Source organism: Devosia sp. 2618 (assembly GCF_040546815.1).
GTDB lineage: Bacteria > Pseudomonadota > Alphaproteobacteria > Rhizobiales > Devosiaceae > Devosia.
On record NZ_JBEPOO010000001.1, the window covers coordinates 1573368 to 1630446 of the forward strand.

At 61.1% G+C, this 57079-nt stretch carries 55 protein-coding genes and 1 tRNA gene (2 of these 56 only partly in view); 19 read left to right on the plus strand and 37 right to left on the minus strand.

Annotated elements, in window-relative coordinates; genetic code table 11:
- On the minus strand, positions 1-285 hold the beginning of the coding sequence (glmU, locus tag ABIE28_RS07840; protein WP_354061685.1) for a bifunctional UDP-N-acetylglucosamine diphosphorylase/glucosamine-1-phosphate N-acetyltransferase GlmU. The gene continues 1077 nt to the left of window position 1, outside the view; 285 of the gene's 1362 nt are visible here — the first part of the coding sequence; the start codon lies at positions 283-285; the stop codon falls past the left edge of the window.
- A gap of 138 nt (positions 286-423) precedes the next feature.
- Here glmU and ABIE28_RS07845 point away from each other — a divergent pair, with 138 nt between their 5' ends.
- The 3 genes from ABIE28_RS07845 to ABIE28_RS07855 all read left to right on the plus strand — a co-directional run bounded on the left by ABIE28_RS07845 (position 424) and on the right by ABIE28_RS07855 (position 2043).
- Positions 424-1224 carry a hypothetical protein gene (locus ABIE28_RS07845; RefSeq protein ID WP_354061687.1) on the plus strand — a complete coding sequence of 267 codons (801 nt, stop codon included), beginning with the start codon at positions 424-426 and terminating at the stop codon, positions 1222-1224.
- Between the two features lie 77 nt (positions 1225-1301).
- Positions 1302-1376, plus strand: a tRNA-Lys gene (locus tag ABIE28_RS07850).
- 265 nt (positions 1377-1641) lie between these two features.
- Positions 1642-2043: a host attachment family protein gene (locus ABIE28_RS07855; protein WP_354061689.1), complete on the plus strand. Its 402-nt coding sequence runs from the start codon at positions 1642-1644 to the stop codon at positions 2041-2043.
- 17 nt (positions 2044-2060) lie between these two features.
- Here the strand turns inward: ABIE28_RS07855 and ABIE28_RS07860 are convergent, their stop codons facing one another.
- The 6 genes from ABIE28_RS07860 to ABIE28_RS07885 all read right to left on the minus strand — a co-directional run bounded on the left by ABIE28_RS07860 (position 2061) and on the right by ABIE28_RS07885 (position 9683).
- Positions 2061-4124 carry an ATP-dependent helicase gene (locus tag ABIE28_RS07860; protein WP_354061691.1) on the minus strand — a complete coding sequence of 688 codons (2064 nt, stop codon included), beginning with the start codon at positions 4122-4124 and terminating at the stop codon, positions 2061-2063.
- An 89-nt stretch (positions 4125-4213) separates the two neighbouring features.
- Positions 4214-5386 carry a hypothetical protein gene (locus ABIE28_RS07865; RefSeq protein ID WP_354061692.1) on the minus strand — a complete coding sequence of 391 codons (1173 nt, stop codon included), beginning with the start codon at positions 5384-5386 and terminating at the stop codon, positions 4214-4216.
- A 9-nt stretch (positions 5387-5395) separates the two neighbouring features.
- Positions 5396-6595, minus strand: coding sequence for an amidohydrolase/deacetylase family metallohydrolase (locus ABIE28_RS07870; protein ID WP_354061694.1), 1200 nt, complete (start codon positions 6593-6595; stop codon positions 5396-5398).
- Between the two features lie 66 nt (positions 6596-6661).
- A complete protein-coding gene (locus ABIE28_RS07875) occupies positions 6662-7492 on the minus strand; it encodes a carbohydrate ABC transporter permease (protein ID WP_354061696.1) in 831 nt (276 codons plus the stop codon).
- Complete coding sequence (locus ABIE28_RS07880) at positions 7489-8364, minus strand: carbohydrate ABC transporter permease (RefSeq protein ID WP_354061698.1); 876 nt, start codon at positions 8362-8364, stop codon at positions 7489-7491. The genes ABIE28_RS07875 and ABIE28_RS07880 overlap by 4 nt, the downstream gene beginning before the upstream one ends.
- A gap of 77 nt (positions 8365-8441) precedes the next feature.
- Positions 8442-9683 (minus strand): ABC transporter substrate-binding protein, encoded by a 1242-nt coding sequence (locus tag ABIE28_RS07885; protein WP_354061700.1) that lies wholly within the window; start codon positions 9681-9683, stop codon positions 8442-8444.
- Between the two features lie 176 nt (positions 9684-9859).
- Here ABIE28_RS07885 and ABIE28_RS07890 point away from each other — a divergent pair, with 176 nt between their 5' ends.
- Positions 9860-10948 carry an ABC transporter ATP-binding protein gene (locus ABIE28_RS07890; protein WP_354061702.1) on the plus strand — a complete coding sequence of 363 codons (1089 nt, stop codon included), beginning with the start codon at positions 9860-9862 and terminating at the stop codon, positions 10946-10948.
- Positions 10948-11868, plus strand: coding sequence for a MurR/RpiR family transcriptional regulator (locus ABIE28_RS07895; protein WP_354061704.1), 921 nt, complete (start codon positions 10948-10950; stop codon positions 11866-11868). Before ABIE28_RS07890 ends, ABIE28_RS07895 begins: the two co-directional genes overlap by 1 nt.
- A 71-nt stretch (positions 11869-11939) precedes the next feature.
- On the opposite strand, the gene ABIE28_RS07900 is transcribed toward ABIE28_RS07895, so the two are convergent.
- From ABIE28_RS07900 to ABIE28_RS07910, 3 genes are read right to left on the minus strand one after another with little or no spacing between them, the layout of a single operon-like run.
- Positions 11940-13001, minus strand: a complete 1062-nt coding sequence (locus ABIE28_RS07900) for a D-TA family PLP-dependent enzyme (RefSeq protein WP_354061706.1) — start codon at positions 12999-13001, stop codon at positions 11940-11942.
- The gene (locus tag ABIE28_RS07905) at positions 12998-13774 is read right to left on the minus strand and encodes an SDR family NAD(P)-dependent oxidoreductase (RefSeq protein ID WP_354061707.1); all 777 of its coding nucleotides are present in this window, start codon (positions 13772-13774) and stop codon (positions 12998-13000) included. Before ABIE28_RS07905 ends, ABIE28_RS07900 begins: the two co-directional genes overlap by 4 nt.
- A 2-nt stretch (positions 13775-13776) precedes the next feature.
- Entirely contained in the window at positions 13777-14160 is a 384-nt protein-coding gene (locus ABIE28_RS07910; protein ID WP_354061709.1) for a RidA family protein, read from the minus strand.
- Between the two features lie 300 nt (positions 14161-14460).
- On the opposite strand from ABIE28_RS07910, the gene ABIE28_RS07915 reads away from it, so the two are divergent.
- Positions 14461-14988, plus strand: coding sequence for a hypothetical protein (locus ABIE28_RS07915; protein WP_354061711.1), 528 nt, complete (start codon positions 14461-14463; stop codon positions 14986-14988).
- Here ABIE28_RS07915 and map read toward each other — a convergent pair.
- Genes map through tgt form a run of 3 tightly spaced genes read right to left on the minus strand, consistent with a single transcriptional unit; the run spans position 14985 to position 18536 of the window.
- Positions 14985-15740, minus strand: a complete 756-nt coding sequence (gene map / locus ABIE28_RS07920; RefSeq protein ID WP_354061713.1) for a type I methionyl aminopeptidase — start codon at positions 15738-15740, stop codon at positions 14985-14987. The two genes, ABIE28_RS07915 and map, sit on opposite strands and share 4 nt — an antisense overlap.
- Before the next feature lie 4 nt (positions 15741-15744).
- Positions 15745-17385: a glucose-6-phosphate isomerase gene (gene pgi, locus ABIE28_RS07925; protein ID WP_354061715.1), complete on the minus strand. Its 1641-nt coding sequence runs from the start codon at positions 17383-17385 to the stop codon at positions 15745-15747.
- Positions 17386-17408: 23 nt separating this feature from the next.
- Entirely contained in the window at positions 17409-18536 is a 1128-nt protein-coding gene (tgt, locus tag ABIE28_RS07930; protein WP_354061717.1) for a tRNA guanosine(34) transglycosylase Tgt, read from the minus strand.
- A 140-nt stretch (positions 18537-18676) separates the two neighbouring features.
- Here tgt and ABIE28_RS07935 point away from each other — a divergent pair, with 140 nt between their 5' ends.
- Together ABIE28_RS07935 and ABIE28_RS07940 are read left to right on the plus strand one after the other, a co-directional pair.
- Complete coding sequence (locus ABIE28_RS07935) at positions 18677-19120, plus strand: hypothetical protein (RefSeq protein ID WP_354061719.1); 444 nt, start codon at positions 18677-18679, stop codon at positions 19118-19120.
- A 93-nt stretch (positions 19121-19213) separates the two neighbouring features.
- A complete protein-coding gene (locus ABIE28_RS07940) occupies positions 19214-19657 on the plus strand; it encodes a hypothetical protein (RefSeq protein WP_354061721.1) in 444 nt (147 codons plus the stop codon).
- A gap of 42 nt (positions 19658-19699) precedes the next feature.
- On the opposite strand, the gene queA is transcribed toward ABIE28_RS07940, so the two are convergent.
- The 7 genes from queA to gyrA all read right to left on the minus strand — a co-directional run bounded on the left by queA (position 19700) and on the right by gyrA (position 26801).
- Entirely contained in the window at positions 19700-20779 is a 1080-nt protein-coding gene (gene queA / locus ABIE28_RS07945; protein WP_354061723.1) for a tRNA preQ1(34) S-adenosylmethionine ribosyltransferase-isomerase QueA, read from the minus strand.
- A 102-nt stretch (positions 20780-20881) separates the two neighbouring features.
- Positions 20882-21331, minus strand: coding sequence for a DMT family transporter (locus tag ABIE28_RS07950; RefSeq protein WP_354061725.1), 450 nt, complete (start codon positions 21329-21331; stop codon positions 20882-20884).
- 90 nt (positions 21332-21421) lie between these two features.
- Positions 21422-21937, minus strand: a complete 516-nt coding sequence (locus ABIE28_RS07955) for a peptidylprolyl isomerase (protein ID WP_354061727.1) — start codon at positions 21935-21937, stop codon at positions 21422-21424.
- A 229-nt stretch (positions 21938-22166) separates the two neighbouring features.
- Positions 22167-22754, minus strand: a complete 588-nt coding sequence (locus ABIE28_RS07960; protein ID WP_502913372.1) for a peptidylprolyl isomerase — start codon at positions 22752-22754, stop codon at positions 22167-22169.
- Positions 22751-23245: a pantetheine-phosphate adenylyltransferase gene (gene coaD / locus ABIE28_RS07965; RefSeq protein ID WP_354061729.1), complete on the minus strand. Its 495-nt coding sequence runs from the start codon at positions 23243-23245 to the stop codon at positions 22751-22753. Before coaD ends, ABIE28_RS07960 begins: the two co-directional genes overlap by 4 nt.
- Before the next feature lie 73 nt (positions 23246-23318).
- Positions 23319-23936, minus strand: a complete 618-nt coding sequence (locus ABIE28_RS07970) for a LysE family translocator (RefSeq protein WP_354061731.1) — start codon at positions 23934-23936, stop codon at positions 23319-23321.
- Between the two features lie 75 nt (positions 23937-24011).
- Positions 24012-26801 carry a DNA gyrase subunit A gene (gene gyrA / locus ABIE28_RS07975; RefSeq protein WP_354061733.1) on the minus strand — a complete coding sequence of 930 codons (2790 nt, stop codon included), beginning with the start codon at positions 26799-26801 and terminating at the stop codon, positions 24012-24014.
- 310 nt (positions 26802-27111) lie between these two features.
- Here gyrA and ABIE28_RS07980 point away from each other — a divergent pair, with 310 nt between their 5' ends.
- The gene (locus tag ABIE28_RS07980) at positions 27112-27627 is read left to right on the plus strand and encodes a hypothetical protein (protein WP_354061735.1); all 516 of its coding nucleotides are present in this window, start codon (positions 27112-27114) and stop codon (positions 27625-27627) included.
- Positions 27628-27681: 54 nt separating this feature from the next.
- Positions 27682-27978 carry a DNA polymerase Y subunit UmuC family protein gene (locus ABIE28_RS07985; RefSeq protein WP_354061737.1) on the plus strand — a complete coding sequence of 99 codons (297 nt, stop codon included), beginning with the start codon at positions 27682-27684 and terminating at the stop codon, positions 27976-27978.
- Here ABIE28_RS07985 and ABIE28_RS07990 read toward each other — a convergent pair.
- Positions 27975-28379 carry a winged helix-turn-helix transcriptional regulator gene (locus tag ABIE28_RS07990; protein WP_354061739.1) on the minus strand — a complete coding sequence of 135 codons (405 nt, stop codon included), beginning with the start codon at positions 28377-28379 and terminating at the stop codon, positions 27975-27977. The genes ABIE28_RS07985 and ABIE28_RS07990 overlap by 4 nt on opposite strands.
- Before the next feature lie 144 nt (positions 28380-28523).
- On the opposite strand from ABIE28_RS07990, the gene ABIE28_RS07995 reads away from it, so the two are divergent.
- The 4 genes from ABIE28_RS07995 (at position 28524) to ABIE28_RS08010 (ending at position 34092) form a co-directional block, all read left to right on the plus strand.
- A complete protein-coding gene (locus tag ABIE28_RS07995; protein ID WP_354061741.1) occupies positions 28524-29405 on the plus strand; it encodes an NmrA family NAD(P)-binding protein in 882 nt (293 codons plus the stop codon).
- Positions 29406-29550: 145 nt separating this feature from the next.
- Positions 29551-31917, plus strand: coding sequence for an efflux RND transporter permease subunit (locus ABIE28_RS08000; protein ID WP_354061743.1), 2367 nt, complete (start codon positions 29551-29553; stop codon positions 31915-31917).
- Between the two features lie 151 nt (positions 31918-32068).
- Positions 32069-32599, plus strand: a complete 531-nt coding sequence (locus ABIE28_RS08005; RefSeq protein WP_354061745.1) for a hypothetical protein — start codon at positions 32069-32071, stop codon at positions 32597-32599.
- 134 nt (positions 32600-32733) lie between these two features.
- Positions 32734-34092, plus strand: a complete 1359-nt coding sequence (locus ABIE28_RS08010) for a diguanylate cyclase domain-containing protein (protein WP_354061747.1) — start codon at positions 32734-32736, stop codon at positions 34090-34092.
- A 64-nt stretch (positions 34093-34156) separates the two neighbouring features.
- Here the strand turns inward: ABIE28_RS08010 and ssb are convergent, their stop codons facing one another.
- Positions 34157-34681, minus strand: a complete 525-nt coding sequence (ssb, locus tag ABIE28_RS08015; protein WP_354061749.1) for a single-stranded DNA-binding protein — start codon at positions 34679-34681, stop codon at positions 34157-34159.
- Between the two features lie 537 nt (positions 34682-35218).
- On the opposite strand from ssb, the gene uvrA reads away from it, so the two are divergent.
- From uvrA to trmFO, 4 genes are all read left to right on the plus strand, one after another.
- Entirely contained in the window at positions 35219-38113 is a 2895-nt protein-coding gene (gene uvrA / locus ABIE28_RS08020; protein ID WP_354061751.1) for an excinuclease ABC subunit UvrA, read from the plus strand.
- Between the two features lie 209 nt (positions 38114-38322).
- A complete protein-coding gene (locus tag ABIE28_RS08025; RefSeq protein WP_354061753.1) occupies positions 38323-38475 on the plus strand; it encodes a hypothetical protein in 153 nt (50 codons plus the stop codon).
- A gap of 197 nt (positions 38476-38672) precedes the next feature.
- On the plus strand, positions 38673-38822 hold the full coding sequence (locus ABIE28_RS08030; protein ID WP_074797262.1) for a DUF1127 domain-containing protein: 150 nt from the start codon (positions 38673-38675) through the stop codon (positions 38820-38822).
- A gap of 203 nt (positions 38823-39025) precedes the next feature.
- A complete protein-coding gene (gene trmFO / locus ABIE28_RS08035) occupies positions 39026-40411 on the plus strand; it encodes a methylenetetrahydrofolate--tRNA-(uracil(54)-C(5))-methyltransferase (FADH(2)-oxidizing) TrmFO (RefSeq protein ID WP_502913375.1) in 1386 nt (461 codons plus the stop codon).
- Between the two features lie 137 nt (positions 40412-40548).
- On the opposite strand, the gene ABIE28_RS08040 is transcribed toward trmFO, so the two are convergent.
- From ABIE28_RS08040 to yajC, 4 genes are all read right to left on the minus strand, one after another.
- A complete protein-coding gene (locus ABIE28_RS08040; protein ID WP_354061755.1) occupies positions 40549-41397 on the minus strand; it encodes a phytoene/squalene synthase family protein in 849 nt (282 codons plus the stop codon).
- A complete protein-coding gene (locus tag ABIE28_RS08045; protein WP_354061757.1) occupies positions 41397-41780 on the minus strand; it encodes an Mth938-like domain-containing protein in 384 nt (127 codons plus the stop codon). The genes ABIE28_RS08040 and ABIE28_RS08045 overlap by 1 nt, the downstream gene beginning before the upstream one ends.
- Positions 41781-41793: 13 nt before the next feature.
- On the minus strand, positions 41794-44337 hold the full coding sequence (gene secD, locus ABIE28_RS08050) for a protein translocase subunit SecD (protein WP_354061759.1): 2544 nt from the start codon (positions 44335-44337) through the stop codon (positions 41794-41796).
- 64 nt (positions 44338-44401) lie between these two features.
- Complete coding sequence (gene yajC, locus ABIE28_RS08055; RefSeq protein WP_354061761.1) at positions 44402-44752, minus strand: preprotein translocase subunit YajC; 351 nt, start codon at positions 44750-44752, stop codon at positions 44402-44404.
- A 207-nt stretch (positions 44753-44959) separates the two neighbouring features.
- On the opposite strand from yajC, the gene ABIE28_RS08060 reads away from it, so the two are divergent.
- Positions 44960-45838 (plus strand): ATP-binding protein, encoded by an 879-nt coding sequence (locus ABIE28_RS08060; protein WP_354061764.1) that lies wholly within the window; start codon positions 44960-44962, stop codon positions 45836-45838.
- Between the two features lie 78 nt (positions 45839-45916).
- On the opposite strand, the gene ABIE28_RS08065 is transcribed toward ABIE28_RS08060, so the two are convergent.
- The 11 genes from ABIE28_RS08065 to argS all read right to left on the minus strand — a co-directional run.
- Positions 45917-47188 carry a peptidoglycan DD-metalloendopeptidase family protein gene (locus ABIE28_RS08065; protein ID WP_354061766.1) on the minus strand — a complete coding sequence of 424 codons (1272 nt, stop codon included), beginning with the start codon at positions 47186-47188 and terminating at the stop codon, positions 45917-45919.
- 210 nt (positions 47189-47398) lie between these two features.
- Complete coding sequence (gene surE / locus ABIE28_RS08070; RefSeq protein WP_354061768.1) at positions 47399-48166, minus strand: 5'/3'-nucleotidase SurE; 768 nt, start codon at positions 48164-48166, stop codon at positions 47399-47401.
- A complete protein-coding gene (gene serS / locus ABIE28_RS08075) occupies positions 48166-49494 on the minus strand; it encodes a serine--tRNA ligase (RefSeq protein ID WP_354061770.1) in 1329 nt (442 codons plus the stop codon). Before serS ends, surE begins: the two co-directional genes overlap by 1 nt.
- A gap of 145 nt (positions 49495-49639) precedes the next feature.
- Positions 49640-50458, minus strand: coding sequence for a twin-arginine translocase subunit TatC (gene tatC / locus ABIE28_RS08080; RefSeq protein ID WP_354061772.1), 819 nt, complete (start codon positions 50456-50458; stop codon positions 49640-49642).
- A gap of 3 nt (positions 50459-50461) precedes the next feature.
- Positions 50462-51220, minus strand: a complete 759-nt coding sequence (tatB, locus tag ABIE28_RS08085) for a Sec-independent protein translocase protein TatB (protein ID WP_354061774.1) — start codon at positions 51218-51220, stop codon at positions 50462-50464.
- Positions 51221-51264: 44 nt separating this feature from the next.
- A complete protein-coding gene (tatA, locus tag ABIE28_RS08090) occupies positions 51265-51474 on the minus strand; it encodes a twin-arginine translocase TatA/TatE family subunit (protein WP_354061778.1) in 210 nt (69 codons plus the stop codon).
- 60 nt (positions 51475-51534) lie between these two features.
- Positions 51535-52638, minus strand: a complete 1104-nt coding sequence (locus tag ABIE28_RS08095; protein ID WP_354061780.1) for an ABC transporter ATP-binding protein — start codon at positions 52636-52638, stop codon at positions 51535-51537.
- On the minus strand, positions 52638-53294 hold the full coding sequence (gene scpB, locus ABIE28_RS08100; protein WP_354061782.1) for an SMC-Scp complex subunit ScpB: 657 nt from the start codon (positions 53292-53294) through the stop codon (positions 52638-52640). Before scpB ends, ABIE28_RS08095 begins: the two co-directional genes overlap by 1 nt.
- Positions 53291-54079: a segregation and condensation protein A gene (locus ABIE28_RS08105; protein ID WP_354061784.1), complete on the minus strand. Its 789-nt coding sequence runs from the start codon at positions 54077-54079 to the stop codon at positions 53291-53293. The genes scpB and ABIE28_RS08105 overlap by 4 nt, the downstream gene beginning before the upstream one ends.
- A 98-nt stretch (positions 54080-54177) precedes the next feature.
- Positions 54178-56433, minus strand: a complete 2256-nt coding sequence (locus ABIE28_RS08110; protein ID WP_354061786.1) for an SPOR domain-containing protein — start codon at positions 56431-56433, stop codon at positions 54178-54180.
- A gap of 81 nt (positions 56434-56514) precedes the next feature.
- Positions 56515-57079 carry the 3' portion of an arginine--tRNA ligase gene (gene argS / locus ABIE28_RS08115; RefSeq protein WP_354061788.1) on the minus strand. It continues 1181 nt past the right edge of the window, so 565 of the gene's 1746 nt are visible here — the last part of the coding sequence; its start codon lies beyond the right edge, outside the window; its stop codon occupies positions 56515-56517.

Sequence of the window (57079 nt, forward strand, 5' to 3'; positions counted from 1 at the left end):
GGCGGCATCATAGCTGGCTTTGGCTTGCAGCACGGCATGGCCGGTGCCCAGGCGCTCATGTTGGCGCGCGATTGGTGCGCCGGGCGCCCACGAATGGACCGCAGCCTCTACCGCATCGTGATTAGGCCCGACCACCACTGCGACCTGGGAGCCCGAGGCAAGCACGGTACGCAGAACGTGGCTGACGACGGGCAGACCTCCGACGGGGTGAAGAACCTTGGGCAAAGCCGACTTCATGCGGGTGCCTTCGCCGGCCGCAAGAATGATCGACAGCAACTCAGTCATGAAGGCGTCTCCGACTGGCCATTTGGCCAAGTATTTTCACAGATTTATGGCACGGAACCGTTGGCGAACATATAACGGCGGCCGCATGGTGAACATCAGCAAGGCGATTGATTCGCCATTGCTCGCGAGGATATTGTTTTGGCTAGAGCATCGGAGCAGTTCCGGCAATCAGACGTCAGCACTTGGGGCATTGTTGCGCTCGTATTGGGCGGGATTGCGGTCATGGGTGCCAATGTTTCGGCGCTGATTCCGCCAAGTGTTCTTGCCGGGCTGCATAAAACCCGCATCGAGGGCGCTTCGCTCGAGCAGTTGCGCGGACAGGTTGCCGAATTGCGAGACGAAACACTGCGTCTCAAGCGCGAGAATGGTGTGCTCGCTGCGCGTTTCGCGCTCGAAGAGCAGGATGGCAAGGAAGTGGTGCGGCGCGTCGGCGCGCTGGAAGTCACCCTACCCCGCCTGCTTGAGAACATGCCCGACAATAACCGTCCCCTCGATCGCAACACGACAGCAGCCATCGGCCAAGGCCAGGCACTGATCTATGACGCAGACGGTGGTTCCGTGCTGATCCGCCAACAGCCAATGGCGGCTGCAAGGCCGAGCCTGCCCGATATTCAGCCGCTGCCGCTCGCCGTTGAAGACGCGCCGGCTCAGGTCGCCAATATTGTACCGCCCAACAATGCCGCCTTTGGCGTGGCGCTTGGCCCACCGATTGCTGCTGCACAGGCACCGGGCAGCTGGCAGGATCTGTCGATGAAACTTGGGCCGCTGCTGTTTGGCCTCGTGCCCATGCTGGCCGATACGGCCGGTGGCGATGACAAGCGGATCGTGGTCGGTCCCATCTCGCAGCTGTCCGAAGCGACGTCTCTTTGCGCTCGTCTGGAGCAGATTTCGGTGTCCTGCCTGCCCATGCCATACACAGGCACGCCGCTAAGCTTTTGAATACGGCGCAATTGCGGTTGACAGCGAAGTCAACCTAGCTATGTTCCGCCGCGACGCCAGCGGCGTTCGTTTGGTGCGTGCCGGTAGCTCAGTGGTAGAGCATTCGACTTTTAATCGAATGGTCGAGGGTTCGACCCCCTCCCGGCATACCATTCTCCAAACTTTGCGAAAGCAGTGCCCTTCGTCGTCCCACACGACGCGCTGCTATCGAACTCCAAGATCCATGTCAGCCTGCTGCCAGCGATCATTTCTCGTTTCTGACGGGCAACGGGTTAGGCCACCGCAGGCCGCTGACGGCGCATCTCAGCAAGTCAGAAGTCGCTTTCAAACGGATCGTTTGGACAGACCGTGCGTTTTAGATGGACGAGGCAGGCTGTAGCCAGCCTCGGGTCATCGACCAAACTCAGGACAAACAAAATGATGCTGCCCAAAGGGACAACTGTCGCGGTTGCAGACGGAGAAAAGCTCAACATCTTTCGCAATTCGGGGGATGAGGCGAACCTGAAACTGGCGCCGACAACTCTCTCCGATGTCGATGCAGAAAGCTCAGGCAGCGGGTCGCGTCAGGACAGCTCTGGCAATCCGGATGGCAACCAATCGGCCGAGGATGGTTTTTCGGCGGGCATTGTCGCCATGCTCAACAAGAGCGTGCTCGACGGCAAGGTCCACGGCCTGGTGGTCATCGCTGCCCCACGCGCGCTCGGCGAGATGCGCAAGCACTATCACAAGACGCTCTCCAGCAAGCTCCTTGCCGAAATTGCCAAGGACTTGACGGGGCACTCTGTCTCGGACGTCGAAGCGGCCATCAAGGCTGCCTGAGGCCTCAAGCCAGCCGGTCACCACATGCCCCTGACCTTGGCTCCAAGGTCGATCACGGCATGTGGGGTCAGCGAGGCAGCGGGATTGTACGGCGTGACCGCCGGCCAGAGAATGTCTTCGAACAGAGTTGTCATGGCGCGCGGGATGAAGCGCGTGCGTTGCGCATAAAGGTGCCGGTCGCCATTGCGTGTCTGCTGCGTCACGTAAAAGCGCTGCGGCACCATGAGATGCAGCTCATCCTTGGCGCGCGTCATCGCCACATAGAGAAGGCGCCGCTCCTCTTCCAGTTCATGGGTGGACCCAGTACCCAGATCGGACGGGATGCAGCCATCCACCACGTTCAACACATGCACCGATTTCCACTCCTGCCCTTTGGCTGAGTGGATGGTGGAGAGGATCAAGTAATCCTCGTCGCGCATCGGCACGCCCGCCTGATCGCTGGTGGCATCGGGCGGATCGAGGGTTAGTTCGGTGAGAAACCGGTCACGACTTTGGTAGCCACCGGCGATCTGCTCAAGCTGGATGATGTCGGCAAGCCGTGTCGCCGCGTCCTCGTGCAACCGCTCCATCAGCGGTTCATACCATTGCCGGGCATAGCCGATTTCCAGCGGCCAGCCCGCCTGCTGCGAGGCAAGCCGTTCGACCAGGGTTACGAGATCGGCCCAGTGCTGGCCGGCCTTGAGCGGCGGCGGCACCTGCTGCAGCGCCCAGACAGCGTCTGCCCCCGTCGCAATCGCATCGAGCGTCCGACCGGCCATGCCGGGGCCGACCCCGGGCATCAGCTGCAGCACCCGGAAACCCGCGACACGGTCGCGCAGGTTCTCGGCCCAACGCAGAATCGCCAACAGATCTTTGACATGAGCGGCATCGAGAAATTTGAGGCCGCCGAACTTCACGAAGGGGATGTTGCGCCGCGTCAGCTCGATTTCGAGCGGGCCCGAATGGCTCGACGTGCGGAACAACACCGCCTGCTGCTTCAGTGGCGTCCCGGTCTCGCGCGCTTCCAGCACGCATTTAGCGACATAGCGCACCTGATCGGCCTCATCCTTGACCGTCACCAGATAGGGCTTGGCCTCGGACATGCGGTCCGACCACAGGTTCTTCGTGAAGCGCTCGGACGCCTGCTCGATGACCGCATTAGCCGCCGCGAGAACTGGTTGGGTCGACCGATAATTTCGGTCCAGCGTCACGATATCCGCGGCCGGCGAAAAGGCGCCGGGAAAGTCTAGGATGTTGCGCACATTGGCAGCGCGGAATGAGTAGATCGACTGCGCATCGTCGCCGACCACCGTCAAATTACGACCATCGGGCCGCATCGCCAGCAGCACCGAAGCCTGCAGCCGGTTGGTGTCCTGATACTCGTCGACCAAAATATGGTCGAACAGACCGGATACCTGCGCCGCAATGGACGGCTCGGCCATCATGCCGGCCCAGTAGAGCAGCAGGTCATCATAATCGAGCACGTTCTGCTTCTGCTTGGCTTCGACATAAGCGCCGAACAGCGTCCGCAGTTGCTGCTTCCACATGGCACACCACGGGAAAACCGTGTTCACCACATCGTCCAGATCACCCTGCGCGTTGACCACCCGCGAATAGATGGCAAGGCAGGTGCCCTTGGTGGGAAAGCGGGTGTCCGTGTCGCTGAACTTGAGCTCGTGGCGCACCAGGTTCATCAGGTCAGCTGAATCTTCGCGATCATGGATGGTGAAGGCCGGATCGAGCCCAATCTGGTGGGCGTGTTCGCGCAACAGCCGCGCGCCGATGCCGTGAAACGTGCCGGCCCAGCTCAGCGTGTCGGTGATGACACCAGAACTCAAACCCAAAACTTTGGAGGCGATGCGCTCGACGCGGCGGCTCATCTCGGCGGCAGCGCGACGCGAAAAAGTCAGGAGCAGGATGCGTCGTGGATCGGCGCCGTTGACCACCAGATGCGCGACGCGATGCGCCAGCGTGTTGGTCTTGCCCGAGCCGGCCCCGGCGATGACCAGCAGCGGCCCCGCCTCTGGCTTGCCCACACCGTGTTCGACAGCCCGCCTCTGCTCGGGGTTGAGCGCATCAAGATAAGTAGCGGCAGCCGACACGAATCGATCCTTGTTGTTCGACCGACACCGTGCCTTTGTTCGCCTTTTGTTTGCAACACACGATTGAGTTCGTCGTCGGAACGGCAAACTCACCCGTTCAGGGCGTCACCGATCCATTCGAGATTAGAACGGCGCAGGTGACCGTAATTGTAGAAGGCAAGGTCTTCGACGCCGCTGTCGCGCAACATCGCGACGGTCGAGACGAAGGCGTCGCGGGAAGCGAAGTCCGGATGGGATGGGCGGAGGATGCCGCGTAGCTTGGCATCCGCGCCGATGCGACGGCGGATATCGAACAGGTCGGCCTTCACCCGCATCGGATTGGGCTCGTAAAAGCACGCCTCGATGACGCCTGCGGCCTGACTTAAAGACTGCAGATCGCTGCCCTCATACCAGGCCCCACCAGTCGGACGGGCAACGGACGGGATGACGGCAATACTCACCTCTAGTCGCACGGCGTTGCGGATTTCAGTGACCAAAGACGTCACCTGCCGGTTACGGAAATCGAGATAACGGCGCAGGTCACCGTCGGCGACGATATCGGCCCGCCAGAAGGCTTCGGCCATGTCGGGCTCAAAGTCGATGTCGCTATCGAGATAGGCGGCAATGTCATCCGCGACCTGCGCCTTGAGCCGGCGTGCGTCGATGGCCTGGCTTTCGGCGGCCGCAACGCAGTGGTCGCAGAAGCAGAGCCCGAGCATGTTTTCCAGCCACGGATTGGAGCGCACTAGTGCAAATTCATGGTGGTAGCCGTGCGCATAGGGCGCAAAACCCGGTGCTTCGAGCGACAGTCCGGACACGGCATGGGTTTCGGTGATGTCCACCGCCAAACCAACGGCATAGGCCCGCGCATCCGGCGCTGACGGGCAGAGATTGTAGAAGTACGGATCGCCAAACGCATTGCGCACCACGCTGTCGGGATGCGCCATGCCGAGCGGCGTATTGTGCAGCAGCACCAGCCAGGCGTTGACCGCCAAGCCGCCCTGCGCGATCAGTTCGCCCACCACATCGCGCTCCTGCACCAGAGCGCTGGGACGCGGTTTGATGGCCCCGTATCGCGATGCGTCGGTGCGGAAATAGGTGGTGCCGTCGTCGGGGAAATAGACCTTGCCGCTGCGGCCATGCGGACGCAGGAATTTGCCGGCATGGTAGCTGCCGGCAATCGTCACTGTATCAAGGCCCAGCCGCCCGAACTCCCCGATGGCGCTGGCAGCGCCGATCTCGGCAATATCCCACGCATAGGCGTAGATCGATTTGTAGCTCATCGGTCGGCCCTAGTGCTGGTGGTGATGACCCTTGAGGAAGCTCTCCTCAAATGGGCGGCGGCTGACCTCCATCTCGCGGCCATCGAGATAGACGGTCACCGGCTGCAGCAGGCTTGAACCGGCTCGCTTGGTGCCTTCCACGTCCTCGAACACGTAGTCACTGTCATATTGGCGCAAGACCGTGATGTCGGCGGGTGCGCCGACGCCGATATGCCCCAGTTCAGGGCGACGAATGGCCAGCGCCGGACGGCTCGTTGACATGCCGATGACGTCGGCCAGCGACAGACCGCAATTGAGCAGTTTGCTCATCGTATGGAGCATGTCGTAGCCGGGGCCTTCGACGGCGATCACATGCACATCTGATGAAATGAGATCTGGCTTGAAGCCTTCGCGCAAAGCCGCTTCTGCCGTGTCATAGCCGAATGCGCCCATGCCGTGGGCGATATCGAACAGCACGCCGCGTTCGCGCGCTGCCCAGACGGCGTCCAGTACCTTACCGTCAGGGCCGATGGCCGAGTTGGGCTCGGGCCGGTAGCAATGGGTCAGGATATCGCCGGGGCGCAGCATGTCGACGACGTCGGAATAGCTTGGTGGCGGATGGCCGATATGAGTCATCAGCGGCAGCTCGACGGCGTTGGCCGCCTCAAGCGCCAGCTCCAACGCGCCCAGTCCCAGATCGCCGGTGACGATGCCGCCGATGCGGACCTTGACCCCGATGATGCGGTCGCGATTGGCTTCGATCTTTTCGACGCAGCGATGCACCGGCAGCATTGCGCGGGCCGTGGCCTCGCCAATGGACACATCCTTGTCGAAGCCGAAAATGCCGGGGAAGGAAATGTTGAGGAAGGCGAAGATCCGGTACGGCGACTGGACCATTACATAGTCGCGGAAGCCGTCGTAATTGCCGGCACCTGCGCTGCCCGCATCCACCAGGGTCGTGCAAGCCGAGCGGCGGGCTATGAAGCCGGGATCGACGCTCAGCGAAGTCGCCTTGTGGTAGACATGGGTGTGGATGTCGATCAGGCCCGGCGCCACGACGCAGCCGGATAAATCACGTTGCTTGCCCTGCCCCGGATCGATCGACTTCGCGACCGCAGCGATTTTGCCGGCCTTGATCGCGACATCGAAAGTGCCGTCGACGCCGTTGCGCTCGTCAATGACGCGACCGCCCTTGAGAACGAGATCGTAGGTGGTTCCGGCCGAAGCCATCGGATGTCTCCTCATTTGCCGGCACTTGATGCCAGCAGACTTATGAATGTGATCGAGCGGCGTCGGTTACTTGACCGCTCCAAGCGCCAGACCACGCACGAGATAGCGTTGCAGCCAGGCAAAGATGATGGCGATTGGGATCGTCGCGGTGAAGGCGGCGGCCATGACGTGATGCCACTCGACCGTGTAGCGCCCGGCAACCAGCGAAAACACCTGGATCGGCAGCGTGTAGCTGTCCTGATTGCGCAGCATGGTCAGGGCGATGACGAACTCGTTCCACGCATTGATGAACGAGAAGATCGCGGTCACCGTGACGGCCGGCAGCGCCAGCGGCAGGAAGACCCGACGCAGAGCCTGCCAAGGCGTCGCGCCCTCCATCCAGGCGGCCTCTTCGAGGTCCTTGGGGATGGTCGCGAAATAGCTCTGCAGCATCCACACCGAGAAGGCGATGTTGAACGTGGCATAGACGAAAACCACGGCATTGAGGTTGTCGAGCAGCTTGAGCGCCACCAGCAGGCGGAACAGCCCGATCACCAGAACGATGGGCGACAGCATCTGGCTCACCAGCAGGAACTGCTGCACGAAACCCTTGCCGACAAAGCGGAAGCGGCTGAGCGCATAGGCGGCCGGGATCGAAACGGCAATCGACAGCACCGTCGACAGCACCGCGACATAGACCGAGTTCCACAGCGCGTTGCCGAAATTGGTCGCGCTCCACATGGTGATGAAGTTCTGCCACTGGAATGTGCTGGGCCACCATGTGGGCCGCAACACTTCAGTCGCGGGCTTGAGCGCCGTGATCAGCATCACTGCGAAGGGGAACAGCACGGCGACCATCAGGGGCGACAGTATCAGCCATGAGAGCAGGCTGCGCTTCATCTTGGATGAGAGTTTCATGCCCGGTCTCCCCGCATCGCCAGCCGCACATAGATGATGGTGAAGAACAGCAGCAGCGCGAACATCAGCAGCGACAGCGCCGAGGCTTCGCCCAGTTTGCCAAAGTTGAAACCGAGCTTGTAGAGATAGGTGACCAGAATATCGGTCGAGTTGGCTGGGCCGCCCTGCGTCGTCGCCCAGATGATGGGGAAGGAATTGAACACGCTGATCGTGTTCATCACCACCGCGATATTGATGAACGGACGCAGCAGCGGCAGCGTGATTTCGACGAAGGTCTGCCAGCCATTGGCGCCCTCCAGTTGCGCTGCCTCGTAGAGATCGTCAGGGATGGACGACAGCCCACCCAGAAAGATCGTTGTCGTGAAGGGAATGGACACCAGAATGCCGATGCCGATCTGCACCGGGAATGCCGTCGCAGATTGCGCCAGCCACTGAATGTTCTGGTCGATGATCCCCAGCCCTGTCAGGGCCGAATTGAGCATGCCGCTTTCTCCGCTCAGCGCCCAGCGCCACACAATGGCAGTCATGGTCAGCGAAACGGCCCAGGGCAGCATGATGATGACGCGGGCAATGCCACGGCCATAAAAATCCTGATTGAGGATCAGCGCCACAGGAATGGAAATCAGGATGGTGCCGGCCACGATGCCGACCGTCCAGATCACGGTCCGCCACGAGGCGGCAAGGAATTGCGGATCCTTCAGAACCGCCATGAAATTGTCGAGGCCGTTAAAGCCGCGCAGCTGGCCAAAGCGGTTCACATCACTCAGCGAAATCTCGCCGATCTGGAACAGCGGCCAGAGGATGATGAAGGCTGCCAGCAGGAATGCAGGCGCAGTGAGCACGTATGGATTTGTAAAAACCGAGCGGTTCATGTGCTGGGAGTGCCTTCCTGTGCCCACGGCAGGAGAGAAAAGCGGCCGGGCGAGATACCCGGCCGCCGGATCGTCACTTACTTGTTGGCAGCAATGATGCCGTCGATTTCGGCAGCAGCAGCGTCAAGCGTTGGCTTGATTTCCCCTTCGCCGAGATAGATCTTCTGCAGTGCGTTGGACGCGACAGCCGCAATTTCTTCCCAGCCCGGAATGACCGGCGCAAAGCGTGCGTCGGGCAGCAGGTCGGTGAATTCCTTGAGGTTGGCATTGTCCGCAAACAACTGCAGAGCAGCTTCTGCAGCGTTGACCGGCAGGAAGCCTTCGTTCTCGTCGAACTCGGCGCGCTTGTCTGTGGTGAAGATGTAGTCGAGGAACTTCCAAGCCGTTTCCTTGTTCTGGCTGTTTTCGAACAGGATGATCGAGTCGGTCACACCATAGGTGCCGCGATCGCCGGTCGGGCCAGCCGGAATTGCGGTCACGCCATACTGCAGGTCAGGGGCTTCTTCCTTGATCTGGTTGGCCAGGAACGGCGCCGTGATCATCATACCGATGCGGCCCTGCTTGAACAGGTTCTGTACGTCTTCGCGGTTGAGCGAGGTCACGCCTGGCTCGGTCAGGCCGCTGTCGATCAGGTCCTTATAGATCGCGGCAGCCTTGTAAGCGGCTTCGGAATCAAGACCGGACGTGCCGTCCGCCTCGATCAGATTGCCGCCCTGCGACCAGAATGCGTAGTAGAAATAGACGTCGGTCTCGATTTCCTTGCCCTGAAGACCGAAACCATAGGCGTCACCGCCAAGGGCCTTGATCTTCTCAGCAGCGGCTTTGACTTCGTCCCAGTTCGCTGGTGGCGCGGCAATGCCGGCCTGCTCGAACAGGGCTTTGTTGTAGTACATGGCGCGCGCGGAGGCCGCGATTGGCAGGCCATAGGTCTTGCCGTCCATAACCGATGGGCTGAGGAAGGTATCGATGAAGCGTGCCTTGAAGTCGTCGGTGATGTACTCGTCGAGCGGTGCGGCAACCTCCTGGCTGACATAGTCGATCAGCCAGCGGGTGCCGATGATGGCGAGATCGGCATTGGCGCCGCCCGAAATATCGGTGGTCAGCTTCTGCTGCAGCACATCCCACGGCACCACTTCGATCTGGATATCGGTACCTGGATTGGCGGCTTCGAACTCGGTTGCGGCCTTTTCAAAGTACGGGCCAGTCTTGGAGCTATATTCAGCAACGGTAACGCGAACCGTTTGGGCATAAGCGACACTCGCGAGCGCGATGGCGGCGACGCTACTGACGGCGGCAACTTTCAACCAATGCAACGACATGATGTTCCCTTCCCTACATGCAGGCACTTCTCGGTTTGGTCCCTCGACCGCACCTTTGCCTGACGGTAGATTTTTACATATCAAGCGACTTATCAAGCGAATTGTGACATTGATGTTGCATTATTACAGATACGCAGTAGCGTGTAACCTAAGGGACCATGTGACGGAGAGACCTCGTGGCTGAGCTGAGCTTGCGCAATATCGAAAAGCGCTATGGTCCGACCAAGGTATTGCAGGACGTGTCGCTGGATGTGTCCGATGGCGAGTTCATCGTGCTCGTCGGACCATCAGGCTGTGGCAAGTCGACCCTGCTCCGCATGATCGCTGGCCTCGAAGAAATCAGCGGCGGCGAGCTCGATATCGGTGGCGTCCGCACCAATGATGTGCCGCCGCAAAAGCGCGACATCTCCATGGTGTTCCAGTCTTACGCGCTGTTCCCACACATGAACGTGCGTAACAACATCACCTTCGGTCCGCGCATGCGCAAGGAAGCCGTCGAAACACGCGACAAGTCGCTGGAGCGCGCTGCCTCAATCCTCAACCTCAAGGATTATCTCGACCGCACGCCGGGCCAGCTTTCGGGTGGACAGCGTCAGCGCGTTGCCATGGGACGGTCGATCGTGCGCAACCCCAAGGTGTTCCTGTTCGACGAACCGCTATCGAACCTTGATGCGCAGCTGCGCGTCCAGATGCGGACCGAAATCAAATCGCTGCACCAAAAGTTGGGCACGACCATCGTCTACGTCACGCATGATCAAATCGAAGCCATGACCATGGCGGATCGGATTGTGGTGATGAATGGTGGCCGCATCGAACAGATCGGCGCGCCGCTCGAACTCTATGATCGCCCGGCCAACCGCTTTGTGGCGAGCTTCATCGGCTCGCCGGCCATGAGCTTCATTTCCGGCACCTATAGCCAGCAACCCGATGGCAGTGCCGCAGTCATCCTGAGCGACGGTGCCAAACTGGCGATCACGCCGGTCCCAATGGCCAACAACACCAAGATCGAAGTCGGCATCCGGCCGGAAAACTACATCATCGCCGAGGACGGTCCGATCACGCTCGCAGTGGAAGTAGTGGAGCCAACCGGTCCCGAAACGCACGTCATCGGCAAGATCGGTGGCGAGGAGGTTCGCTGCGTGTTCCGGCTGCGTCTCGACCCAGCGCCCGGCACGCTGCTGCATCTCACTGCCGAACCAAAGCATATTCATATTTTTGATGCTACTAGCGGTCAGCGCATACCCCAGACCGACGTAGGACAATAATGGCGAACAAGCAGGTCGATAAACACGCGGATGCAATGCCGCGCATCGACATCATCGCGCGCCTCAAGGCGCGTCTCGAAGAAGGCCACCGTGCCGAGGTGGCGCTGATCGAAGTCATTCTCGGCGATATGCATTTCGCCATCACCGCGCCCATCGCCGAAATCTCGCGGCGCGCGGGCGTCAGCCAGCCTACGGTCACCCGGTTGGCGCGTTCGCTGGGGTTCACCTCGACCCACGAGATGAAGGTGCATATGGCCCAGGCGCTGGCTCTGGGCGGCGCCTATCTGCGGGCCGACAAGCGCATTGATGAGAATCACACCTCCAATCAAGTCGTTTCCACCATCTGCAGCCACGCCCATGCGGCGCTCGATCTGATCAGCGTGGCCATGGCTGCCGCCGATCTGACCGCGCTGGGCAAAACCATCGCCGGCGCCCGCCGCATCATCATCTATGGCACGGGCGGCAATTCCTCGATGGCAGCGGTGGAACTACAGAACCGGCTGTTCCGCCTCGGCCTCAACAGCACCGCCTATGCCGACCCACAGCTGCAATCGATGAGCGCCTCGGTGTCTGACAAGCAGACTGTGGTCATTGCTTTTTCCACCTCAGGTCGCGTTCGCTCAATTCTCGATGCGGTTGCCGTCGCCCGCCAGTATGACGCAATCTCCATCGGCATCACCAAGCCAGAAAGCCCGCTTGCCGGTGCGGTGCAGCACCTCGTCCCCTTCGTGTTCGAAGAGGACCAGACGGCGCTCTACAAGCCGTCAGCTTCGCGTTACGCCATGCTCGCTGTCGTCGACATGCTGGCGCTCGCGACAGCAGAAGCCATTGGCCCCAGCGTGCTCGAACTGCTCCGCCGTGTCCGCCAGAGCCTGACGACGCTCGAATCCAACGGCCCGATGCAGCCCATCGGCGACTGAAGCTTGAAATACCAAAAAGCCCGGACATCTAGCCCGGGCTTTTTTAATTTCTGCAGTTCAGTCCGTATGCCTCAGCCAACCTTGCCGCGCGCCGCAACCGCGACGGTTTCCACCACGGCATCACCCGAAATCAGCGTCACATCGTCAAACAGATTGCTGACCACACAAGCGTGGTTGGGGATGATGCGCAGCTTGTCACCGATCTTGGGCTTGGTCGCGCATTTCGATAGATCGATCGTGCCATGCTCTTCGCTGAGGCCCACGATCACAGCATCCGGATAGGCTTCGATCAGCCCGAAGCCCGCCAGACCAAGCGTATCGCTGGTCAAAGCCTTCGAGCCAGCATCAATGATGGCGCGGTCTTCGGTGGGCCGGCTGACGACGGTGGCGAGCACCGTCAGCGCGCAGTCCTCAAACCCACCAACGCCTTTGGCGACCTGATAGCGGTCCATATAGATGTAAGTGCCGGGGCGATGTTCCGTCGCGGCGGTGACTTCATGGGCGCGCCAAAGGTCGGGCGTGCCGCCATTGGACACGATGGCCGCCGGCAGACCGGCAGCGGCGAGCGCTGCCTTGGCTTCGGACAGGAAGGCCGCATTGGCCTCCACCTGCCCTGCCGCCGGATAAGTCATCAAACCACCAAAGCTCAGGCCCGGCGAATTGGCGATCTTTTCGGCCAGAGCGACAGCCGCCGCCGGGCTCTGCACGCCGCAGCGGCCCATGCCGGTATCACATTCCACCAGCACGGTCAGCGGCGTCTCGCTATTCGCAAATTCCGCCGACAGGCCTTCGACCGTCTCGGTGCTATCGGCCGTGACGGTGATATGGACGCGCTCATGCAGCGCCTTGAGGCGATCCAGCTTGTCTCTGCCGATGATATTGTAGGGCATGAAGATTTCGCTGATCCCGGCATCGGCCATCACCTCGGCCTCGCCCAACTTTTGCACCGTGATGCCGACCGCGCCCAGCTCCATTGCCCGCTTGGCAAAGCGCGGCAGCTTGTGGGTCTTGATGTGGGGCCGAAGCTTGAGCCCATGGGCATCAGCATAGTCCTGCGCCCGCTTGAGATTGGCTTCCACGCGGTCCAGATCGATCAGAACGGCGGGAGTATCGAGGTCGAGAATATCGGTCATTTGCCCCTCAGGACGTCATCAACGAAACGCAGATTACCGGCCATCAGCCCGGCGTCGACGGGCAGCACGGTGCCGGTGATACCGGAGGATGCGTCCGAACAGAAAAACACCGCCGCATTGGCCACCTCGGCGGGCACCACCATGCGACCGAGCGGATAATGCGGCAGCACATTGTCGAGCACGCTCGGATCATTGACCAGGCGATGATCCCAGGCCGGGGTCCGCACCGAGCCGGGGCAGATCACATTGGCCCGCACCCCGTGTCGGCCACGCTCGACCGCAATCGCCTTGCTATAGGCGATAAGCCCGGCCTTTGCCGCGGCATAGGCCGGATTGCCGTAGTGCGACAGGCCATTGACCGAGGAAATAAACACCAGGCTCCCCGAGCCTCTAGCCGCCATGGCGGCGATGATCGGATCGGTCAGCGCATACGCCCCGCCCAGATTGATCGCCATCTCGTCGGCCCACACGTCGTCATCGAGCTGTTCGAGCAATTCGGCCCGGGTAAATCCGGCATTGGCCACCACGGCATCGGGCGCGCCATGGGCGGCCAGATAGCGCTCGATTGACGCGCGTGTAGCCTTGGGATTGGCCTGATCGAACAGCACCTGGCCAGCAAGATCGAGCCCTTCAAGCAGGCTTTCGTCGCGGTCGGCACCGATCACATTGGCGCCCGCTTCGCGGAAGGTCTGCACCATGGCACGGCCAATGCCGCCACCGGCGCCGCTGATCAGCACGGTCTTGCCGTCGACGCCAAACAAAGCGCTGTTCATGCTCAAGGCCCCTTATAGGCGACGCAGTCGATCTCGACCTTGCAGTCCACCATCATGTGGCTCTGCACGCAGGCGCGGGCTGGTGGATGCTCACCGAAATAGCTTTTATAGACGGCGTTGAAGCTCCAGAAATCGCGCGGATCATCGAGCCAGACGCCACAACGCACCACATGTTCGAGCCCGTATCCGGCTTCTTCGAGAATAGCGATGATGTTCTTGATGGTCAGGTGCGTTTCATCAATGATGCCGCCCCGAACGATCTCGCCGTCCTTCATCGCCACCTGGCCCGACACATAAAGCCAGCCACCGGCCTCGACTGCGCGCGCGAAAGGCAGGTTCTGTCCACCCGCACCGGCCTTGTCGGCCCCATAACGTTTAATCGGCATCGCAATCCCCCTCTTTGACATCACGCTGAAAGCTAATTTCACAGTAATGCATGAAACGGCGCCGAAATAGCCGTCTGCGAGAAGAATTTTGAAGGCTGTGTAAACTTGTTACGCGGGTGAGTGCCTTACGCCGATGCGCTCCCTTTACCGTGATCAGAGCGCAGGACAGTTCACCAAAAAAGCGCTACAAACCAGACATCACCCCACGCCAGAATCTCATAATCGATTGATTTGACTGTGAATTACCAATCTTTCCGTCCGGGCTCTTTTCCCTCATCCAACACCAAGGCAGGTGCATAAGTGTCCAGGGATTTTGCTGATCTGCTGAAGGTGTTGGCGGCGACGGTGCTGGTTTTTGCGGCTGGGACGCTGGTGCTGCTCTATGGCGTCTATGTGCTGGTGCAGTATGGCGGGAACCTGCCGCTGGTGGGTTCGCTGTCGCGCAACGCACCGCCCAGTATCGTGCCGATGCTGGTCGACAATCGGCTGTTCATCACCTTGGCGGCGGCACATGTCACCGCGACGGGACTGGCGCTGTTGATCAACAGCAATACGATCGACATGGCACTGCTGATTACGTCCAAAGCCGTGGCCGTGGTGATCACCGCCCTGCTCGGCTGTGTCGGTGGGCAGATGGTCTATCTGCAGCTGACCGAAAAGACGGCCTTTGTGCTGGCGCCATTGACGCCAGCCTTTGTTGCCCTGGTTGGATTTCTGATCCTGTCGACAATCCTTGCCGCCTACAATCTGCGCCAGACCGGCAATCTGCGCTTCGTGATTGCGCTGGGACTGATCGTTCTTGGACCAGTCCTGCTGCTCTGGCTTTAGGCGGCGAGCGTAACCACGACGGCACCGCGCGGGGTCGCGACGATGGTGTGCTCATACTGAACGCAGGGCGCTGCCGGCGCGCTGATCAGCGTCCATTCGTCATCGTCTGACTTCTGGTCGGCCATGCGACCTCCCAGCGACAGGAACGGCTCGATGGTGAAGACCAGCCCGTCATTGATGCGGCGGCGTTCCGACTTGTCCGGCCAGGTGGCGATTTCGCCGGGTTCGTCGTGCAGGCTATCGCCGACGCCGTGGCTGGCGAGATTGCGGATCAGCGTATAGCCGCCCTTTTTGGCAAACTTGCCGATGGCCTGCCCCACATCGGCCAGTGCCGCGCCCGATTTGACGACGCGGATGCCTTCCCACATGGCGCGCTTGCCGTCGCGGCAAAGCGTATCGAGGCGCTTGTCGCCGACGCCGAGCACAAAGGATGCGCCAGTATCGGCGAACACGCCGTCCTTGACCGCCGAAACGTCGATATTGACCAGGTCGCCCTCGCGCAGAACGCGAGGACCGGGAATGCCGTGGGCGATTTCTTCGTTCACCGAAATGCAGGTCGTGCCCGGAAAGTCATAGGTCACGATCGGAGCCGATAGCGCGCCGTTCTCGGCGAGCAATTTGGCACCGATTTCGTCAAGCTCCTGCGTGGTCATGCCCGGACGCATAGCCGAAGCCATGGCGTCGCGAGTGATGGCGCAGATGCGGCCGATGGCCTTGAGCTTTTCGAGCTGCTCTTCGGTAGTGATAGTCACGCGATCAGGCCTTGTTCTCGAGGTAATAAGCCAGCAGGCCCTGGGTGGAGCTATCGTGCCCTTCCCCGCTCTGCTTGCCTTCGACCTTGGGCAGCAGCGCCTTGGCGAGCTGCTTGCCCAGTTCGACGCCCCACTGGTCAAACGAATTGACGTTCCAGATGACGCCCTGGGTGAAAACCTTATGTTCATAGAGCGCGACGAGCGAGCCCAGAGTCTCGGGCGTCAGCTGCTCGTAAAACAGCGTGTTGGACGGACGATTGCCGGGGAACACCTTGTGCGGCGTCAGTTCCTTGATCTGGGCCTTGTCGAGCCCCTGCGCCTTGAGTTCGGCGACAACCTCTTCGGCCGTCTTGCCGAGCATCAAAGCTTCCGACTGCGCTAGGACGTTAGCGACCAGCTTGTCGTGATGCGGCGGCAGGCTTTCATGCGGACGCGCCGCAATCAGGAAATCGGCCGGGATGACGTCGGTGCCCTGATGGATCAGTTGGTAAAAGGCGTGCTGACCATTGGTACCGGGCTCGCCCCACACGATTGGGCCGGTCGACCAGCCCACAGGCTTGCCCGCCAGCGTCACCGACTTGCCGTTCGATTCCATGTCCTGCTGCTGCAGATAGGCCGGGAAACGGCTCAGGCGCTGGTCATAGGGCAGCACGGCGTGGGTCGAGAAACCCCAGACGTTGCGATACCAGACGCCGATCAGCGCCATGATGACCGGCAGGTTTTCCTCGAGCGGGGTCGACAGGAAATGGCGATCCATGGCGTCCGCGCCAGTCAGGAATTTTGCGAAATTGTCGTAGCCGACGGCCAGAGCAATCGGCAGGCCGATGGCAGACCACACCGAATAGCGGCCGCCAACCCAGTCCCAGAACCCGAAGATACGGTCTTCGCGGATGCCGAACTTGGCGCAGGCCGGGATATTGGTCGACACGGCCGCGAAGTGGTTTGGCACCGCTTCTTCGCCCAGCGTGTCAGCGATCCATTCGCGCGCCGAATTGGCATTGGTCATCGTTTCGTCGGTCGTGAAGGTCTTGGACGCGACGATGAACAGCGTGGTCTTGGGGTTGAGGCGCTTCAGCGTGTCGTGGATATGGGCGCCATCGACGTTGGACACGTAATGGGCGCGCAGATCGGCGCGGGTATAGGGCTCCAGCGCAAGGGTCACCATGGCGGGGCCGAGGTCGGAGCCGCCGATGCCGATATTGACGATGTCGGTGAACTGCTCGCCGCCATGGCCGCGGATTTCGCCGCTGCGGATGGCGTTGGTATAGGTCTCGATCGCGGCCAGCACGGCGCGGATCTCAGGCATCACGTCCTTGCCGTCGACCGGCACAGGCTTGTCGCCCTGATAGCGCAGCGCCATGTGCATCACGGCACGGTCTTCGGTGATGTTGATATGGTCGCCTTCGCACATCTGGTCGCGGCGTTCTTCAACGCCTGCGGCGCGCGCCAGATCGAACAGCGCGGCCAGCGCGTCTTCATCGATGCGGTTCTTGGAATAGTCGAGCAGAATGCCCGCGCCAGTCGCTGAATAGCGCTTGAAGCGGTTGGGGTCGACAGCGAACTGGATGCGCATGGGCTGCTCTTCGAGCCGCTTGCGGTGCTTGCCGAGGTTCGAGAAGCTGGCTTTACGCCCGGATTTTGCCATGTCGATGCGCCTTTTTCTGAACGTTAGAGAACCGGAAGATCGCCAGCAGCCCATGCTGCGCGCGTCTCTGCCGCAAAATCTTCGAACCGGGCGCCTTCAATAGCGACGCGGCAGCCCTGCACCAGCTCTTGATAATAGGCCAGATTGATCTGCGATAGGATCATCGCACCCAAAATCTCTTCAGTCTTAACGAGGTGGTGCAAGTAAGCACGGCTCCAGCGACGACAATTGGGGTTCGGCGATGCTTCGTCGATTGGACGATGATCATCCCTATGTCGGGCATTTTTCAGGTTGATGACGCCAAAGCGCGTATAAACATGGCCATGACGCCCTGCCCGTGTCGGATGCACGCAATCGAACATGTCGATGCCGCGCCCGATAGCGCCCAGAATGTCATCGGGCTTGCCGACGCCCATCAGGTAGCGCGGGCGGTCGGTTGGCAGCTCTGGGGTGATCTCTTCGATCACCTTGAACATCACTTCCTGCGGCTCGCCAACGGCAAGGCCGCCGACGGCATAGCCATCAAAGCCGATCGATTTCAGCCCCTGCGCCGAGCGTGCGCGCAGCTCCGGGTCATCGCCGCCCTGCACGATGCCAAACAGCGCGCGGTTCTGCTGGTTATTGAACGCGGTCTTTGACCGGTCGGCCCAGCGGAGCGAAAGCTCCATGGCACGCTCGATTTCCTTCTTTTCAGCCGGCAGCTTCAGGCACTCGTCGAGCTGCATGATGATGTCGCTGTCGAGCAGCGTCTGGATTTCAATCGACCGCTCGGGCGTCAGCTCATGCGACGACCCATCGATGTGCGATTTGAAGGTCACGCCCTTTTCGGTCAGCTTGCGCAGCTGGGCGAGCGACATGACCTGAAAGCCGCCGCTATCGGTCAGGATCGGGCGCTGCCAATCCATGAAGTCGTGCAGACCGCCCTGGCTTGCCACCCGCTCGGCGCCAGGGCGCAGCATCAGGTGGTATGTATTGCCGAGCAAAATATCGGCGCCGGTTTCACGCACCTGTTCGGGATACATGGCTTTGACGGTGCCGGCGGTGCCCACGGGCATGAAGGCTGGCGTCTGGATATCACCGCGTGGCGTGTCGATGCGGCCGCGCCGCGCCATGCCATCGGTGGCGGAAAGGGTGAAGGTGACCTGTTTCATGGCGCGGGTTCTAACGCGTTGCCGCCAAACCGACAATGCACCTCGATTTGACCGGTGACCGACTTTTTTGAAAACGCCCCCCAAGGTCTGATACCGCTTAGCCGTCCAATGTTTGTGTCCAACGCGATTCCGGTGTTCCGATGATCAAGACCGCCCTTCTTGCAGCAGCCCTCGCCCTCACTGCAGGTTCCGCCTTTGCCCAGGATTTCGATGTCCTTGAAGGCAATTACTTCGGCAACACTGATGGCAGCGAACTGACCGCCGACCTCACCCATGTCGAAAACGGCGTCTATGCGGTCTCCCTCAGCACCACGGTGCCGATGGTCAATGACGTGCCGGGCTGTGCGGGCAGCATCGACGGCGAAGTGGTCGTGCGGGACAATGTGGGCCTGCTGACTGCGCCCAATGAACTCTTCGACGCCAACAGCACGCTGCCAGCATTCAGCAAGCCCCAGTGCGAGATCCGCCTCGAATTTGACGACAATTACGGCCTGGTCATCACGGAAGAAGGCGGCTGCACCTACTATCACGGCGCCTCCTGCAGTTTTTCCGGTGCGCTTGAGCACGAAGCCGCCGGGCTCTAAGCGCCTCGCACATTCTTTTTTGAGATTTCCGCCCAAGGTCTGATGGCGCAGTGGCGTCAAAGGATAGTGTCTAACTCGTTTTCTGGTGATCCGATGATCCGACTAACTCTACTCGCGGCCGCTCTTGTCCTGTCTGCCGGCTCCACTTTGGCGCAGGAAAACCCTATCCGCGAGGGCAACTACTATGGTGGTGGCGAAGGCGGCAATCTGACCGTCAACCTCAAGCACATCGACGCCGACATCTACGGCATCAGCATAGGCACCGAAGTGCCGATGGAAAACGACATCCCCGGCTGTGGCGGCGGCATCAGCGGTGAACTCATCATGGAGCCAAGCGGCGGCAACTTTTTCGTCGAGAACGAGGACTATGTCGCCGGGTCATCAAGCCCACTGGAAAACGAGCGCTATTGCGAAATCACCCTGACCTTTGACGAGGATGGGTTCCTCAACGTCCAGGAACAAAACGGCTGCCTCGCCTACCACGGCGCATCGTGTGAATTCACCGGCCAGTTGGTCCACGAGAGCGCCGCAGGGTAAGTACAGAGCCCTCGGGTCAGGCCCGAGGGTAACTGTCGGTGGTCAGCCCTCGCCGCCCGGATGCTCCGCCCGCAGCAACAGCGACGAATCCCCGTAGGAATAGAACCGGTACCCGTCATCGATCGCGTGCTGATACGCCGCCTTCATCGTCGCCATGCCGGCAAAGGCGCTGACCAGCATGAAGAGGGTCGATTTCGGCAGGTGGAAGTTTGTCATCAGCGCGTCGACGGTACGAAACTTGAAGCCGGGCGTGATGAAGATGTCGGTATCGCCAATGAACGGCGACAGCGTGCCGGAGGCGCGCGAGGCGGTTTCGAGCAGGCGCAGGCTCGTCGTGCCCACGGCGACGACGCGACCGCCGGCTTCCTTTTTGGCGAGGATGCGCTCAACCGTTGCGGCGTCGATCTCGCCCCATTCGGAATGCATGACGTGGTCGTCGGTGTCTTCGACCTTCATGGGCAGGAAGGTCCCTGCCCCGACATGCAGCGTCACGCGCTCGATGGTGACGCCTTTGTCGGACAACTGCTGCAGCAGCGCGTCAGTAAAATGCAGACCCGCTGTCGGCGCGGCGACGGCGCCGTCTTCGGCGGCATAGACCGTTTGGTAATCGACATTGTCGCGTTCCTCGGCCTTGCGCTTAGCCCCGATATAGGGCGGCAGCGGCATGGCGCCGTGCGACTTGATGGCTTCGTCCAGTTCTGCACCGCCGAGTTCAAACTCGAGCGTCATTTCTCCGGTTTCGCCTCGCCCGGCAACGCGCGCCTTGAGCGCATCGGTCTGGCCATTGCCAAGTTCGAGTTCATCAAGCAGCGCGAGGCGCTTGGCCGGCCGGGCGAAGGCGCGCCAGGTGTGGGCGTCGACCCGCTTGTGGAGGTTAAACGACACCGTGGCACGGTTTTCGCCGCGCACGCGAATACCCTTGAGTTCAGCCGGCAGCACGCGCGTGTCATTGACGACGAGCACGTCGCCATCCTTGAGCAACCACAGCAGGTCCGGGATGTGGTGGTCTGAAAGCCCATGAACCGGGTCCACCACCAGCAGGCGCGCGGAATCGCGCGGCTCAGCAGGATGGAGGGCGATGAGCTTTTCGGGCAGGTCGAAGTCGAAATCGGATACAAGCATGGTGCCTGCCTAGCATGGCGCCCCGAGGGCGGGTAGCGGCTCAACGCAGTGTACGGCCTTAAGGTTGATCCATTGTTGCTCAACTGCCCCGATCTGTGCCGCCTAGAGCAGCCGGATCATCATCGCGCCGGTCACCAGCAGTACCGCGCCCATGATGCGCCCCATGGAAATTTCGCGCACCGCCATGCCCATGAAGCCGATTTTGTCGAGGAACATGCCCCCGACCAGCTGCCCCGCCACCGATAGCGCCATCACTGCCGCAGCGCCGATCATCGGCGTTAGCATGATATTGGAGAACACGTAGAACGCCCCAAGCACGCCGCCGGCCACGAAGGTCCAGGGCGCAGGTGCGCCGAAATTGATCGGGATGCTGGCAAAGTGGCTATAGGCGAAAGCGAGGACCCAGAGCAGCACCGCGCCCGCCACAAACGACACGCCGGCCGCCGCGATCGGCACGCCCAGATTGCGCCCGAGGCTGGCATTGATCGGGGCCTGCGTGGCGATACACGCGCCGGCAACGATGCCCATCAACGCCCAAAGAATGGAATCCATGCGCACCCCGAAGCTCCCCGCCCGTTAGAACAAACAAAAAGACCCCCGGGCGATGTGCCCGAGGGTCCAATAGTTTGCCACGAGTCGGGCTTAGGCGGCGATATCGGCCGCAACTTTGACCGAGATCATCTTGTCTGGTTTGATGACGGGCTCGCCGCGCTTGATCTGGTCGACGAAGTCCATGCCTTCGATGACCTGGCCCCAAACGGTGTACTGCTTGTTGAGGAATCCAGCGTCGCCAAAGCAGATGAAGAACTGCGAGTTGGCCGAGTTCGGGCTCTGCGAGCGGGCCATCGAGGCGGTGCCACGTACATGTGGCTCAGCGTTGAACTCAGCCTTGATGTCTGGGTACTTCGAGCCGCCGGTGCCGGTGCGCGATGGGTTGAATTCTGGCAGGTTGGTGTTGCCGAACTGCACGTCGCCGGTCTGGGCCATGAAGCCGTCGATCACGCGGTGGAACACGACGCCATCATAAGCGCCTTCGCGGGCCAGCTTCTTGATGTGATCGACGTGGCCAGGTGCCAGGTCAGGCCGCATCGCGATAACGACTTTGCCCTTGGTGGTTTCGATGACGAGGGTGTTTTCGGGATCGGCGATTTCAGCCATTTTTGCAACTTTCGGTTTGGAAATTCTGGCCCGCATGTAAGGGCAAAGGGCGATGGGTGCAAGGTTCGTTGACACGGCCTCGTGGTTCGAGGCTCGTGAAAAACTCGCCCCTCACCATGAGGGCTACTTGAACACCTCACCAAGAGAATCCCTCATGGTGAGGTGGGAGCGCAGCGACCCTCGAACCACCCTCATGGTGAGCGTGTCGAACCAGGGCGCCGCACAGAGCTTACTTATACTCGATCTTGGCTTCGACGATCTTATCAGGATTGGCCACGGCGCCGTTCTGCGACTGCGGACCTTTTTCGAGCGCGTCGACAAATTCCATGCCGCTGACGACCTTGCCGAACACGGTATACTGGCCATCGAGGAAGCTGGCGTCAGCCGTGGTGATGAAGAACTGGCTGTTAAACGAGTTGGGGTCCTGCGAGCGAGCAGCGCCGAGCACGCCGCGCTGGAAGCTCTCGGAATTGAACTCAGCCGTCACGTCTGGCAGGTCGGAACCGCCCATGCCGGCACGCGACAGGTCAAACGTGTCCGAACCGGACTTGCCGAACTTGACGTCGCCGGTCTGAGCCATGAAGCCGTCGATCACGCGGTGGAACACGACGCCGTTATAAGCGCCCTGTTCTGTCAGCGTGACGATGCGCTCGACATGCTTGGGGGCAATGGCGGGGAGCAGCTCGATGTCGACGGTGCCGTCTTCGAGCGTCAGGATCAGATGCGGCGTGCCGGTCTGGGCGAAGCTCGGTGCAGCGGACAGCGCCATGGCGCCGATGACGAGAGCACCGAAAAGGCGACGGGTGATGGAGATCATTTGCTCTTGAGGGCCTTGAGAACGATTTGCGGGACGAAGGCGGAAATGTCGCCGCCCATCTCAGCGATCTGGCGCACTAATGTGGCCGAGATATGCCGAACCGGGGGGCTGGAGGGCAGGAATACGGTCTGCAGGTCTGGTGCCATCTGGGCGTTCATGCCGACCATCTGCATTTCGTAATTGTAATCGGTGGTGTCGCGCAGGCCGCGAATGATCAGCTTGGCGCCATGTTCGCGGGCCGCGCTGACCATCAGGCCTGAGAAATCGACGATCTTGAATTCGGTATCGGTGCGCTTGCCGACAGGGGCCAGCGCCTGTTCCAGAATTTCCAGCCGATCGCTATGGGCAAATAGCGGGGTTTTCTTGCCCGCATTGATGCCAACGGCGACGACCAGCGTATCGACCAGCTTGCAGGCCCGCTCGATCACGTCGAGATGGCCGTTGGTCAACGGATCAAATGAGCCAGGATAAAACCCAACCAGCTTGCTCAAAACGCCTCTCCCCGTTGTTGTTGCTAGGGTTTTCTCACGCGGGGAGATTCATGGCAAGGCGCGCCGGCCGTAATCAGGCCCGCTTCTGCAGCGCCAGCCAGATGCCGCCAGCCATCAGCACGAAACCGGAGACCCGGTTGACCATGCGGATACGCGCCGTCGACAGCAGATGGCGGATGCGGCCGATGCAGATGGCGTAAAGCCCATCGGTGATGCAGGCCACGGCCATGACGATCAGGCCCAAAATGACGATTTGGGGGAAGGCAGGCTGGGCTGGATTGATGAACTGCGGCAGGAAGGCGCCCAAAAACAGCAGCGATTTGGGATTGCCCCAGCTGACCAGTGCACCCTGCCAGATATAGCGGCCCGCCGAAGTGCGCTCGCCATTGCCGATATCGAGGTGCCCGCTGGAGCGGACCATCTTGAAGCCGATCCAGACGAGATAGGCTGCGCCGATCAGCTTGATGATATCGAACGCGCCGGCAACCAGCCCCATCACCGCCTCAAGTCCGACGGCCACCACTAGCACCATGCTCAACATGCTCAGTTGCGCACCAAAAATGGTCAGCAGCCCTGCCCGCGTACCACCGGCCAGCGAATTGGCGATGACCACGGAGACCGATGGCCCCGGCACGACAGTGAAAAGCAGGCAAGCCAGCAGGTATGGCAGCAGAACGGCAGTGTCGATCATTGAGGAGGCTCCTTGAATGCCGACAAAGCCACCGTCTTGCAGGAATGACAAGGGGCGCCGAAGCGCCCCTTACTTTTATTCTGTGATCGGCGGTTCCGGCGTTTCCGGTGGCGCATCGGGAGCGTCCGGAGGCGTCGTCGATGCGTCGGGCACCTCGTCGTCTTCTGGCTCGCTGATGTGTTCGACCGACATCACCTTTTCGTCGGCGGCAGTATCGAAGACGATGACGCCCTGACTGCCGCGGCTGACGATGCGGATCGGCTTGTCGCCGCCCACCGGCAGACGGATGGTCTGGCCGCCGTCGGTGATCAGCATGATCTGGTCTTCTTCTTCCACGGGGAAGCTCGATACCAGATTGCCGTTCCGCTTGTTGACGGCCATCGCCACGATGCCCTTACCGCCACGGCCGGTGATCCGGTATTCGTGGCTCGAGGTGCGCTTGCCATAACCGTTTTCGGAAATGGTCAGGATGAACTGCTCGATGGCGCTCATCTGGGCGTAGACGTCCTGCGACAGCGCGCCGGCGACGACATCGCCTTCATCGCTGGAGCTTTCCTCATCCGCCTGTTCGCCACGCACTGCACGGCTCATCTTGAGATAGGCAGCGCGGTCTTCGGCGGAGGCGTCGGAGTGGTTGATCACGGCCATGGAAATGACCTTGTCGCCCTCAGCCAGCTGGATACCGCGCACACCCATGGAGTCGCGGCCCTTGAACAGGCGGACGTCATCGGTGCGGAAGCGGATGGCTTGGCCCAGAGCAGTGGTCAGCAGCACGTCGTCATTGGCGGTTGCCGTCTCGACGCCGACGATCTGGTCGCCGTCATCGAGCTTCATGGCGATCTTCCCGTTCTGGCGCACTTCGATGAAGTCGGCCAGCGAGTTACGGCGCACCGTGCCGCGTGTCGTGGCGAACATGATGTCGAGGTTTGCCCAGCTGGTCTCGTCCTCGGGCAGCGGCATGATGGTGGTCAGCCGTTCGCCCTGCTCGAGTGGCAGGATGTTGATCAGCGCCTTGCCGCGCGCATTGGCCTGAGCCAGCGGCAGACGCCACACCTTGAGCTTGTAGGCAATGCCACGGTCGGTGAAGAACAGCACCGGCGTATGGGTATTGGCCACGAACAGGCGCGAGACGAAATCCTCGTCGCGCGTTGCCATGCCCGAGCGCCCCTTGCCGCCACGGTTCTGCGAACGGTAGGTCGAAAGCGGCACGCGCTTGATGTAGCCTTCGTGCGACACGGTCACGACCATGTCTTCGCGGGCGATCAGGTCTTCGTCGTCGAAATCGCCGACCACGTCGGAAATCTCGGTGCGACGGGCGCTGCCGAACTGCTCCTTGATCTCGGTCAGCTCGTTGCGGATGATTTCGACCACGCGCTCACGGCTGCGCAGGATTTCGAGATAGTCCTCGATTTCCAGACCCAGGCCATTGAGTTCCTCGCCGATTTCATCGCGACCAAGCGCGGTCAAACGAGCCAGACGCAATTCGAGGATGGCGCGAGCCTGTTCCTCGGACAGATTGAACGTGCTGTCGTCGTTGATACGGTGGCGCGGATCGTCGATCAGCGCGATCAGCGGTGCCACATCGGCCGCCGGCCAACGGCGCGTCATCAGCTGCTCGCGGGCCGTCGCTGGATCGGGCGCGGTGCGGATCAGGGCGATGACTTCGTCGATATTGGCGACGGCAACGGCCAGACCGACCAGGATATGGGCGCGATCACGAGCCTTGTTGAGCAGGAACCGGGCGCGACGCGTAACCACTTCGTGACGGAAATCGATGAAAGCGCCGAGGATTTCGCGCAGATTCATCAGCTGCGGCTTGCCGCCATTGAGCGCCACGAAGTTGCAACCGAACGAGGACTGCAGCTGGGTGAAGCGATAGAGCTGGTTGAGCACGACATCGGCCAGCGCATCGCGCTTGATCTCGATGACGACGCGCATGCCTTCGCGCGAAGATTCGTCGCGCATGTCGGCGATGCCTTCGATACGCTTCTCGCGCACCAGCTCGGCAATCTTTTCGACCATCGTCGCCTTGTTCACCTGGTAGGGCAACTCGGTGATGATGATGGCTTCGCGTTCCTTGCGGATTTCCTCAATCGAGACGCGACCGCGCACGAGCACCGAGCCACGGCCGGTTTCGTAGGCAGAACGGATGCCCGCGCGGCCCAGAATGATGCCGCCGGTGGGGAAATCAGGACCAGGCAGAACTTCGAGCAGTTCCTCGGTGGTCACCTGATCGTTGTCGAGCATCAGCAAGGCTGCGTCGATGGTCTCGCTCAGATTGTGGGTCGGAACGTTGGTCGCCATGCCCACGGCGATACCGCTACCGCCATTGACCAGCATGTTGGGGAACCGCGCCGGCAAGACGACGGGCTCGTGTTCGGAGCCGTCATAGTTGTCGCGGAAATCCACCGTGTCCTTGTCGAGGTCATCGAGCATGGCATTGGTGATCTTCTGCATGCGCACTTCGGTGTAACGCATGGCAGCCGGCATATCGCCGTCGACCGAACCAAAGTTACCCTGACCTTCCACGAGCAGTTCGCCCATGGAGAAGTCCTGCGCCATACGGACCAAGGCCATATAGACGGCACTATCACCATGGGGGTGATACTTACCGATCACGTCGCCGACCACACGGGCCGACTTACGATAGGGCTTGTTGTACTCGTAGCCGTTCTCGCTCATCGAGAACAGAATACGACGGTGCACGGGCTTAAGGCCGTCGCGCACGTCGGGCAGTGCGCGGCTCACGATCACGCTCATCGCATAATCGAGATAGCTTTTGCGCATCTCGTCAGTGATGGAGATCAACGAAATGTCGGAGGGCGGCGGCGGCGCGCCGGTTCCGGTATCGGGCGTATCGGTCACTGGGGTGATTCTTGTTTGTTCAAACTACCCATTAGATAGGCGATTCCGACACAGAATGCCAATTCTCACCGGCCTTCGCTGTGGAGAGACGCCTTTGCGGCGCCGGGTGTTGGCCACCGCGCGACGGCGAGACCAAGGCGGCGACAATCGCCAAGTTGTGAGCGGCAATTTCTTGCCAATCGTCTTGCAGAATTGCGCCGCATCTGACACGGCGCAACAATGTCTTGGCCAATGCAATGCTTCATCTTGCGTTCAGCTTGTGTCTGTCAAAAAATCACAGTGAAATCGGCAGCCGACGCAGGAGATCACCGTGCAACGCATTCTCGCCGCGACCATCGTTTTCGCCCTGCTTGGTAGTGTGGCCGTGCAGGCGCAGACCGCGCCAAAGCCTTCGCCCGGCGGCAGCAGCAGTTCCAATGGCTGGCCCAATCCGCCTTCGCTGGCGGGAAGTGGCGGCCCCTTCCCCGTCGATCCGCCAAAATTCGGCCATCCGACAGGCCTCTGGGTTCTGGATGGCTCCGAATGTGACGCCGCCGACATTGAGGGCATTCAGATCGAGGACAAGAACATCGTCCTCTACGATCCGCGCGCCGCCACAGTCTCGTTTTCAACCGAAGGCGAAAAGGCCTTCAGCGTCACGGATGTGAAGGCTGATCTCGGCACCATCACCGACGTCGTGCCCCGAAACGGGGTCTATCGATTCGTGGCTGAACTGGATCAGGGCGATGAGCTGATCTTTGATTTCGAGGTGCTGCCCGACCAGAAAGCGACGATCGGTTTTGGCGGCGGCGCCAAGATCCCACTGACGTCCTGCACTCAAAGCTGAGCCAGGACGCAGACTTGTGTGGCTAACGCCCATGCGACTGAGATAAGCAGGCTCATGGCAGATACCTATCGGGCGTGGCTTCGCGGCGCAGAGACTTGGCAGAATATTTCGGTGATCGACCTGCGCGACATCGACGGCATCGGCAAGCGCCTGCAAAGCGCGGGCCTAAAGACGCTGGGCGAAATCGACGGAATGGAAGGTCCCGAACTGCTCAAGCTCGACGGCATCGGCATCGGCGTCCTGCGCCGGGCACGCGGCATTATCAGAACCTGCAAAGCCGAGCAGCGCCGCCGCAAGGCCGCTGCCAATCAAATCCGCGTCCGCCCGCCCCGGGTTGTCCCCGGCGACTAAATGGTCTTGTCGTATTCGACGCGCGCCGCGCCGATATGGCTGTGGTGTTCGCCGGCCCAGTCGATCAGATGTCCGAACGGCACGATGATCGAGGCGCCCATCGGCGTCAGCCGGTATTCGACCGATGGCGGCTTGGTGTCATAGACCTTGCGCGTGATCATGCCGTCGCGCTGCAAATCGCGCAGCGTCTGGGTCAGCATCTTTTGGGAAATGTCGGGCACGTCGCGCCGAAGCTGGTTGAAACGCTTGGGGCCGCCGGCCAGCATCATCACCAGCAACATGCTCCATTTATCGCTGATCTTGTCGAGCACACCCCGGATCGGGCAGTTGCCCAGCGGGCTACCGACGATGCTGTTCCAGCTCTCGATATAGACATCGGCCTGTGATTTGTTGTCCAGCATGGCAGTTACCTCCAGGTGACGTTCAGCGGTGAAAGTGCCTCCTTTAACGCCGGTAGGAACGAGCCTAGATAGCACTCTCTATTCGATACCTAGTCTCCAACGGCGATCTTCGCAAGTGGGGCGGGACAACACGGAGAAATGGACATGTCGAACTTCAAGGATCAGGCATTGCTCGTCACCGGCGCATCGGGCAAATTCGGCCGCATCGCGGTTGAAGAGCTTCTGGCGCGCGGCGCGACCAAAATCATCGCCGGCACGCGCGACACCTCCAAGCTGGCCGATCTTGCGGCACGCGGCGTCGAAGTGCGCCATCTTGATTTCGACGATGCCGCCAGCCTGCCCGCAAGCTTCGCCGGTGTCGACCGCGTCCTCGTCATCAGCACCGACGGCGTTGGCAAACGCGTGGCGCAGCAGACCGCCGCCATCGCCGCCGCAAAGGCCGCTGGCGTCAAGCACATCGTCTATACCTCCGCCCCAGCTGCCCGACCAAATGCCGATGCAGGCCTTGGTATCGAGCACTACTGGACCGAAGTCGCACTAGCCGAGAGCGGCCTCGACTTCACCTCGCTGCGCAATCACATGTATGCCGAGAACAACCTGATTGATGTCGGTCACGTTATCGGATCGGGCCAGTTGTTCGGCCTCATCGGCGACCGCGGCACCGCCTTTGTTACCCGCGCCGATGCCGCCCGCACCGCAGCCGGCGCCTTGCTGACCTCCGAAGGGAAGTCCATCGAAGATGTCAGCGGTCCAGCCGCCGTGACAAATGCCGAGCGCGCGGCACTCTACGCAAAGGTCAGCGGTAAGCCGGTGGCCGTCGTGGCTGTCACGCCACCAGAACTCAAAGCCGGCATGGTCGCTGCAGGTCTGCCCGAGTTTTATGCCCAGGCTTTGGTGGCTTTCCAGATTGACGCTGTCTTCGGCTTCCATGGCGTTGCGACCGACGCTGTCGAGCGCCTTTCGGGCCGCAAGCCCGAGACTTTCGCACACTTCCTCGAAGCCAATCGCGCCGCACTCACCGCCTGATCCATCCGGCCCCGCGTTCGCGCGGGGCCACCCCACAATTGAACTGCTCATAACCCGCCCACGCGCACCGCGCTCACTGGACGCTGTCGCTGCAACCCCGTAGAAATCGCGCCAATCTGTCGCCGAATTCGCGGAGTCTCGTGCAGTGGCTGTGGGGTCCTTTTTCGGCAGGCTGTGGGCGCGCTTCACCTATGACCGCTCTATTGGTTTCGGCCTCGAATATATCGGCCTGACCACGCTGCGCTATCCGCGCACCATCGCACTGGCTGTGCTGGCCTTTTCCATCCTGTGCTTCGCGCAAATCCCAAAAGCCAATGTCGATGGCGACCTGCTGCGGGTCTTCGCGCATTCGGGCGAATATTATGACGCCTATGAACACCTCGCCGAGACCTTCGGAACCTTCGAGAACGACGTCTATGTCCTGATCAGTTCCCCGCGCCTGACCGAGCCTGAAACGCTCGAGCGGGTGCGCGAACTGGCATTCGATCTAGAGCTCAACGACTTTGCCGTCGGCACCATGTCGCCGTTCACCCTGCGCAAGCCGGACAGCCGGGGCGGTTCGGTGCCCGCGGTGCCCGAGCAGATGGAGAGCTATTCGGAAGTCGCCCGCGCGCTGGCCGATCTGCAGCAAAACGATCCGATGATGCGCAACCTGATCACGCCGAACCTTGATGGCGTGGTGCTGATCATGTTCCCCAATCAGGAAATGACCAAGGGCGACGGCACGAGGCTCATGATCGAGAGCTTGCATCGGACCATTGCGCCCTATCAGGACGAAAACATCTCCGTCGAACTGACCGGCCCGCCGATCTGGACCTCTGAAATGCTCAATGCTGCGGTGAGCGATCAGATCAAGTTCACCATCTGGGGCTTTGGGCTGGGCGCACTCATTGCGCTCCTGGCATTGCGCTCGCTGACCGGCGCATTGCTGGTCGCCGCAATGCCCTTCCTCGCCCTGATCTGGTCGATGGGCATAATCCTGTTGTTCTTCGGCTCGTTCACGTTCCTCACCATCATCGTGACGACGCTGGTGCTGGTGATCAGCTTCGCCGAATCGATATTCTTCATCTTCAACTGGCTCGCCTATTGGCGGGACGGGATGGAGCCCAACAAGGCAGTCGACGCGACCGTAAAGCTGGTCGGGCCCGCCGCTGCACTGACCATGCTGACGACCCTGATCAGCTTCGCATCGCTGGCGCTGACGCCGGGTCAGGGCGTGCGCGAATTCTCCATCGCAGGCTCTATCGGCTCCGTTCTGCTGTTTGTCTGTCTGATGACCTTCGTGCCGCTGATGCTCAAGACCGCCATCCGGCTGGGCTTCAAGCCACCCAAGCGCTCAAGCCTCGTGTTGACGGCGCCTTTGCCCGTGGCGTGGTTCATGGCCAGCAAGTTCGGGCGGCAGCTATCGATCATCGCGATCCTTGTCACCCTGCTGCTGTTCATCCCCTATTTCCTGATCAAACCGCATTTTTCGTTCGAAGGCGTCGTGGCCAATGAGTCCACTGCGTTGTCGGCAGCGGCCGATATCGACGAAGGCGTCGGTGGCGTTGCCCCGCTCTACATTCGTGTGCCTCTCGCGGATGGCGACCCCAATGTCAGCGCCGAAGACTTCAAGACCATTGTTGCCGTACACAGGATTCTGGAAAAGCACCTCGGCCAGAACAAGGTTATCTCGGTCGAGAGCATGACCAATTACACCGAGAGCGGCTTCTCGCGCCAAGAGGTGTTCGAGTCCGTCGGGCCATTCATGAAGCGCCGTTTCGTCACCGATGACGGCACGCAGGCGCTCGTCACCGGATTCATGCCGACCATCATCGACTCAGACGACCTCAAGCAACTGGTCATCGATGTCGACGCAGAGCTGAAAGCGGCCGGCATTACCGGCGCCGAGATCGGCGGCTTCCGGATTTTGACGACATTCGCCACCGACCAGATCGTTGCCGGGCTGCAGCTCGATCTGACCCTTTCGGTGCTGGTCAACATCGCGCTGATCGGCTTTGCCTTTCAGTCCTTCCGCGTCGCGCTGGCCTCGGCCATTCCCAACCTCTTCCCGGTTTTGGGCACCCTCGCCTGGCTTTATTTCACCGGTCAGGGCCTGCAACTGACGACCGTGATCGCGCTCACCATCGCCTTCGGCATTGCCGTGGACGACACGGTGCATTTCCTGTCGCACTACCTCCATTCCCGACGCGAGGAAAGTCGCCCGCATATGGAGGCGGTCAAGCACACGCTGGATCGCATCGGCGGCGCGATCATCGCAACCACCATCATCCTCTGTTCCGGCGTCGTTATCGTCACTTTCTCGGACCTGCCGCAGGTGGCGATGTTTGGCACCATGTTCGTCTCGACGCTGGCCTTTGCGGTCATCGGAGACCTGTTCATTCTTCCGGCCATGCTGCTGGCCGGTGGCAAATTCTTCCATCCTTTGGGCCGGATCAAGGTGCGTATGGCCGACCACGAGGCGACGCCCGACGATCCGACCGGCGAACGTGCCAAGCCGCTGCCCTCCTGATCTCAGCCAAGGAAATCACCGCTATCCCCGCAGTCGGGGGCTTGCAGGCGGTTAAATTGTCGAGAACATTGACCGTCAAGCAAGTGTGGTTTGCTATCGGTCGCCGAATGCGATCTGCCCGGGGGCAGGATTTTACTGGAGCGTGCGTGCAATGAGCATTTTCGGAGTTCTGTCGCGTGCCATGGCAGTGGCGACCGTTGTGGCTGCCATGGGTGGCGCAGTTGCCCCGGCTATCGCCGCTCCGGCCGACGTTGCCCTGATCAAATCCTATATCGGGGAATGGCGCGGACGCGGCACGCTGGTCGGCGCCACCACCGAAACCGTGGTCTGTCGCCTGTCGCTCACGCAGGGCAATCAGGACAAGGTCAACTATAGCGGCCGCTGCACGCTGGCGGGCACCCAGCTCTCGGTCGCCGGCACCATGGCCTATGTCGAGGCCAACAAGCGCTATGAAGCCGCGATGACGTCCAACGCCACCTTTACCGGCATCGCCGTCGGCCAGAAGCGCGCCGGTGGGCTGGTGTTCAACCTGCGTGAGCGCGAACAGGACGAACACGGCAAACCGCTCAACATCACGGCGCAAATTTTCCTGCGCCCGGATGCGATCACCGTGGCGTTCGAGGTGGTCTATGTCGAAAACGGCGATAACCTGCGCGCCGACGTGCCCTTCACCAAGCAATAGACCCACGTAACCTTTGGGGACTGTGCGGGCGGCTTCATGGCCGCCCCAATTGTTTTTGGTTTGCAAACCCTTGGCGGGCAGAAAATCTTAACCACCAGCGGGTTAGGTTTTTTTGCCTATCCGAGAACCCTCAATTGTCCAGCCGAATAGCCGCTCAGCATTTGTCTGCATCTGCGCCCCAGACGTGGACGCAGACTCGCGACGATTTCAGCGCACGCCTGGTGCGGATGTGCGACCTGCTGGGTATTGCTGGCGCACGCCTGGTTCAGGTGACTGCCGACCAGCACACGGTGATTGCGGCGTTTGGCGACGCCACACCCAATCTCAATGTTCTGGAGGCCATGGCGACGGCGGATACCGCGCCGCTGGTCATCGCCGACACGCTCGACAAGCAGCGCGATCACTGTCGCTTTTATGCCGGAATGACCGTGCCCGCCGATGCCGACCGCCCGGCCATGCTCCTCAGCCTGTTCGATTCGCGCCCGCGCAGTGCGGCCATGGCCAACACCATTGCCGCCTTGGCGCATGATGCGCTGTCGCAGGTGATCATCGAGCGCCAGCGGCGCGAGATCGCGATTCAAAGCGCGACCATTGCCAGGCAGATCGAGGTCGAGCGGCAACGCCGCTGCCTGTTCGACCGGGCCTCGGCCACGGCGCGGATCGGCATCTGGGAATGTGATCTGTCGGACGGCTCGCTGCGCTGGACCAATGGCGTCTATGACCTGTTCGAGTTGCCGCATGGCAGCCCGATTGCGCGCGACACCACCCTGCCCTTTTACAGCGATGAGTGCCGCCGCGACATGGAGGCGATGCGCGCCCACGCCATCGCCAATTGCTCCGATTTTGCGCTGACCGCCAAGATCACGACGGCCAAGGGCAATACGCGCTGGATGCGCCTGACCGCAGCCGTCGAAGCGGTCAACGGCAAGGCGACGCGCATTTTTGGCATGAAGCAGGACATTACCGAAGAAAAACTGCTCGGCGATCACACGCGCTATCTGGCCGAGTTCGACGTCATGACCGGTCTCGCCAATCGCAGCCAGTTCCAGACGCGCCTCGACATGCTCAATGATGGCTCCAGCAAGCGTCAGATCGGCGCGCTGCTGCTGATGGATCTTGATGGCTTCAAGCAGATCAACGACACCCACGGCCATGCGCTAGGCGATGAATGCATCAAGGAAGCCGCCGCGCGGCTGACCGAGAGCAGCGGCACGGCAGAACTCGTGGCGCGGATCGGTGGCGATGAATTTGCCGTGCTCCTGGGTGCCGACCTCAGCCTCGCCGAGATCGAGCAGCGGGCGCAGGCTATCGTCGAAATGGTCGCCCAACCCCTCGCTCGCATGGGCCACACCATGGCGTTAAGTGCATCGGTCGGCGTTGCACTCTATCGGGGCGGTTCGGCCGAGGACCTGTTCCGGCAGGCCGATACGGCGCTGTACGCAGCCAAGGCCGCCGGTCGCAACACGACAATGACCTTCCCCATCGCCGCCTGACACTCAGGCCAAAAAGAAAGGCCGCCGAAGCGACCTTTCTGCATTCTGAAATAATCCAGCGTTCTTAGAACGGGATATCGTCGTCCATGCCGCCTGGCTCGAAGGCCGGTGCATTGGAGGCCGGACGACGCGCGCCGCCACCGGCATTGTCGCGCACGCCACGGAAACCACCGTCGCCGCCGCCACCGCCGCCATAACCACCACCCTGGCCGCCGCCACCGCCGCCTTCAGCGTCGTTGCGGCCGTCGAGCAGCGTCAGGTTCGAGTTGAAGCCCTGCAGCACGATTTCGGTCGAATACTTGTCGGCGCCGGACTGGTCCTGCCACTTGCGGGTCTGCAGCTGGCCTTCGATATAGACCTTGCTGCCCTTGCGCAGATAACTCTCGGCCACGCGCGTCAGACCTTCCGAGAAGATCACCACACGGTGCCACTCGGTCTTTTCGCGGCGTTCGCCGGTGTTCTTGTCTTTCCAGTTCTCCGAGGTGGCGATCGACAGATTCACCACCTTGCCCCCGCTTGGGAGGTTGCGCACTTCTGGGTCAGCCCCGAGATTGCCCACCAGGATGACCTTGTTCACACTGCCTGCCATCGCTCATTCCTTTCGATTCAGTCCCCGGGCCTTTGCCCACGAGGACGCTCACTTACATAGCGGCGGCACCTTACTCCCGCGCGCCGCTCACCGCCCGCGCCTTGGCGAAGTTGTGAACAGAAGTGTCTCTTCATTTGTTCTCTTTATGTTCCATATATCTTGGCCAGTCAAGCATCCTCCACATGAGGCACTGCCTCGCATTGGAAATGCTCGCTGGCGGCATTTGTGCACACGTCCAGCTGCGCGGCGTTTTGTTGTCTGCTGACAGACCCTGTCAGTAGCCGTGCTCCAAAACCGCGGCATGATCTTCGGACTTGACCGAATCCGCATTGTTCCGCTTATGTTCACCGCAAACAATGCCGCTTTGGCAAGTCGTCAGCTACACGCTAAGGTGACCTGCAAGCCGGGCGGCCATGCGTTTGCCCCGCTTGTGGCAAGCGCGCGGCGCCCCTATTTATCTGGTCTTCCTGACCAAATGCCCATTATCGACTTTGCCGTGGTGCAGCCTGCTGGCGCACCGAGCCATGGACTGAATTGATGACCACCAAGCCAAGCCAGAACCGTGAGATCATTGTGCGCGGAGCCCGCGAACATAATCTCAAGGGCATCGACCTCAAATTGCCGCGCGACAGCCTGATCGTGATGACGGGTCTGTCCGGGTCCGGCAAGTCGTCGCTGGCATTCGACACCATCTATGCTGAAGGCCAGCGCCGCTACGTGGAATCGCTGAGCGCCTATGCGCGCCAGTTCCTCGAGATGATGCAGAAGCCCGATGTCGAGCATATCGAGGGCCTGTCGCCCGCGATTTCCATCGAGCAGAAAACCACATCGCGTAACCCGCGCTCTACCGTTGGCACGGTCACCGAGATCTACGACTATCTCCGCCTGCTGTTTGCCCGCGTCGGCGTGCCCTATTCGCCCGCAACCGGCCTGCCCATCGAAAGCCAGACCGTCAGCCAGATGGTAGACAAGGTACTGGAACTGCCCGAAGGCACGCGGCTTTACCTGCTCGCGCCGATCGCGCGCGGCCGCAAGGGTGAGTACAAAAAGGAACTCGCCGACCTGATGCGCAAGGGCTTCCAGCGCGTCAAGATCGACGGCGAATACCACGAGATCGAGGAAGCCCCTGCCCTCGACAAGAAGTTCAAGCATGACATCGAAGTCGTGGTCGACCGCGTGGTGGTCGGGCCAGACATTTCCGGCCGCCTGTCGGAGAGCTTTGAGACGGCGCTGAAGCTGGCGGACGGCATCGCGCTGATCGAGTTCGTCGACGAGAAGGCCGAAGACGGCAGCGCCAAGCAGACGACGTTCTCGGAAAAGTTCGCCTGCCCGGTCTCCGGCTTCACCATTGCCGAAATCGAGCCGCGCCTGTTCTCGTTCAACAACCCGTTCGGCGCCTGCCCGGTTTGCGATGGCCTTGGCACCGAACAGAAGATCGACCCTGACCAGATCGTTCCGGATGCGACCCTCTCGATCAAGGACGGCGCCATCCTGCCATGGAGCAAGACGAGCGCGCCTTACTACATCCAGACGCTGGCCGCCGTGTTGAAGATGTATGGCGCCTCGACCGCTACGCCGTGGAATGAACTACCCTTCGAGATCCAGCACGCCGTACTCTATGGCACCGGCAAGGACAAGGTCGACTTCGTCTATGACGATGGCCTGCGCCAGTACAAGACTACCAAGGCCTTTGAAGGCGTCATCGGCAACCTTGAGCGTCGCTACAAGGAAACCGAAAGCGCAGGCATGCGCGAAGAAATCGAAAAGTACATGTCGGCCAAGCCCTGCTTTGCCTGCGGCGGCTATCGCCTCAAGCCGGAATCGCTGGCCGTCAAGATCGACGGGCTGCATGTCGGCCAAGTCACCGAGAAGTCCATCAAGGATTCCCTGACCTGGTTCGAACAGCTGCCGGCCAAACTGACGCCAAACCAGCAGACCATCGGCGAGCGCATCCTCAAGGAAATCCGCGAGCGGCTGAATTTCCTCGTGGCAGTTGGCCTTGATTATCTTTCCATGTCGCGAAATTCCGGCACTCTGTCGGGTGGCGAGAGCCAGCGTATTCGCCTTGCCAGCCAGATCGGCTCGGGCCTGACCGGCGTGCTCTACGTGCTTGATGAGCCCTCGATCGGGTTACATCAGCGCGACAATGCCAAGCTGCTCGAAACGCTGCGTCGCCTGCGCGATATCGGCAATACCGTGATCGTCGTCGAACACGACGAAGACGCCATCATGACCGCTGACTACGTTGTCGACATCGGTCCCGGTGCTGGCGTACACGGCGGCCATATCGTCGCCGAAGGCACGCCACAGGACATTATCGACAGCCCCGACTCGCTGACCGGAAAATATCTGTCGGGCCGCATGGGCATTGCCATGCCGGCTGAGCGTCGTCAGGGCACCAAGGGAAAGACCCTCAGCGTCATGGGCGCCACCGGCAACAACCTCAAGAACGTGTCGGTCGATGTGCCACTGGGCATGTTCGTCGCCATCACCGGCGTTTCGGGCGGCGGCAAGTCGACACTGATGATCGACACCATGTACCAGGCCATTGCCCGCCGCCTGAACGGCGCGCGCGTGGTCCCTGCCCCCCATGAATCGCTGACCGGCCTCGAGTTCCTCGACAAGGTCATCGATATCGACCAGTCGCCGATTGGTCGCACACCACGCTCGAACCCTGCCACCTATACCGGCGCGTTTACGCCGCTGCGCGAGTGGTTTGCCGGCCTGCCGGAAGCCAAGACGCGCGGATACGGCCCCGGCCGTTTCAGCTTCAACGTCAAGGGCGGGCGCTGCGAGAAGTGCGAGGGCGATGGCGTTCTCAAGATCGAGATGCACTTCCTTCCTGACGTTTACGTCACCTGCGACGTCTGCAAGGGCAAGCGCTACAACCGCGAAACGCTCGAAGTTCAGTTCAAGGGCAAGTCGATTTCCGACATCCTGGATATGACCATCGACGAAGGCGTCGATTTCTTCTCGGCTGTTCCGGTCATTCGCGACAAGTTCGCGACACTGCAACGCGTCGGCCTTGGTTATGTAAAGGTCGGCCAGCCGGCCAATACGCTCTCGGGCGGCGAGGCGCAGCGCGTCAAGCTCTCCAAGGAACTCTCCAAGCGCGCCACCGGCCGCACGCTCTATATGCTGGATGAGCCGACGACAGGTCTCCATTTCCACGACGTGGCCAAATTGCTCGACGTGCTGCATGAGCTTGTCGAGGGCGGCAACACCGTCATCGTCATCGAGCATAACCTCGAAGTCATCAAAACCGCCGACTGGGTCATAGACCTCGGACCCGAAGGTGGCGACGGTGGCGGCGAGATCGTCGCCATGGGTACGCCGGAAGATGTCGCGGCAAATCCGCGCTCCTATACCGGCAAGTTCCTCAAGGAAGTGATGGCCCGTCGGCCACATTTCGCGACCCGAGCCGCCGAATAACCAATTCTCGCCAATGACAATGTCAACGCTAGCAGTCTGTTAGCGTTGACCAGCCTTTTGCTGCGCTTGGTGCACATGGCTGTTTTGTGTCAGTTCATGAAAAATGCCATGCGCAAGACGCATGCAGCGCTTGACGTTTACGACATGGCGCTGCCGTTCAAATCACCCCATCTTTGCGGCGTCAGTAACCAGCACTAGGGAATACTCTGATGTTTGTGCGTGTGGTCTGGCGCGTCAAGCGCCTGGTCGACATCAAGCAGACGTTGCGGGAAATGGACGTTCCCTCGACGCGTGATGCCGATTTACTGGGGCTTACCGGCCCCGACTTCTCGAAGATGACGCGGTCACTGTTTGATCGTTGAAGACTTCGACTGCGAAATTATTGATGGCCGCCGGATGGTCACCCGGCGGCCATTTGCATGACACAAGCCTTAACCGAAGATGAACCATGACGGTTAAAGCCCTGCGCAGGACGCATGACCCGTTTGAGCAATGACCCACTGCTCATCTGGCAGGCAGTGATCTAAATATAAGCTCGTAAACGAAAGGAGACTACCAAATGGACATTCGCAAGACTTTCAAGAAGTGGGCCGCATACCAGCAGACAGTCCGTGAGCTTGCTGCTCTCGACAATCGTCAGCTCAACGACCTGGGCATTTCGCGCACCGACATCAATCGGATCGCACGTGACCATGCTGCCGGTCTCTAAGTTTCACTTCGCTGAACTTACAGACTTCGTAAACCGAACAGCCGCTTCTCTCTGAGATGCGGCTGTTTTGCTTTGTGGGGTTTGACCTGCCAAGCAATCCGCCAGAACAGCCGCGCGAACAATTTATCCCCGCCTGCCCGACGCAGCGGTAAACTCGCCCCTCAGTTGTTGCGCTAAGTGGTGGCGCTTGGTATCTGCCGGGCATGTCCACATCAGAACCTATTCATATCATTGGCGGCGGTCTCGCCGGATCCGAAGCCGCATGGCAGGCCGCGCAAGCCGGGGCCAAAGTCATCGTGCACGAAATGCGCGGCATCAAGCCGACCGACGCGCACAGCACCGACAGTTTTGCCGAGCTCGTCTGCTCCAACAGCTTCCGCTCGGACGATCACGAGCAGAACGCCGTCGGCCTGCTGCACGAGGAAATGCGGCGCTGCGGCTCGCTGATCATGCAGGCTGCCGACAAGCACAAGCTACCCGCCGGCGGCGCGCTTGCCGTTGATCGCCATGCGTTTTCCGATGAGGTGACGCGGGCCATCCACAACCATCCAAATATCACCGTCATCCGCGAAGAAGTCGCCGGTTGGCCGCCGGCCGAGTGGAGCAATGTCATCATTGCTTCCGGCCCGCTGACCTCGCCTGCATTGGCCGATGCCATTCTGGCGACGACCGGCGAAGACGCCTTGGCGTTCTTTGACGCGATTGCGCCGATCGTCCATTACGACAGCATCAATATGGACATTGTCTGGGCGCAGTCGCGCTATGACAAGGCTGGTCCGGGCGGCACGGGCGCTGATTATCTGAACTGTCCAATGGACAAGGATCAGTATTTTGCGTTCGTTGAGGCGCTCAAGACCGCGCCGTTGCACGAATTCAAAGACTGGGAAAAGGTCCCTTATTTCGACGGCTGCCTCCCAATCGAGGTGATGGCCGAACGCGGCGTCGAAACGCTGCGCCATGGTCCGATGAAGCCGGTCGGTCTGACCAATCCGCGTGATCCTCTGGTCAAGAGCTACGCCATCGTCCAGCTGCGGCAGGACAATGCGTTGGGCTCGCTGTGGAACATGGTCGGGTTCCAGACCAAGATGCGCTACGGCATCCAGGCGGAGATTTTCCGCATGATCCCTGGTCTCGAAAACGCGCAGTTCGCCCGCCTGGGTGGGTTGCATCGTAACACTTTCATCAATTCCCCCAAGGTGTTGGGCAAAGACCTCAAGCTCAAGGCCGATCCGCGCGTGCGTTTCGCCGGTCAGGTGACGGGCGTCGAGGGCTATGTCGAAAGCGCCGCCGTTGGTCTGCTCACCGGGCGTCTGGCAGCGGCTGAATCCCGTGGCGAGACCATGGCGACGCCGCCGATCACTACCGCGCTCGGCGCGCTGGTGGCGCATATCACCGGTGGCCATCTGGAATCGGAAAGCTATAGCGGCGCGCGCAGCTTCCAGCCGATGAACGTCAATTTCGGACTGTTTCCCGAAGTCGAGATCGTCAAGCCGGAAGGCGCTGGCCGCTGGCGCGGCAATGACAAGACCATCGCCAAGCGTAAGGCGATCACGACGCGGGCTCTGGCCGATCTGCAAAGCTGGATTTGACCACGGGACACCCCAATCAGACCTCATGGTGAGCTTGTCGAACCATGAGGTCGGGGACCTCAATCGCGCCACGACCTCGTCCTTCGACGGGCTCAGGATGAGGTCTACTGGCGGATGTGCGAGCCGAGAAGCTTGGTCTAACGCCCCGAACTTATCCCCCACCACGACAGGCGGAGTATCTTGCGCCAGTCGGGTTCGTCCACAGCGGGTGTGAAGATCGTGGTTTTTCGACGGCTTAGTCCGGCCAATTGCGGTTTGAGAATCGCAACCAGAGCAAAGGCCGGCTTTAGCTTGGCGGGCAGCAGCGCAATCGCCTGTTCGGCCTTCTGCAGGTGCTCGCCAGCAATCTCGGTCAACTGACCCAGCGCTTCATGCAGGCCTTCGCTTTCTGTGCGGGCAAAAATCTCGCCTTCGCGCACGCCATTGGCCTCAAAGATCGACCATGGCAACATGATGCGCCCCTGCGAAGAGGTGTAGCCGAACGCCCGCAGATGACCGATCAGTGCGTGCGCAACGCCCAGATGCCCGGCAGCGTCGCCGGTCTCGATGGTCTCGCCGTCGTTGAGGATCATTGCCGCCAGCTGGTAAAGCGTCGAGACCGTCTCGCCTGCATAGCCTTCGAAGGTCTGCAGGTCCGGCATCGGATCGTCGTAGAGATCAAAGCGCCGGGCGCCGATCAGGCGGAGCAGCGTGCCGGCCGGGATGTTGTAGCGCCCAATGGTGTCCAGCAGCGCATCGGCCACCGGGTTTTGTCGAATGGTGCCGTGGCCTTCCCCGTCGAGCGCATCGCTCCACCATTGCAGACGGATTTCGCCCGGTGCCGGATCGGACACCCGCGAGCGGATCGAGGCCACATCGGCATTGAAGGCATAGAGCGCCGTTACGGCGTCGCGCTTGTCGCCGGTCAGCACCAGCGTCGACAGATAGCGGTCGCGGTCGCCCTGGCGCAGGGCCTCGGCGGCGTGGGCGAAACTCTCGGCTGACATTAGCGCGCTTTCTCAACCGCGATCAGGGCGGCGGCCACGGCTCGTTCCTCGGCCAGCAGCACGTTATAGGTGCGGATGGCGCTGCCGGTGTTGACCGCCTCGACGATGATCCGCTTTTCCCGCAGGGCGTCGCGTAGCTCACTCGGAAAAGCGGCGATGTCTGGACCAAGGCCGATCAGCAGCACATCGATATCGTCGGCCGCGGCAAAGACCGGGGCCAATGATTCCATGGTGATGTCGCCAATGTTGGCAACATCCCAGGCGTACATGCCGGTGGGCAGGCACAGAAGCGAGCCACGATGCGACATGCCGGCAAAGCGGAACCCGCTATTGCCGTAGAAGTCGATCCCCGCCTGTTGCGGGTAATGTGGCGCTTCTGTCACGTCCCTGCCTGTATCAGACCGATGCGCCGTCTGCCGTCTTCGGTTCTGCCTTTTCGTCGGCCCGCTGCTTGAGACCAAAATTGATCAGGATCGGGCCATTGACGATGATCGACGAGTACATACCCACCAGACAGCCGAAGGTCATGGCGATGGTGAAGCTGCGGATCACTTCGCCGCCGAACAGCACCAGTGGCACGAGTGCCAGGAACAGCGTGAACTGTGTCAGCGACGTACGCACGATGGTCTGGTTGATCGACAGATCGATGAGTTCCGGCAGCGGCATCTTGCGATGCTTTCGCAGGTTCTCTCGAACACGGTCGGAAATGATCACGGTTTCGTTCAGCGACAGACCCACCAGGGTCAACACCGCCGCGATGGAGGTCAGATTGAACTCCAATCCCGTCAATGAGAACAGCCCGATGGTCATGATGATATCGTGCGTCGTCGTGGTGACGGCCGCCAAGGCGAATTGCCACTCAAAGCGGAACCAGATGTAGATCAGGATCGCCAGCAGCGAGATAACGACCGCAATGGCGCCCTTCCAGGCAAGTTCGCTGGAAACGGTACCGCTCACAGCCTCGGTGCTGCGCACCGTGTAGTTCTCGCTGGCGAGAGCATCGCGGATCTTGGAGACCGCGACCTGGTCAGCATCCTGACCACCCTCCTGTGCCTGCACGCGGACCAGCACGTCTTCGGGCGCGCCAAAGCCCTGCACCTGCACTTCGCCCAGTTCAAGCCCATCGAGCAGCGAACGAACCTGACCGGCGTCGGCCGGACCACCTTCATGCTGGATGACGATAGCGGTGCCGCCAACAAAGTCGATACCTAGATTGAAGCCCTTGAAATAGGCGGAGCCAATCGAGAGCACACTGGCAACGATCGAGAAGGCGATCACGTAGCGCGAGATCTTCATGAACGGAATGCGGGTGCCGTCCGGAATGAAGCGGAAATGTTGGATCTTGAGGGTCTTGGGACGCGTCTTCTTGTACCACAGCGCCACCTGATAAGAGGTCACGGTGTAGGAGGTGAAGAGCGAGGTCAGAATACCCAGGCCGAGCGTCACAGCAAAACCCTGAACCGGACCCGATCCGAGGAAGTAGAGCACGATCGCAGCGATCAGCTGGGTCAGGTGCGAGTCGATAATCGTGCCCCAAGCGCGTTCGAAACCCGATTGAATCGCCTGAATCGGCGATTTTCCGGCCTTCTGTTCTTCGCGCATGCGTTCGTAGATCAGCACGTTGGCGTCAACCGCCATACCAATGGTCAGAACGATACCGGCAATACCCGGCAGCGTCAGCGTGGCGCCCAACATGGAGAGCGCGCCAAAGATCAGGATGATGTTGAGGATCAGCGAGACGTTGGCGAACACACCCCACAGGCCATAGGCCAGGACCATGAAGGCGACAACGAGGACGGACGCAATGATACCGGCCGTCAAACCATGCTGGATCGAATCGGCGCCGAGGCTGGCGTCGACAGTACGTTCTTCAACCACATCGAGCGATGCTGGCAATGCACCGGCGCGAAGCAGAACCGCGAGGTCGTTGGCGCTTGCCGTGGTGAAGCTGCCACTGATCTGGCCCGAGCCGCCGGTGATCGGCTGCTGGATGACGGGTGCGGTGATGACGGTGTTGTCGAGCACGATGGCAAAGCGCTGGCCGACATTGGCGCCGGTGATCTGGCCAAAGGCGATAGCGCCGCGGGTGTCGAACTTGAAGCTGACCACGGGCATGGCGCGCTGCTGGTCATAGCTTGGCTGCGCATCGACCAGCGATTCGCCGCCAAGGGCCACGTCTTCATACAGCAGTTCGTTGGTGCCATCCTGGCTCGGCAGGATCATGGTGCCGGCTGGCAGGCCCTGGGCCTGCGCCTGAGCGGCAGTCATGCCCGGATAGACCATGTGGAAGGTCAGGCGCGCAGTCCGCGAAATGATGTCCTTGAGCCGCTGGCTATCGCCAAAGCCTGGAACCTGCACGAGCACGCGATTGGTGCCCTGACGCTGGATCGAGGGTTCGGTGGTGCCGAGTTCGTCGACGCGCTTGCGGATAACTTCGATGGATTGGGCCACAAGCGCGGACATGCGCTCGTTGATGCCTTCCTGGGTCAGCGTGACGGTCAGCTTGCCATCGGGCGTTTCGCCGAAGGCCAGTTCGTTGACGCCGCCAACCGAGATCAGCGAGTTGCTGATGGAATTCTGGAGAGCTTCGATCGCGGTACGGGCCGCGGCCTTCTGCGACGGGTCGGTCAGCTCGATGGTGATCGAGTCAGTCGCCGCATTGGTGGTGATCAGATTGCCGATGCCGTTCTGATTGGCCAGTGTATTGCGGACGTCACGGCGCAGCGATTGCAGGCGTTCCGATACGATTCCCTGCTCGTTGACCTGCAGCAGCAGATGCGAGCCGCCCTGCAGATCGAGACCCAGCACCACTGTCTGGCGCGGCAGAAAACCTGGCCAATTGTCCCGCACATTCTCGGGAAGAAAGCTTGGGATTGCAAAGAGCACACCCAGCAAGGCGACAATGGCGATAACGGCGGTGCGGATCGGAGAGAACTGCATTTAAGACGTCCTGAAAGGAAAAAACCGGCGCCCTTGGGCGCCGGTGGCAGACATAGTGCTGCGGTTAGGCAGGCTTGTTGTCGTTGACTGGCTCGGCCTTGGAGCGGACATCCGCAACCATGCCACGAACCAGCTTAACCTTGACGCCCTGGGCGATCTCGACTTCGAGATCTTCGCCGTCAACGGCCTTGGTCACCTTGCCGACGATACCGCCGGTGGTCACCACGGTGTCGCCACGACGAATGGCGGAGAGCATTGCCTGCTGCGCCTTCATGCGCTTCTGCTGCGGGCGGAAGATCAGGAACCAGAAGATCACAACCAGCAGCAGAATCGGCATCAGCTGGATGAAAATATCTCCCATGCCACCACCTGCGGGGGCACCGGCTGCCTGGGCATAAGCGGGCGTTACAAACATAAGGCGAGGCTCCTATCGTTTCTTCTTGGCTTGTGGAGGGGCGGCGCCAGAGACCAGCATCAACGTTGCGACGCTACTGGACGCATTTGGGGAAAGCTGCACTTGCACCCCGGTCAAAATCGCGCGGACTATACATTTGCACCCCAACGATTGCAAAGCCATTCACGGGGACACAAATTGCCGCGCCGACCAGAAGGACGACCGATCTTGAAGAGCAAAGAATACCTGGCCGAAATTTCCGCAGCGCTGAGCGAAATAGCGCTATCTCTCAAGGCCTTAGCGCCAGCGGCCGATGACGGCCACGCCGGCCTCGGCACGGCCGACGCCTATCATTGGGATGGGGATAGCGGACAGTTGATGGCTGTGCCCAAGGTCAGCCGCGTTTCGCTGGGCATGCTCAAGGGCATCGACTCTGTGCAGGATATATTGCTGCGCAACACCGAACAGTTCGCGCGCGGGCATGGCGCCAACAACGCTTTGCTGTGGGGCGCGCGCGGCATGGGCAAGAGTTCGCTGGTCAAAGCCATCCATGGCGACATCAACGAACGTCGCGCCGATGGCTTTGAGCGGTTGGTGCTGATCGAGATCGCCCGGGAAGACCTTGAGACCCTCCCTGCCCTGATGCGCAGCATTGGTCGAGAGCAAGCGCGCTTCATCGTCTTCTGTGACGACCTCAGCTTCGACAATGGCGAGACGAGCTACAAATCGCTCAAAACGATTCTAGATGGCGGGCTGGAAGGTCGGCCGGAGAACGTTCTGTTCTACGCCACCTCCAACCGCCGCCACCTGATGCCGCGCGACATGATCGAGAACGAACGTTCGACGGCAATCAATCCTGGCGAAGCGGTTGAAGAAAAAGTCTCACTGTCGGACCGCTTTGGTCTCTGGCTCGGCTTCCACAATTGCGATCAGCCGACCTATCTGAACATGGTGCGGGCCTATGCTGACCAATACGGGCTCGACCTCGACGACGAAACCCTGCGTGCCCGTGCCATCGAATGGGCCGCAACACGAGGCGCGCGGTCGGGTCGCGTGGCAATCCAGCTGGTGCGGACACTGGCCGGCGAGCAGGGCAAGGCGGTCTAGGTCGAGGGGTGCCCGCCCCTTCTCTTAAAATAAAAACCCCCGCTTTCGCGGGGGCTCTCATTCCGTAGCTTTTCTTGATCAGCTTGCCAGCAAGGGCATCGGATCAACTGGGGTGGCGCCCTTGCGAAGCTCGAAGTGGAGCTGTGGGCGTGTCACTGAGCCGGTCTGGCCAACGGCGCCGATAGTGTCGCCGCGATTGACGACGGCGCCCTTTGCAACGCTCATGCCCTGCAGGTGCGCATAGGCCGAGACGTAGCCATTGGGGTGGCGGATCAGGATCAGGTTGCCGTAGCCTTCGACGCCCGAACCTACATAGATGACGGTGCCGTTTTCGGCAGCTTTGACGGCCGAGCCTTCAGGCACTTCGATATTGATGCCGGTGCCCTTGGACGCTGCAAAATCGACCAGGATGCGGCCGCTGGCTGGCCAGCGGAACTTGTCGTTGCCCGACATCGAGGGTTCTGGCGCAACATTGGCGGCCTGAACGGGCGCAGGCTTGGCTGGAGCGGCCTGAGCGGCTGCTGGAGTAGGCGTGCCGCCGAGAACTGGCGTCGACCCCTGCAGGGCGCTTGGAGCGGCCTGTGGCAGTGTCTGCTGCGCTGGCGCGGGTGCTGCCATCGGAGCGATGCTGGCGACCTGGGTCGGCGCCTTGGTGGCGAGCAGATCAGGACGACCTGGGATGATGACGCGCTGGCCAACCACGATCTTGTCAGGCGAGGACAGGTTGTTGGCCTGCACCAGTGCCTGGGTCGTCACCTCGTAGCGGCGAGCGATCGTATAGAGCGACTCCCCGCTTGCGATGGTGTGGGTGAACGTGCCGCCCTGTGCAGACGGCATTGCCGTTGCTGGAGTGGACGCCATTGCCGGCACCGAATTGTTGGTTGGGAGAGAGCCGAGAACGGCTGGCGATGGCATCGGTGCTACCGACGCGAAGGATGGTTGTGCTTGCATGGGTGGCAGGGATCCCTGGGAAGACTGGTTACTCAGTACGGGAAGGTCTTGGGACTGAACCGAAGGCATATTGCCGACTGGCGCCATCGGCTGATTAAAGGCGGTCGTCGGCTGGTTCCACGCAGGCTGGATGGCAGCCTGAGCGGGGAATCCGCCACCAACATTGGCTGGTGGCACAAACTGGTTTTCAGCAACCATGGCCTGCGGCGCACCCAGGCTGGATGGCATCGGCTGATTGAAACTGGATGGGGAACTTTGGGGCAGTGATCCGGTGGTCACCGGATCGCCTATCGCACGGCTACCGAGACTGGAACATCCGGACAGTGCAACGGCGGCAATCACCAAGCCGGCCATTGCTATGACACCCTTGGGTGCCCGACGGGATACGCGGATACTCATCAGCTTACTCGTACGCAGGTACTCAACACGAGTTTGAATCTACGGTGGTAAGGTAAAGACGAGTTTAAGGCCGATGCGATTTGAGCAAAATCATGACCGGTAGATTCTGGATTGGGTAAGGTTAAGAGCGGGAGGTTGCCGGTGAGGTCGGAGCACCCCCACCCAGCCTCCCCCTATCTGGGGAAGGTAGGTGAGGGTATCTAGCCACCTCTAGAGCGACAGCGTGCCCTTCAGCCGCTCCACCACGGCCATATCCGTCTGCTGCAACAGCATCGGCGTTACCGTGACAAAGCTATCGCGGCGCATGGTCTCGAAATCGGCGTTTGGATCGAGCGGGCGCGGCGTTTTTGGGATGGCGATGAAGAACTTGCCGTCATTGTCGCTCGGATAATAGCCGAAGGGCGACTGGGCGAAGCGCTGATGCGGCACCACAGCGATTCCCTTGGTATTGTCCGGGTCGCAGAATGGGAAATTGACGTTGTAGTAGTGCTCGCGGCCATCGGCGGCTGCGATGATCGCCCGGGCAACGGCGACGCCATGACGGACCGAATTGGACCAATCGACTTCGCGGCCGTTCTCGTAGTTGACGCCCTGGCTCATCGCAATGCCGATGGCGCCTTGCAATGCCCCTTCCCGCGCACCGGCCGCAGTGCCCGAGCAATTGATAATATCGCCAAGGTTCTGGCCGGCATTGACGCCAGACAGCACGACGTCCGCCGGCTTGTCGCCCAGCAGATGGGTCATGCCGGCGACGACGCAGTCGGCGGGCGAACCACCGACTACGGCAAAGGTGCGATCATCGCGTTTGTCGAAATGCAACTCGCGGCCGAGCGTAAAGCGATGCCCTGCCCCGGACTGGTTGCCATCGGGCGCCACGATCCAGACATCATCACTCAGGGCGCGCGCAATGTCCGCCATGATGGCGATGCCCGGAGCGTCAACGCCATCGTCGTTGGTGATGAGGATTCGCAAGGCCATTAGCGGCCGCCGATCGACTTGAGGCCGCCCATATAGGACTGCAGCACGTCGGGCACCGCTATCGAGCCATCTTCCTGCTGATAGTTTTCCATAACCGCGATCAGGCAGCGGCCGACAGCCGTGCCCGAGCCGTTCAGCGTGTGGACGAAGCGTGGCGCCTGCTTTTCGCCAGAAGGGCGATAGCGGGCATCCATGCGGCGGGCCTGGAAGTCACCGCAAACAGAAACCGAGGAGATTTCGCGATAAGTGTCCTGGCCGGGCAGCCAAACTTCAAGGTCGTAGGTCTTTCTGGCGCCAAAGCCGATATCGCCGGTGCACAGGTTCATGACGCGGTAGTGCATGCCCAAACGCTGCAGGACGGTTTCGGCGCAGCTGAGCATGCGCTCGTGCTCGTCGACCGAGGTCTCAGGCGTCGTGATCGACACCATCTCGACCTTGTTGAACTGATGCTGGCGCAACATGCCGCGCGTGTCACGACCGGCCGAACCGGCTTCCGAGCGGAAGCACGGCGTCAGCGCGGTCAGGCGCAGCGGGAGTTCTTCTTCGGACAGGATGGATTCGCGGACCAGATTGGTCAGGGGAACTTCGGCCGTTGGGATGAGTGCCAGACGGCCTTCGCCATGCGGCGTGAAGAACAGGTCTTCCTCGAACTTGGGCAACTGATTGGTGCCATAGAGCGCTTCGTCGCGCACCAGCAGCGGCGGCTGCACTTCGGTGTAGCCGTGCTCGGTGGTGTGAAGATCAAGCATGAACTGGCCGAGAGCGCGCTCGAGACGAGCCACTTGCCCCTTGAGCACGACAAAGCGGCTGCCGGAGATTTTTGCGGCCGTTTCGAAATCCATCTGGCCCATGGCCTCGCCGAGCTCGTAATGCTCCTTTGGCGCAAACGAAAGGCTTGGGCGGGGCGCGCGGGCCTTGGCGGCGGTTGCCTCAGTGCCATTCGCACCAAAATATTCGACATTGCCGGATTCGTCGGTGCCGTCTGGCACGTCTTCAAACACCAGATTGGGAATAACCGAGAGCGCATTGCGCAGCTCGAGCTCGATGGCGCGTTCGTCGGCTTCTCCCTGAGGAATCGATTCCTTGAGGCGCGCGACTTCGGCCATCAGCTCAGCGGACTTGGCCTCGTCCTTTTGGGCCTTGGCCTGACCGATCTGCTTGGACAGCGCGTTGCGCTTTTCCTGCGCTTCGTTGAGGCGAACGATAATGTCGCGGCGCCGATCATCGATGGCGAGCAGATCGGACGAGCGCACGGAGACACCCTTGCGCCGCGAAACGGCAGCATCGAAGGCTTCGGCGTTGGCTCTGATCCACTTGATATCGAACATCGGGTGTTACGGGCGCTGCCCGCCTCTCACTTTGTTGAAAATGCTAGAGCAGTAGCCTCATCCTGAGCCCGTCGAAGGACGAGGCGTGGCACCGCGGCACGACCTCGTGGTTCGACAAGCTCACCATGAGGTCTACTGAAAATGTCTACTCGGATGACGAGCTGGAAAGCTCAGCTTCCTGCGCTGCCAGCTTGGCCGCACGGCGCTTTTCGATCATCCGAACGGAGATGATCGAAAGTTCGTAGAGCGCGTACATGGGCAAGGCAAGACCGATCTGGGAGATCGGATCGGGCGGCGTGATGAAGGCGGCAAAGATCAGGATGCCGACAATGGCGTAGCGGCGGCCCTTCTTGAGGGAATCGACATGCACCAGGTCGATCTGGGCCAACAGCGTCAGGATCACCGGCAGCTGGAAGCAGATACCGAAGGCCAGGATAAGCACCATGGCAAAGCCGAGATACTCACTGACGCTGACCAACATCTCAATTTCGTCGGTCTGCATGCCAGCAAAGAAGTGCAGCGCCATCGGCAGGACGATAAAATAGACCAGCGCCGCACCGGCGACGAAAAACAGCGGCGTCGCAACGAGATACGGTAAGAAGGCCTTGCGCTCGTGCTTGTAGAGGCCAGGGGCCACGAACATGTAAATCTGAGCAGCGATCATCGGGAAACCGAGGAAGATCGCGCCAAAGAAGGCCACGTTCAGATAGGTGAAGAACAGTTCCTGGGGCGCCGTAAAGATCAGGTTCGTGCCCGGAGCCGCGCTGCGATAGGGCATCAGCAGCCAGTCGTAGATGGTGCTGGCGAAGATGAAACAGAACGCCATCAGCGCGACGACGGTCACTGCCGAATAGATCAGGCGCTTGCGCAGCTCGATCAGGTGCTCGAGAAGCGGCGCTTCGCTGCCAGCGAGTTCGTCGGTGGCTTCTGCGCTCTTGTCTTCAATCTGTTTTGCGTCGGCCATGGCTTAGGTGTTCTCGGCTTTCGCAACAGCGGGTTTAGCAGCGGCTTTTGGCTTGCGCGGCGCGCGGGCACGCGGCGTTGGCGTCGCTGGAGAATCTGCGGGCTCGGTTGGCAACACGGTGACCGTTTTTTCTGCTGCAGCTTTGCGCGGCTTCCTGGCGGCTGCTGCAGGTGCCTTGGCTGGCGCCTCAAGCGGCGGCAGATCGCTTTTCGTGACCGGGCTGGTCGGCGCGGCTTTGGCGCGCGGCGCCTTGAGGGCCGCAACCTTCGGCTCTGCAGGTTTTTTGGCCGCCTTCACCGGAGCCGCCTTGGTCGCGGCAGGCTTTTTGGCGACGGTGGCTTTGGAGGCCTTTGGTGCTGGACCGGCTGGCTTGAAGCCGGCTTCGGCGGCAACCTGATCGGCAGTCTTGGCTGGCACCATGCCGGCCTGCGCTTTGATCTCGTCAACGACGCTTTCGACCGCCGGGTCCTTGGGCTTGATGAGACCGCTCGGCTTTGGGCCGGTCGGGGTCATGGCGTTGAATTCCTTGCGGATTTCTTCGCTTGTCTTGCGTAGCGGCGTGGTGATCGAGTTGCGAAGGTTGCGCACCTCATCAAGGCCCGTCGTCTTGTTGATCTCGCGCTGGAACTCACTGCCCATGCGCCTGATCTGACCGATGATCTTGCCGACGCGGTTCATGACCACAGGCAAATCCTTCGGGCCGATGACGATCAGCGCCACGACGCCGATCACCAGCATCTCTGTCCAGCCCAAGCCGAGCATAGTGTTATTCCCTCAAAGCAGCGGCACGGCCGTTGAGTACGTCCTTAGACGTCCTTCTTTTCCGGCTCAGTGACGGTGGCGTCAGCCGTGGTGGTAACACGTTCCACCGGCTTGTCGTCGTCCTTCATGCCTTTTTGGAAGGCTTTGATGCCGGAGGCAACTTCACCCATCATGCCGGAAATCTTGCCGCGGCCGAACAGCAAGACGACAACGACGGCTACAACGAGAATACCCCAAATTCCTGGCGCGTGCATTTTGGTCTCCCTTAGAGTCTTCAGAACGCGTTACACGCGAAAGATAGGTCAGAAATAGGTTTAATCGCGTCCAAACACAAGAACGTGTTCCGGGTTAAGCGCCACGAAGACGTCTTGTCCCACGGCGATTGCTGCATCGGCGGGCTGGCGGACGCCCAGAGGGGCGTCGAGACCATCGACCATCACTTCGCAAATATCGATGCCGATGGCGTCGCGCTTGCCCACGACACGGCCCGGCGTGCCTGGCTGCGCGAGGGATAAGTTAGCGCCGCCAGCGGGGCGGACCGCGATGGTGACCTGTTTGCCGTCGGCATGACCGGGGGTTTGCACCGGGCCGAATGGGGTAGCGGCGACGCCGCCAACGACGCGGCTTTCGATTTCTGTCAGCGGCGAGAAGAACCGGGCAGCGTTTAAGTCGATGGGATTGCGATAGATTTCGGCGGCAGTGCCGATCTGGGCGATGCGCCCCTTGCGCAAAAGCGCGACACGGTCGCCGAGGACCATGGCCTCTTCGGGGTCGTGCGTGACGATGAGGCTCGTGACGTGGGTTTCGCGGAGGACAGCGAGGGTTTCTTCGCGGACGGTCTCGCGGAGGCGGGCGTCAAGGCTCGAGAAGGGCTCATCAAGGAGCAAGACGCCGGGGCGCGGAGCGACGCTGCGGGCAAGCGCCAAACGCTGCTGCTGGCCGCCGGAGAGCATGTGCGGGAAGTCGGCTTCACGGTCGGCTAGGCCGACGCGGCGGAGGGCGGCGCGGGCCTGACCGAGGGCGGCGTCGCGGCCCAATTTGCGCAGGCCGAACAGTACATTTTGCAGGACGGAAAGATGCGGAAACAGCGCAAAGTCTTGAAACATCAAGCCTATTCCGCGGCGCTCGGGCGGCGTCGTTGCCTCTGGCGAGGACATCACCTTGTCGTTGATCCGCACCTTGCCACTGTGGATCGGCTGGATGCCGGCGGCGACGCGGAGGGCAGTGGATTTGCCTGATCCCGACTCGCCGAGGAGGCAGACAATCTCGCCTGGATGGAGGGTCAAACTGAACTGGTCGAGGACGACTCGGCCGCCTAATTTGACGTCTACGGCGTCAAATTGGAGGGTTGCGGCGAAACTGACGCCGGTGGTACCGCGGGCGCCCCAATCGCTCTGGGTCTCAGAAACTTGTGCCATTAATCCTCTGCCTCGTCGGCGCCGATGTCATCGGGTTCGAGCGGGTCTTCATCGTCACGTAATTGGCCGTCAAAGGGCAGCGGAATCTGCATGTCGGGCGGCAGGCGATTGGAGAGCAGGCCCGAGCCCTTGAGTTCGTCGAGGCCCGGCAAATCGCCGAGCGATTCCAGACCGAAATGATCGAGGAAAGCATCAGTCGTGCCGTAAGTGACTGGCCGACCTGGGGTTCTGCGGCGACCGCGCATGCGAATCCAGCCCGCTTCCATCAGCAAATCGAGGGTGCCCTTGCCGGTGGCGACGCCGCGTACCTCTTCGATTTCGGCGCGAGTCGAGGGCTGGTGATAGGCGATGATCGACAGCGTTTCGAGCGATGCGCGCGAGAGCGGGCGGGTTTCCTGTTCCTCGCGGCGGAGCAGGAAGCCCAGGTCTTCGGCGGTACGAAAGGCCCACTTATCCCCACGACGGACAAGGTTTACCCCCCTGCCCGCATAGCGCTGCTGCAGGATCTTGAGCGTGGCAACAACCCGTACCCCACCCCCCAAATAGGGTAACAGACTGTTAGCATCGAGAGGCTCACTTGCTGCAAAAAGGATAGCCTCAAGGATGCGTAGGTGACGCTCGAGCACCTCGCTGACGTTGTCGTCCTTCTCGCTCACGATGGATTGGCCTTGTGACGGCGCATAAACAGCGGCCCGAAGGTTTCGGTCTGGCGCAGATCGATCTGGCCGAGGCGAACGAGTTCAAGGCTCGACGCGAAGCTGGAGGCGCGGACGGTGGCGCGCTCGGAGGGCGTCGCCAGATAGTCGGCGAGGTAACTGTCCATCGGCACCCAATCAAAACTGTCGCCGATCAGGCGCTGGAGAATGTCGCGGGCGTCCTGCAGCGACCACACGGTGCGCTGGAGCGGGGTATAATCGGTGGTGACGCCGCGTTCTCGCTGCGTCGAATAGGCCTTGAGCAGATCGTAAAGCGAGGCTTCCCAGATGCTGTTGCGCTTGATGGTGATCGGCTCGGGCATGCCGCGTGCGTAGACCTGAAAGCCGAGGCGTGGCCGGTTCATCAGCTGGCTGGCTGAGCGGCGCATGGCTTCAAGGCGCTTGAGGCGGAATTGCAGCATGGCGGCGAGCATTTCGCCCGATGGTTCATCGTCGGATGCGACCTGCGGCACCATGAGGCGGCTTTTGAGATAGGCTAGCCATGCGGCCATTACGAGATAGTCGGCGGCGACTTCGATGCGCTTCTCACGCACCGTCTCGATGAAGGCCAAATATTGCTGGGCCAGCGCCAGGATGGAGATGGATGCAAGATCGACCTTCTGGCGGCGGGCAAGGTCCAGCAGCAGGTCGAGCGGACCTTCATAGCCGTCGACGTCGACAAGCATGATGTCTTCCGCCGGCGTGGGCGCAGGCGTATCAAACCAATCGGTCTGGGCAGTCGTCATGAATAGGTGGCCGCGCTGCTAAAAGTCACCGCCATCCTTGGCCGTTGGGTTGCAACCCGTCAAGCCGACAGGCTGCCACACAAGGCCGATGGGCAGGCTTACATGGTGAAGCAGTCGCCACCCGCAGCCTTAACGTTGTTGCACATTGTCGTGGCTTCCTGCAGCGAATTGGCCGGAACGCGGACGCGGTAGTAGATGCCGCGATCGCCAAGATCGACGCGCTGCACTTCCATGTTGGCGCCGCCAAACAGCGGACCGAAACGGGTGACCATGGCCTGAGCGCTGTTGCGCGCGTCGGCTTCGGTGCGCTGTGAGGCAAGCTGCACATAGGCCGGCGCATTGTTTGGCAATGCGGCGACTTCCGTTGGCTGCGTCACCGGGGTCGTGGCAACCGGGGTCTGCGCCGTGACAGGCGCTGGTTGTGGCACGATAGCCGTCACTGGCGATGCAGCAGCGGCGCTCTGAGCGAAGCGCGCTGGACGTAGCAGTGGAACAGGCGCGGTCTTGCCAGCAACAGCATTGCCGGCCAGATCGACGGCTGGAACGGTCGAGCCCGGTGTGACGGGGGTAACAGTCACGGCAGGTTCAACGACTGGCGCAGGCGTTGCGACGACTGGCTGGGCGCTGGCCTGAAGCTCGGGGCTTGCGGTCTGCGCACCGGCAACAGCCGGAACGTTTGGACGATCAACTGGCAGAATGGCGCTGCCAGCAAGGCTATCTTCGCCGCTGACGATCGTGCCATCGGGACGCACGGTAACGGTGCGAACCTTGCGGTTGGCCAAGCCTTCTTCGCTCACGCTGGTGGTGGGCGGAATCTGGCGGACCTCGTTGACGTCGGCCTGATCGCGGGACACCAGCTGCTCTTCGGCACCGGGCACCACACCATCAATTTCGTTGAAGACGACAGACTGCTGCGCCGTCGTGGCGTTTGGATCAACGACCGGCGTTTCCTTGACGGGACCCGCATCGGCGGTCAGTAGCGGCGCAGGGCCGCTTTCGCCACCAAGACCGAGCATGAAATAGAGGCCAAAGCCTGCGGCCAGCAGCAGCGTGATGGCGACCAATGGGCCAGCCAAAGCGCGCGACATGTGGAACGAGCGCTTCTCGCGAACACGACGTTCCTTGACGTGCGGAGCGGTCTGCTGGTCGGCGGCATCGACCCAGCCGATATCGGCGCCAGAGGCTTCCGCTGCGGCCAGAATGGCTTCGTCGGCGCTTGAAAGCTTGCGCTCGCTGCGCGGCAGAATCTTTTTCGGAGCGTTGGCTTCAGGCGCAAAGGTTGGCGTCGCCAGGCTGCGCAAAGCGGGGCTTGGCGCAGGCCGATCATCAATGGCGGGTTCATCGACCTGATCGAATTCGACGCGCATGGCGTTGCCGATCAGGCTTTCGATCTCGTCGATCGGATCAAGGCCAAGGCCATCATCTGGCTGTACCGGCGCAGGCGCGAACTTTGGCGCCTCGGCAATCGGCATGCGCTTTGGCTCAGGCGCAAGAAATGCTGGTTCGGTGCGCGCAGGTGCCGGTGGCACTGCAGCGACGGGCTCGGAGACCACCGGGCTGACCGTTTCCTGGGCTGGCGTGGACCGCGAGCCAAGGCCGAAGACAGGCGGGAACTTGAAGCGATCACTGGCCGACTTGGCCTTTGGCGCGGATGCGGCCACGGGCTCATCGTCAAGACTTGGTGCGGCAGCGGCAATGGTGGCGGCCGGAATGACGACATCATCAAAGGATGGACGCGGAGCCGGTGCAACAGGCGCTGCCGGCACTTCGGCGCGCGGTGTTGGTGTGGGCTCTGGCCGGGCCAGCGTTGGCTCAACGCGCTGCGGCTCAGGATCGGCCAATAGTTCAGCGGCGATCAGATCGGCAATGCTGTCGTGGTCGACGGAAACGATGGTTTCAGCCGAAACGGCGCGCGATGGCGCTGGAACGACGGGCGGCACAACCGGCGCATTGACTGGCGTGGACGGACCAGCAGGCTGCTCGGCGGCAACGCGCTTGGGTGTGTCGAGGTCAAAATCGAAGTGGAATGGATCAGACGGCGCGCTGGCCTGCGGCGCGGCAGGCTGTGGCGTCACCACTGGGCGCGCAGCGACAGGCGCAGGCGCAGGAGTCGGAACAGGAGCTGCCGGCGCAGCGGGCTGTGCCGGACGGTCGCTGGCAAGTGCGGTCAGCGATGGCGTGCCCTGCGGCGCGCCATCGGCATCAGTGCCACCCGGAATGCGGAGCGAGAACGCTGGCCGCGCGGGTTCCGAAGGACGCACGTCATTGGCGTCCTGCGCCATCAGTTTGGCGAGCTCGGCAATCAGGTCGTCGGCATCAGATTGTCCGGCCATCGGCTGCGGTTTCGCTGTCATCAAGCAGCGCCCTCTCGGTTACAACTACGGCGCCCAAGCATAGGCTAGAGTGCCGCGAGTCATCACAGTATTGCGCCCGAATTATGAAAGCTCTTCTGGGGCGGAAACGCCCAGAATTGCTAGTGCGTTGACGATTACCTGACGCACAGCATCGACTAGCGCGAGTCGTGCCAAAGTCAGCTTTGGATCTTCTACGTTAACAAACCGTAAGGACGGGTCATCCTTGCCCTTGGCCCAGAAGCCGTGCAGGGCCGCTGCAAGCTCGTGCGCATAGAAGGCAATGCGGTGTGGTTCATGGGCAATCGCCGCCGCCGTGACGGTGCGCGGCCATGCCGCAAGCACGCGCACAAGATCAAGCTCGGCGGGCGTGACAAGGCGTTCGAGCTCCGCGGTAGCGAGCGCAGCATGGGAGACATCGAGCGCCGGCAGATCGCGATTGGCGGTCTTGAAAATCGAATAGGCGCGAGCGTGAGCGTACTGAACGTAAAAGACCGGATTATCCTTGGTCTGTTCTTTGACCAGAGCGAAATCGAAATCCATCGACGCGTCGTTGCGCCGATACATCAGCATGAAACGGGTGGCGTCGGCACCGACTTCCTCGACCACATCGGCCAAAGTCACCAGATCGCCGGAGCGCTTGCTCATT

Coding starts and splice junctions, on each gene's coding strand:
- ABIE28_RS07855 (WP_354061689.1), top strand. CDS start 1,642: ATGATGCTGCCCAAAGGGACAACTGTCGCGGTTGCAGACGGAGAAAAG.
- ABIE28_RS07865 (WP_354061692.1), bottom strand. CDS start 5,386: ATGAGCTACAAATCGATCTACGCCTATGCGTGGGATATTGCCGAGATC.
- ABIE28_RS07870 (WP_354061694.1), bottom strand. CDS start 6,595: ATGGCTTCGGCCGGAACCACCTACGATCTCGTTCTCAAGGGCGGTCGC.
- ABIE28_RS07875 (WP_354061696.1), bottom strand. CDS start 7,492: ATGAAACTCTCATCCAAGATGAAGCGCAGCCTGCTCTCATGGCTGATA.
- ABIE28_RS07880 (WP_354061698.1), bottom strand. CDS start 8,364: ATGAACCGCTCGGTTTTTACAAATCCATACGTGCTCACTGCGCCTGCA.
- ABIE28_RS07885 (WP_354061700.1), bottom strand. CDS start 9,683: ATGTCGTTGCATTGGTTGAAAGTTGCCGCCGTCAGTAGCGTCGCCGCC.
- ABIE28_RS07895 (WP_354061704.1), top strand. CDS start 10,948: ATGGCGAACAAGCAGGTCGATAAACACGCGGATGCAATGCCGCGCATC.
- ABIE28_RS07900 (WP_354061706.1), bottom strand. CDS start 13,001: ATGACCGATATTCTCGACCTCGATACTCCCGCCGTTCTGATCGATCTG.
- ABIE28_RS07905 (WP_354061707.1), bottom strand. CDS start 13,774: ATGAACAGCGCTTTGTTTGGCGTCGACGGCAAGACCGTGCTGATCAGC.
- ABIE28_RS07910 (WP_354061709.1), bottom strand. CDS start 14,160: ATGCCGATTAAACGTTATGGGGCCGACAAGGCCGGTGCGGGTGGACAG.
- pgi (WP_354061715.1), bottom strand. CDS start 17,385: ATGGCAAAATCCGGGCGTAAAGCCAGCTTCTCGAACCTCGGCAAGCAC.
- tgt (WP_354061717.1), bottom strand. CDS start 18,536: ATGAAACAGGTCACCTTCACCCTTTCCGCCACCGATGGCATGGCGCGG.
- ABIE28_RS07935 (WP_354061719.1), top strand. CDS start 18,677: ATGATCAAGACCGCCCTTCTTGCAGCAGCCCTCGCCCTCACTGCAGGT.
- ABIE28_RS07940 (WP_354061721.1), top strand. CDS start 19,214: ATGATCCGACTAACTCTACTCGCGGCCGCTCTTGTCCTGTCTGCCGGC.
- queA (WP_354061723.1), bottom strand. CDS start 20,779: ATGCTTGTATCCGATTTCGACTTCGACCTGCCCGAAAAGCTCATCGCC.
- ABIE28_RS07950 (WP_354061725.1), bottom strand. CDS start 21,331: ATGGATTCCATTCTTTGGGCGTTGATGGGCATCGTTGCCGGCGCGTGT.
- ABIE28_RS07955 (WP_354061727.1), bottom strand. CDS start 21,937: ATGGCTGAAATCGCCGATCCCGAAAACACCCTCGTCATCGAAACCACC.
- ABIE28_RS07960 (WP_502913372.1), bottom strand. CDS start 22,754: ATGATCTCCATCACCCGTCGCCTTTTCGGTGCTCTCGTCATCGGCGCC.
- ABIE28_RS07970 (WP_354061731.1), bottom strand. CDS start 23,936: ATGATCGACACTGCCGTTCTGCTGCCATACCTGCTGGCTTGCCTGCTT.
- ABIE28_RS07985 (WP_354061737.1), top strand. CDS start 27,682: ATGGCAGATACCTATCGGGCGTGGCTTCGCGGCGCAGAGACTTGGCAG.
- ABIE28_RS07990 (WP_354061739.1), bottom strand. CDS start 28,379: ATGCTGGACAACAAATCACAGGCCGATGTCTATATCGAGAGCTGGAAC.
- ABIE28_RS07995 (WP_354061741.1), top strand. CDS start 28,524: ATGTCGAACTTCAAGGATCAGGCATTGCTCGTCACCGGCGCATCGGGC.
- ABIE28_RS08005 (WP_354061745.1), top strand. CDS start 32,069: ATGAGCATTTTCGGAGTTCTGTCGCGTGCCATGGCAGTGGCGACCGTT.
- ssb (WP_354061749.1), bottom strand. CDS start 34,681: ATGGCAGGCAGTGTGAACAAGGTCATCCTGGTGGGCAATCTCGGGGCT.
- uvrA (WP_354061751.1), top strand. CDS start 35,219: ATGACCACCAAGCCAAGCCAGAACCGTGAGATCATTGTGCGCGGAGCC.
- ABIE28_RS08025 (WP_354061753.1), top strand. CDS start 38,323: ATGTTTGTGCGTGTGGTCTGGCGCGTCAAGCGCCTGGTCGACATCAAG.
- ABIE28_RS08030 (WP_074797262.1), top strand. CDS start 38,673: ATGGACATTCGCAAGACTTTCAAGAAGTGGGCCGCATACCAGCAGACA.
- trmFO (WP_502913375.1), top strand. CDS start 39,026: ATGTCCACATCAGAACCTATTCATATCATTGGCGGCGGTCTCGCCGGA.
- ABIE28_RS08040 (WP_354061755.1), bottom strand. CDS start 41,397: ATGTCAGCCGAGAGTTTCGCCCACGCCGCCGAGGCCCTGCGCCAGGGC.
- secD (WP_354061759.1), bottom strand. CDS start 44,337: ATGCAGTTCTCTCCGATCCGCACCGCCGTTATCGCCATTGTCGCCTTG.
- yajC (WP_354061761.1), bottom strand. CDS start 44,752: ATGTTTGTAACGCCCGCTTATGCCCAGGCAGCCGGTGCCCCCGCAGGT.
- ABIE28_RS08065 (WP_354061766.1), bottom strand. CDS start 47,188: ATGAGTATCCGCGTATCCCGTCGGGCACCCAAGGGTGTCATAGCAATG.
- surE (WP_354061768.1), bottom strand. CDS start 48,166: ATGGCCTTGCGAATCCTCATCACCAACGACGATGGCGTTGACGCTCCG.
- serS (WP_354061770.1), bottom strand. CDS start 49,494: ATGTTCGATATCAAGTGGATCAGAGCCAACGCCGAAGCCTTCGATGCT.
- tatC (WP_354061772.1), bottom strand. CDS start 50,458: ATGGCCGACGCAAAACAGATTGAAGACAAGAGCGCAGAAGCCACCGAC.
- tatB (WP_354061774.1), bottom strand. CDS start 51,220: ATGCTCGGCTTGGGCTGGACAGAGATGCTGGTGATCGGCGTCGTGGCG.
- tatA (WP_354061778.1), bottom strand. CDS start 51,474: ATGCACGCGCCAGGAATTTGGGGTATTCTCGTTGTAGCCGTCGTTGTC.
- ABIE28_RS08095 (WP_354061780.1), bottom strand. CDS start 52,638: ATGGCACAAGTTTCTGAGACCCAGAGCGATTGGGGCGCCCGCGGTACC.
- ABIE28_RS08105 (WP_354061784.1), bottom strand. CDS start 54,079: ATGACGACTGCCCAGACCGATTGGTTTGATACGCCTGCGCCCACGCCG.
- ABIE28_RS08110 (WP_354061786.1), bottom strand. CDS start 56,433: ATGACAGCGAAACCGCAGCCGATGGCCGGACAATCTGATGCCGACGAC.